A 57,671-nucleotide genomic window follows, 5' to 3' on the forward strand; every position below is an offset into this window, starting at 1 on the left:
TCGAGGCGCGGCTGACCGACCGCATCGGCGTCACGGGTAAAAAGCTGCACACCGGCCGTAGCCGAAATGACCAGGTAGCAACCGACATCCGCCTCTGGCTGCGTGACGAGATCGACCTGATTCTGGCCGAGATCACCCGCCTGCAGGAAGGTCTGCTGGGCCTGGCCGAGCGCGAAGCCGACAGCATCATGCCGGGCTTCACCCACCTGCAAACAGCACAGCCGGTCACCTTCGGCCACCACATGCTGGCGTGGTTCGAGATGCTCAGCCGTGATTACGAACGCCTGGTCGACTGCCGCAAGCGCACAAACCGCATGCCGCTGGGCAGCGCCGCGCTGGCCGGTACCACCTACCCCATCGACCGCGAGCTGACGTGTCAGCTTTTGGGTTTTGAGGCCGTAGGTGGCAACTCGCTGGACAGCGTTTCGGACCGCGACTTCGCCATCGAATTCTGCTCTGCGGCCAGCATCGCCATGATGCACCTGTCGCGCTTCTCCGAAGAGCTGGTGCTGTGGACCAGCGCGCAATTTCAGTTTATCGACCTGCCTGACCGCTTCTGCACCGGCAGTTCGATCATGCCGCAAAAGAAAAACCCTGACGTGCCCGAGCTGGTTCGTGGCAAAAGCGGCCGCGTGTTCGGCGCCCTGATGGGCCTGTTGACCCTGATGAAGGGCCAGCCGCTGGCGTACAACAAGGACAACCAGGAGGACAAGGAGCCACTGTTTGACGCAGCCGACACGCTCCGCGATTCGCTGCGCGCCTTCGCCGACATGATTCCGGCGATCAAGCCAAAACACGCGATCATGCGTGAGGCGGCGCTGCGCGGGTTTTCCACCGCTACCGACCTTGCCGACTACCTGGTTCGCCGCGGGCTGCCATTCCGTGATTGCCACGAGATCGTCGGTCACGCAGTCAAGTATGGCGTCGAGACAGGCAAAGACCTGGCCGAGATGACGCTGGACGAGCTTCGCCGCTTCAGCGACCAGATCGAACAGGACGTCTTCGCGGTGCTGACGCTCGAGGGCTCGGTCAACGCCCGCAATCACATCGGCGGCACTGCACCGGCACAGGTCAGAGCGGCGGTTGCGCGCGGCCAGCACTTGCTTGCCACGCGCTGAACGCTTCGAACGGGCTGCCCGACGCGGGCGGCCTCATTAATGGGCAGTACATCGAGAACACCATGAGCGACCACATCGAAAACGACGAAGAAGAGTTTGCCGAGACGACCCTGATTCAGGCGATTGAAAACCAGATTGAAAGCGACAACCCGCCAGCGGCCAAAGCGACGTTCAACAAGCTGACTCTGGTCGGTTACGAGCGTGAAGAAATTCTGGTGATGATGGCCCACGTGCTGGCGGTCGAAATCGACGGCATCCTTGAGGACGACCGCGCTTTCAATACCGCCTGGTATGAACAAGCGCTGCGCGCGCTGCCTGACATGCCGCCCGGTGTGAAGCTGGCTGACGAAGAGTAAACCTCCGCTGCACATGCCGGTCGATCACCGATCTGACGACCGGCCAGATACTTTCTGCAAAATCCCCAGACGCTAACTACACTCCAACAGCCTCGCTGTCGCCTGGCGACGAGGCCGTCACGCCTGCGATTTTGGTCGCGGTGTATCCACTGGAAAAGTCTGGAGCACCTATGTCGTTTACCCCTGAAGTGGTTGCCGAGCTGGAAATCCTGTCGCTGTTCAATCTGAGTAACACCAAAGAGGGTCTGAAGGTTCACCATGTCGCAGCACCTGCGGCCATCGCCGCCACTCAACGCCTCTTTGACAAAGGCCTCATCACGCAAGTCGATGGCGGGTACCTGACCAGCCTTGGGCTGGATGCCGCTGAACATGCGCAATCGCTGCTGATCATTCTCGCCACGAGCCAGGAAGCCGCCTGAACCTGCACCTCGCGAAGCCTTGCCTGGACGCATTAAATAAAGGTTTCGCGAATCCTCCATTTATACGATGCTGCGCCGATAAAATAATGGCGCCATAAAAAAGACGCGCAGTTGCCCGAGCCCTTTCGGCCCCATCGGTAACCGTCTTGACTGTCGCTGCACCTTCACCCTTTATGCAGTGCCGCCCGCCGGCTTCGAGTCGCGATGACGCGTAGTTCCGAAATTCGCCCGGATTTGGATGAGGGCATTGACCGCAAGGTCCTCGCTCAATTACGAAGCCGTTTTCTGGCCTTAAGCCAAGGCCGGTTGCTACGTGCAAATGAAGGGCTGTCGACGAGGCAGCAGAGTGTGCTTGCGCTGCTCCCGCTGTTTTTTCACGTCAATCACCCGCTGTTGCCAGGCTATGTTTCAGGGTCCACACCGGCCGGGGTTTCACACTACGAGCCTGACGGCCAGGCCCTTGCCGAGGCGCAACGCCTGACACGGTCTTTTTCCTACAAACCACGCCGCGGGAATGCACCGCAGCCGATTCACGGCATCTTCCTGATGGGCAGTCTTGGCACGCTTGCGCAGACCGACCAGAGCGATATGGACGTATGGATCTGCCATGACCCGTACCTGTCTGCGGAGGACGTCCAGGAGCTGCGCAAAAAATGTCAGGCGCTTGAAAGCTGGGCAGCGAGCATGGGCGCCGAGGCGCACTTTTTTCTGGTTGACCCGCAGCGCTTCGTCGCCGGCGAGCGAGACGCGCAGCTAAGCGGTGAAGACTGCGGCACGACCCAGCACTTTTTGCTGCTCGACGAGTTCTATCGCACCGCCATCTGGCTGGCCGGGCGCACCCCGATGTGGTGGCTGGTGCCGGTTTACGAAGAAACCCGATACGCCGAATACACGCATACCCTGTTGTCGAAGCGCTTTATCCGCGCCGACGAAGTGCTGGATTTGGGGAATATGTCGCTCATACCGCCGGGCGAATTCATCGGTGCCGGGCTTTGGCAGCTGTTCAAGGGTATTGAATCGCCCTACAAATCAGTGCTCAAGCTGCTGCTGACCGAAGTCTATGCCAGTGAGCATCCCGAGGTGCAGTGCCTGAGCATGCGCTTCAAGCAAGCGGTGTTCACCTGTCAGGCCGATCTGGATGAACTTGATCCCTACGTCATGGTTTATCGGCGCATCGAAGAATACCTGCTCGCCAGAGGGGAGCCTGAACGCCTTGAGCTGGTGCGCCGCAGCCTGTACCTGAAGGTGAACAAAAAGCTGACTGGCGCAGCGCGCCACCGCACTACCGGCTGGCAACGTGCTTTGCTGGAGCGACTGGTCAGCGAGTGGAAGTGGGACGAGCGCCAACTTGCGCTGCTGGACAGTCGCAGCCAGTGGAAAGTCCGGCAGGTGGCCAGCGAACGTCGCGCGGTGGTGGGCGAGCTCAACCTCAGCTACCGCTTCCTGATCCAGTTCGCCCGCGCGCACAAGGCAGGGACTTCAATCAACAAGCGCGACCTCAGTGTGCTCGGGCGCCGCTTGTACGCTGCATTCGAGCGCAAAGCCGGCAAAGTAGAGTTTTTGAACCCGGGCATCGCGCCGGACCTGGCGGAAGACACCCTGACACTGGCGCAGTTACCCAACAAGCGCGAGCCTGGCAAATACCAGTGGTGTCTCTATAACGGCAACCTGAGCGCGTACGAACTGGAAACTTTCGCTCCAATAAAGCGCTGTCGCGAGTTGCTCGAACTGTTGACGTGGTGCCATCGCAACACCGTCATCGACACCAGCACGCACCTTGCGCTGCATCCGGGCATCAGCGATCTGACCGAGTTTGAGCTGTTCAACCTCCAGGGCGCCTTGCAACAGACCATTGCTCTGCCGCTGGGCATGGTCGAGGAAGACGTGTTGCTGAGCCCTAGCGTGCCTCGCGAGATACTGCTGCTGGTCAACGTCGGCGTCGATCCACTCCGGCACCATAAAGATCTGAACATCCTGATGACCACGGAGCGCACCGATTCCCTGAGCTATGCCGGCGTTCGGGAAAATCTCGTATTGACGTTCGATCAAATCACCCTCAACAGCTGGAACGAGGTGCTGGTCAATCGCTTCGACGGTCCGTATGCGTTGCTGGACTGCCTGACCGAGTTGCTCAACGGACTTGAGGCGACCGCTACGAAACCCGTCATTCGCGTGCGTAGCTTCTGTCACAACCGCGCACCGGCAATTGCGCAACGTGTGGAGGAGCTCATCGGCACGGCGCAACTGCTGCTGGCCCGGCGACTGAATCATCGGTACCTCATCCAGGTCGAGCAACGCTATCACGTGCTGGAGATGATGCCGGGCCACATCAGCCATGTCGCGCTTGAGCATTTGCCGGCGCTGTACGCATATCTGGGTGAAGAACTCTCCACTTACAGCCCGATTCATCTGGACCCCCAGGCACTGGATGATTCGGACCTGTCCCTGCTTATCCCTTATGGCCACCCGGAATGCGTCCAGGTGTTTTATCGGATAAATGAACCGCATGCCGATCTGTATGTGCTCGATGAACATAATTCGCTGTGGCATCAGCGTGTGGACTACCACGATGAACCCAGCCTGCTGGTGCCGCTGCGACGTTTTTTCCAGTCGCTGATGTACCGTCGCGTGGCATTGCTGCCGCTGGATAACCCGCCGGGTTCGATGTCGCTGGAAACGCTGTATTACCGCATCACCCCGGACGGCTCAGGTCGAGCCCGTCGCGTCGAGCACCGCCCGCCGCCGACCGTACTGATCGACAATTCATTCTTTGACGTGCAGGCGATCATCGAGGAGGCATCGCCCGGTCAGGTGAGCGTGACACTGTATTGCGACGGGATGGAATTTTCCGAGCTGGAATATGGCGATCAGCTGTTCAGCGTCGTGGCTCGGCGGATCCTCGAGCAGCGGCGCGAAGCGCAACGGTACCGCTGCTATATCACCGACCTGGACCTTTCAGGAATACTCGGAGACACGCATGGGCAGACGATTCTGTTCCTGCGCTACAAGGCGCAGCTCGAAGACTCGCTGAATGCGGCGATGGATCAGATGTGACTATTGCTGCGGCCTGGACGGCGGTTCGACACAAGGGCGGCTTTACGACATGAGGCGTGACGCGACGTAGCCCCAGCTTCGCGCCATAAACCGAATATGTAGGAGCCGGCTTGCTGGCGAAGGCTTTTATTCAGGCGCCGCCAGGTAAACGCCGAATCAGATTCGCCAGCAAGCCGGCTCCTACAGATCCCAGGGCTCAGTCATTCACACGCTTGTCTGGAAGTCGTGCTGCGACGCAAATCCGCTTGCCGGACGATCTCCCGACGGCGCTCGTCGGTCGCCGACCGCCATTCGCGGATGTCTTCGACGTGGCGCTGACATCCCGTGCAGACCTTGTCCTCGTCAAGCCGACAGATGCTGATGCACGGCGACGGCACCGCCGGGCTGACATTGCTGAACAACGGTTTTGCTGGCTTGGCCGCCGTGGCACCAACAGCCATCAGCGGTTGCCGTCGCTGCCGTCGAGGGCGTCGAAATCGATGTCGGCCCCGGCCTGCTTTTGCGCCAGCCGCTGCAGCATTTCGCCTAACAGCTCTTCACTCTTATCGCACACCCAGCGACTGCCTTCTTCGTCGTAGTCGAAGTGGAAACCACCATCCACTGCCGCCAGCCACAGCTGACGCAAAGGCTCCTGGCGACTGAAGATAAACTGAGAGCCATTTTCAAACTTCACGGTCAACACTCCGGCGGAGCTCTCAAGGTCCAGATCCAGACCGCTCTCGTCGAAGATATCCTCGAGCTTTTCTTGGGTGGCATCGACCAGGTCGTGAAAGCGGGCTTCGGTCAAACTCATTGCATGAACCTCAAAAGTGTCAGCGGATGGCGCAGCGACGCACGATACGGTCGCTCCCTGGCAATTGCAAAGGCTACCCGCCCAAGTGCCCTTCACTGCGTCAGAAATCCGCGCGGGGCACGCGGCATCGTTGCATGGCACCGTCAAAGCCCCGCCGGACGGGAACTCCAGCGCATAGGCAATCTGTCGGGTGGTCGGTATACTCGGGCGCAATTAATGCTTATACAAAGGATTTCGCCATGAAGCGCCTGATTTCCTCCCTGGCCGCGCTGCTTGCAGTTGCGTGTCTGGTCTCTGCCTGCGGTCAGAAAGGTCCCCTGTACCTGCCTGACGACGACTCATCCGACGGCTCCAGCCAGACCAAGTCGCACTCGCACAAGCATCAGACATCGACCTACTAGGAATCAGTCATGGACGCCTTCAACTACCGCGACGGCGAGCTGTTCGCGGAAGGAGTGGCGTTGTCTGCCATTGCCGAGCGTTTCGGCACGCCGACATACGTCTATTCCCGCGCGCACATCGAGGCGCAGTATCGCGCTTACGCTGATGCCCTGGACGGCATGCCGCATCTGGTCTGCTTTGCCGTGAAAGCCAACTCCAACCTGGGCGTTCTCAATGTGCTGGCGCGCCTTGGCGCCGGCTTCGACATTGTGTCCCGTGGCGAACTGGAGCGCGTGCTGGCGGCGGGTGGCCAGCCTGAGAAGATCGTTTTCTCGGGCGTGGGCAAGACCCGTGACGACATGCGTCGCGCACTCGAAGTCGGTGTTCATTGCTTCAACGTCGAATCCACCGACGAACTTGAACGTCTGCAAGTCGTGGCCGCCGAAATGGGCGTCCGCGCTCCGGTCTCGCTGCGCGTCAACCCGGACGTCGACGCCGGGACTCACCCCTACATCTCCACCGGCCTGAAAGAAAACAAATTCGGCATCGCCATCGCTGACGCCGAAGACGTTTACATACGGGCTGCGCAGCTGCCGAACCTGGATGTGGTCGGTGTCGACTGTCACATCGGCTCTCAACTGACGACCCTATCCCCTTTCGTCGACGCGCTAGACCGCTTGCTCGACCTGGTTGATCGCCTTGGCGATTGCGGCATTCTGCTGAAGCATATCGATCTGGGCGGCGGTCTGGGTGTGCGTTATCGCGACGAGGAGCCGCCTCTGGCAGGTGATTACATCAAGGCCGTGCGCGAGCGCTTGGATGGCCGCGATCTGGCACTGCTCTTCGAGCCCGGCCGCTTTATCGTCGCCAATGCGGGCGTGCTGCTGACGCGCATCGAGTACCTCAAGCACACCGAACACAAAGACTTCGCCATCGTTGATGCCGCCATGAACGATCTGATCCGTCCCGCGCTTTACCAGGCGTGGATGGATGTCACAGCAGTTCAGCCGCGCGAGGGTGCCAAACGCACTTACGACATCGTGGGGCCGATCTGCGAAACCGGGGACTTCCTCGCCAAGGAGCGCGAGTTCGCACTGGCCGAGGGTGACCTGCTGGCTGTGCATTCCGCCGGGGCCTACGGGTTTGTGATGAGCTCCAACTACAACACCCGCGGGCGCACGGCTGAGGTGCTCGTAGACGGTGAGCAGGCTTTTGAAGTGCGTCGCCGTGAAACCATCACTGAGTTGTTTGCCGGCGAAAGCCTGCTGCCGGAGTAATCCCATGCTGCTGCGTTTTACCAAGATGCATGGCCTGGGCAATGATTTCATGGTGCTGGACCTCGTAAGCCAGCACGCACACATCACGCCCAAGCACGCCAAGCAATGGGGCGATCGCCATACCGGAATCGGTTTCGACCAGTTACTGCTGGTTGAAGCCCCGAATAACCCGGACGTTGACTTCCGCTACAGGATCTTCAATTCCGACGGATCCGAAGTCGAGCAGTGCGGCAACGGTGCGCGGTGTTTTGCGCGCTTTGTGCTGGACAAGCGGCTGACGGCCAAGAAGCAAATTCGCGTCGAGACCAAAAGCGGCATTATCGAGCTGGACATCCGCAACGATGGCCAGATCAGCGTTGATATGGGCGCGCCGCGTCTGGTGCCTGCGGACATCCCGTTCGATGCGCCGGAACAGGCGACCTGCTACCCGCTTGATGTCGATGGCGAAACGGTTGAGCTTGCGGCGGTGTCCATGGGCAACCCGCACGCCGTGTTGCGCGTCTACGACATCAACAATGCCCCTGTGCACGTGCTGGGGCCCAGGATCGAAAACCACCCGCGCTTTCCGGCTCGGGTGAACGTGGGCTTCCTCCATGTTGTGGACCGTCAACGTGCCCAACTGCGAGTGTGGGAGCGTGGCGCCGGAGAAACCCAGGCGTGCGGCACGGGCGCCTGTGCGGCAGCGGTTGCTGCAATTACGCAAGGCTGGATGGATTCGCCGATGCTGATCGACCTTCCAGGCGGACGCCTGTCCATCGAGTGGGCCGGCCCCGGCCATTCCGTCGTCATGACCGGCCCGGCCGTGCGGGTTTACGAAGGCCAAGTACGTCTATGAGCGAGAAATTCCAATGACCGACCAGCCTGAAACTCCAACCGACACCTCCGGCCAGTTACCGGCTGATCACGCAGTGCCTATGCTTGACGCCGAGTCGGTTGCGGCCTGGCTGCAAGAACACCCTGATTTCTTCGCCAAGCACGACGAACTGCTTGCGATGATGCGCGTGCCCCATCAACGTGGCGATACGGTCTCGCTGGTCGAGCGCCAGCTCAAGCTGCTTCGCGAACGCAACATCGAGATGCGGCATCGACTCTCACAGTTGATGGACGTAGCGCGGGACAACGACCGGTTGTTCGAAAAAACCCGTCGCCTGATTCTGGACCTGATGGACGCGACCAGCCTCGAAGAGATTGTTATCGCGGTTGAAGACAGCCTGCGCCAGGAATTTCAGGTGCCCTTTGTCAGCCTGATCCTCTTCAGCGATAACCCCATGACCGTCGGCCGTTGGGTCAGCGGCGCCGACGCACACAAAGCCATTGGCGGCCTGATGTCTGGCGGTAAAACGGTGTGCGGTGCGTTGCGCGACCACGAACTGGAATTTCTATTCGGCAGCGAGCAGAGCAAGGAAGTAGGTTCTACCGCCCTGGCCGCCCTCACCCACCAGGGCCTGCACGGCGTTCTGGCCATTGGCAGTCGCGATCCGCAGCATTACAAAAGCTCGGTCGGCACCCTGTTTCTGAGCTACATCGCCGACGTACTCAGCCGTCTGCTCCCACGCTTCACCAATTCATTGCGATCGGTGCGCTAGTCATGGAGCAGCAACTGGACGCTTACTGCATGCATCTGCGCAGCGAGCGCCAGGTGTCCAGCCACACGCTTGAGGCCTATCGCCGAGACTTGAACAAGGTGCTGGCGCATTGCGGGAAACACAACATAAGCAGCTGGAAAGCGCTGGATATTCAAGCCATGCGCGGCCTGGTCGCGCGCTTGCACCAGCAGGGTCAGTCATCGCGCAGCCTCGCAAGACTGCTGTCGGCGGTTCGCGGTTTTTACCATTACCTCAACCGCGAAGGCCTCTGTGAGCACGACCCGGCCAATGGGCTGTCGCCGCCCAAGGGCGAGCGTCGCTTGCCGAAAACCCTGGATGCCGACCGCACACTGCAATTGCTTGAAGGCGGCGTCGAAGATGATTTTCTGGCCCGACGCGATCAGGCAATTCTGGAACTGTTCTATTCCTCGGGTTTGCGTTTGTCCGAGCTGACCGGGCTCAATTGCGCAGACCTTGATCTGGCCGACGGCCTGGTGCAGGTCTTGGGCAAAGGCAGCAAAAGCCGAGTCTTGCCGGTCGGCAGAAAGGCCCGCGAGGCATTGCAGGAATGGCTGAAACAACGCGCGCTGGCCAATCCCCAGGACGATGCGGTGTTTGTCAGCCAGCAAGGCCGACGCCTTGGTCCGCGCTCCATCCAGCTGCGGGTAAAAGCTGCGGGTGAACGCGAGCTGGGCCAGAATCTGCATCCGCACATGCTTCGCCACTCGTTTGCCAGCCATTTGCTGGAGTCGTCCCAGGATCTGCGTGCGGTGCAGGAGTTGCTGGGTCACGCCGACATTGCAACCACTCAGATCTACACCCATCTGGACTTCCAGCATCTGGCCACTGTGTATGACAGCGCCCATCCACGGGCCAAGCGCAAAGGTACTTCCGACAATGAGCATTAAGCTGATCACCTTCGATCTGGACGATACGCTGTGGGAAACCGCACCGGCGATTGTCAGTGCCGAGGCCAAGCTGCGTGAGTGGCTCACGGCGAACGCCCCTAGGCTTGGCCCGGTTCCGGTCGAGCATTTGTGGGAAATCCGCTCACGCCTGATTGAAGAAGACCCCACGTTCAAGCACCGCATCAGCGCACTGCGCCGCAAGGTTCTTTTCCGTGCGCTCGAAGATGCCGGCTACGCGGAAGCTGAAGCCCAGGACCTGGCTGACCAGAGCTTTGAGGTGTTTCTTCAGGGCCGGCATCAGCTGGACATCTTCCCTGAGGTCGTCCCGACACTGGAGGTTTTGACCAAGTCTTATACGCTGGGGGTCGTGACCAACGGCAACGCCGACGTGCGCCGCCTGGGCCTGGCCGATTACTTTGCGTTCGCGTTGTGCGCAGAAGATCTGGGCATCGGCAAACCCGATCCCGCGCCCTTCATCGAAGCGCTGAAACGCGGGCAGGCTCATGCCAGAGAAGCCGTGCACGTGGGCGACCACCCCGGCGATGACATTGCCGGCGCACAACGCGCGGGGTTGCGAGCCGTCTGGTACAACCCCGGCGGCAAGGTGTGGGAGGCTGACAAGGCTCCAGATGCCGAAATCAGTAGCCTGACGCAACTGCCAGAGGTGCTGGCGCGCTGGGCTTGATCCCCAACCCACGCTGCGCGAACGCCAGCCTTGGCCTGGGCAACACGAATCGCAGGCAATAAAAAACCCGCAGCGACAGCGGGTTTCTCATCAAGCGCGAACACCTTCCTTCAGATAGGACGGCTGCCGTACTTGTTGTCAGGCTTCTTGGGCGGATCGGCGACCACATTGGCCTCCACTTCCACAACCTTCCCACCCCGGGCGAGGAACTCTTCCATCGCGCGAGCCAGAGCATCACGCTCTTTGTTCTTGGCTTCCACGCTGGGCAATTCGTCAACCGAGACGGCGGCCTTGGCTTTGCCTTTGGCCGGAGTCGCCGATGCTTCAGGACTGTCTTCGACGTCCGCTACATCGTCATCGGGGGCCGCTGCAAGCTCCTCACCGTCCTCTTCGCCTTCCAGATCGTCTTCAAGACCTTCGTTATCGATGTCGTCGTCGCTCATGTTCTACCTCATGACTTGCGAAAGCAGATTAGTTATAGCCCAGCTGGGCTCGATTTCTTGGACAGCCGGAAAAAATTCAACTACCGCCCACACTCAGCGGTCGTGCCCCTCACCCTGAAGCGTGACGAGGACTTTACGAGCACCGCCTGCATCACGATGCTCGCCCAGATAAATACCTTGCCATGTCCCCAACGCCAGCCGGCCATTTGTAACCGGTAATGTCAGCTGGCAGCCAAGCAGACTGGCTTTGAAGTGCGCGGGCAAGTCGTCGGGACCTTCGTCGTCATGCTCGTACCCGTCGCGGCCCTGAGGCACAAGACGATTGAAAAAACGCTCGAAGTCGCGACGTACCGCAGGGTCGGCGTTCTCGTTGACGGTCAACGAGGCCGAGGTGTGTTGCAGCCAGACATGCAGCAGGCCAATGCGGCATTCGCGTAATTCGCGAAGCCCTGCAACGATCTCGTCAGTCACCAGATGGAAACCACGAGGCCTTGCCCGCAGCGTGATCAAGGTCTGTTGCCACATACCGTTCTCCGCCCTTCGGCGCGCATTCTAACGCGCTGGAAAAAAAAACAAAGTGCGCAATGAGTGACGATTTGCGCCAGTCGAGAATCAAGGCATTTATGCCTTCGCAAGCGCACCGGATCCTCAATCATGAGCGAGCGCCGCGACCCATGCCAAGACACGAAACGGTCCGCCTTCCGCAGACCACCCTATCGACAAACGCCAGGCAAAAAAATGCCCGGATAACCGGGCATTTTTTGACGTGTGGATTACAAGTTGTAGCCACGCTCGTTGTGTTGAGCCAGATCCAGACCGACCGCTTCTTCTTCTTCGGTAACACGCAGGCCCATGACCATGTCGAGCACCTTGAGAATGATGAAGGTCACGATCGCGGTGTAGATGACCGTGAACCCTACGCCTTTGCACTGAATCCAGACTTGTGCCGCGATGTCAGTCACGGTGCCAAAGCCGCCCAGTGACGGCGCTGCGAACACGCCGGTCAGGATCGCGCCGAGGATACCGCCGATCCCGTGCACACCAAAGGCGTCCAGCGAGTCATCGTAGCCCAGCTTGCGCTTCAGGCTGGTGGCGCAGAAGAAGCACACTACGCCTGCCGCGAGACCAATAATCAGGCCACCCATCGGGCCGACGGTACCTGCTGCAGGGGTAACGGCAACCAGACCGGCAACCACACCCGAGGCAATGCCCAGAGCGCTTGGCTTACCGTGGGTCAGCCACTCGGCGAACATCCAGCCCAGCGCTGCCGCAGCGGTAGCGATCTGGGTAACCAGCATGGCCATGCCGGCAGTGCCATTGGCAGCAGCCGCCGAGCCGGCGTTGAAGCCAAACCAGCCTACCCACAGCATGGCGGCACCCACCAGGGTATAACCCAGGTTGTGCGGAGCCATCGGGGTTGTCGGGAAACCTTTACGCTTGCCGAGTACCAGGCACGCTACCAGGCCAGCCACACCGGCGTTGATGTGAACAACGGTGCCGCCCGCGAAATCGAGCACGCCCCAGTCCCACAAAAGACCGCCGACGCCACTCCAGACCATGTGCGCAATCGGTGCATAAACCAGCGTGAACCAGATCGCCATGAAGATCAGCATCGCGGAGAACTTCATGCGTTCCGCGAACGCGCCGACGATCAGCGCCGGGGTGATGATCGCGAAGGTCATCTGGAACGTAACGAAAACGGCTTCGGGAAACAGTGCCGCCGGGCCTGTGATGCTAGCGGGCGTGATGCCTGCCAGGAACGCCTTCGAGAGGCCGCCGACGAAGGAGTTGAAGTTGACGACGTTGGCTTCCATCCCGGTGGTGTCGAACGCCATGCTGTAGCCGTAAACGACCCACAGGATGCTGATCAGGCCGGTGATGGCGAAGCACTGCATCATCACGGAAAGAATGTTTTTAGAGCGGACCATGCCGCCATAGAACAGCGCCAGACCGGGGATGGTCATGAACAGCACCAGGGCGGTCGAGGTCAGCATCCAGGCGGTGTCGCCGGAATTGAGTACAGGGGCTGCCACTTCGTCTGCCGCCATGGCCAAGCCAGGGGTGACGAGGGACAACAGGGCTCCTAGCCCTGCGAATTGACGCAGAGTCATATTGTTTTCTCCTGGGGCTTTGGGTTTGGCGGCTTAGATTGCGTCGGTATCGGTTTCGCCGGTACGGATGCGGATGGCCTGTTCCAGATTGACCACGAAGATCTTGCCGTCACCGATCTTGCCGGTGTTGGCCGCTTTGGTTATCGCTTCGATAACGCGGTCCAGATCCTTGTCGTCGATCGCAACATCGATCTTCACCTTGGGGAGGAAGTCGACTACATATTCCGCACCGCGGTAGAGCTCGGTGTGGCCCTTCTGACGTCCGAAGCCTTTGACTTCAGTAACCGTGATGCCCTGCACGCCGATTTCGGACAGCGACTCGCGTACGTCGTCCAGCTTGAACGGCTTGATGATGGCAGTGACTAGCTTCATGAAACTTTCTCCCGAATTGGTGGACTTGCCCCAGGAAAACAAACCCGACTCAAGTCTAAGCGCAGTGCCTGGCTTTGTAACGCGTCGTGGCCGAATCAGGCCTGACCGCCTCCAGTAAACCGCTTATGACGAAACATCCCCGCTCCGCCTGCCGCACTGCATTCGTCACAGCGACTGCATCAGTGCATGGGTTACATGCCACTAAGCAGAAAGCTTGCCATCTCATGAATAGGCGCGATTTTCGGCACTTCAGCGGTTGATTCATGCTCAAGCGTAGCCACCGCCCGCTGACACCGCACAACAACGGTGCGCTCGTGCACGGTGCGATGCGCGAAAAGCGTGCAGAGCCTGACCCTGCGAGCCATGCAAAACCTGCGTGCTACACTCGCGGCATCTGATTCAGGAATCTCATCATGCTCGCCCCCAAAGCCTTCCTCGACGCCCTGAGCGGCCACGCCTCCCGCCTCTTCACCGGCGAAACCCCTGTTCCTCGCAGCGAATTCGAAGCCCAGTTCAAGGCCCTGCTGCAAAGCGGGTTCAGCAAGCTGGATCTGGTTAGCCGGGAAGAATTCGACAGCCAGATGATCGTGCTCGCCCGCACCCGCGCCCGTCTTGAGGCACTGGAGGCGAAGGTGGCGGAAATGGAGGCGCAACTAGCGACGCAACCACACGCGTCGGGGGATGAGCCACAGGGTTGAGCGCTTAACCCTGTGAGTGCTCAGGCGCAGTGCGCAATGCGCTGAACCTGAGCCCTGATCGCCTCCACCGTGGCAATCGACTTATCCCCCCGTGCCCCTGCCCTTCATACACACCCCGAAAAACATGCCCCCGCCAACCCGTCGGGCCAATGACTATCCTTCAGCTCGCCGCAGGAAGCGGTGCTGCCTTCAAGGAAAGCCATGTCCCTCGCGATTGTTCTGAGCCGTGCCCAAGTCGGCGTGGAAGCGCCCGCCGTGACCGTCGAAACCCATCTCGCCAACGGGCTGCCGAGCCTGACGCTGGTGGGTCTGCCGGAGGGTGCGGTGAAGGAAAGCAAGGATCGGGTGCGCAGCGCCCTCCTCAATTGTCGGCTGGAATACCCGGCGCGACGGATCACGCTCAATCTCGCTCCTGCCGACTTACCCAAGGACGGCGGGCGATTTGATCTGGCCATTGCGCTTGGCTTGCTCGCCGCGAGCGCGCAGGTGCCCACGCTGGCCCTGGAAGGCATCGAGTGTCTTGGCGAGTTGGCGTTGTCGGGGGCGATTCGAGCCGTGCAGGGTGTGCTTCCGGCGGCGCTTGCCGCGCGTGAAGCCGGGCACACGTTGATCGTACCGGCGGTGAATGCCGAAGAAGCGTGCCTGGCGTCAGGCCTGAAGGTAATTGCAGTCAGTCATCTATTGGAGCTGGTGTCCCACCTGAACGGGCATACGGTCATCGCGCCTTATAAATCCAACGGACTGATTCTACAGACGCAGCCCTATCCCGACTTGAGCGAGGTGCAAGGCCAGACCGCTGCCAAACGCGCGCTGCTGGTGGCTGCGGCTGGCGCACACAATCTTCTCTTCAGCGGACCACCTGGCACTGGCAAAACGCTTCTAGCCAGCCGCCTGCCTGGACTGTTGCCACCCTTGAATGAACTGGAAGCACTGGAGGTGGCAGCGATTCAATCGGTCGCCAGTCACGCCCCTTTGACCAGTTGGCCGCAACGGCCTTTCAGGCAACCTCATCATTCGGCGTCGGGTCCTGCGCTGGTCGGAGGTGGCTGTAAGACCCATTGATTCAAGTCAATGACACAGATATTTGTCAATCTCACAAAGATAAATGACAATAGACCCGCCCTCATTCGCTTGGCGTCTGGGGCACACGGCGGGCGCGCGCAGATTTGAGAGGATCTCCCTGCTAGTCATGAATATGTACAACAATGTGACGACATGCCTATCAGCTATGAATTATTTTGCAAACTCAACGCATCAACTGTTGTAGGAGTTGGCGAGATTATTTGCGACCCTAACCACAAGCGATCAAAAATCAAAGCATATTTTGAGAGTAACTCCAAAGAGAACAGGTTCTGGTGTTCAAGCTTTCCCATCCAAGACTTTAGAATTCTTAGAGCAGGGCTCTTTTACAAAGCCACAAGACTTTCCGCTGGAACAGACCGTGCGTGGGTGACGATTCAGCCCGAAAGGCTAATTAGTCATGAGAACGTCCTGCCGATGTCAGAAGTAGAAATTCTCGGTCGATTACAAGACAGCTTCGAAACCAGAATAAGAGCACCAGAAATTCCGCACACACATGCTTTTTTTTTGCATGAAAACCATTTGCGTCTAAATAACGATACGTATATTTTGATTATACCTTGCGCCGCAGTGCTACAACACTACATTTGCACCAGCGCACTAATTACTAAGATGGCGTTTTCGCCCCATCTGGCCGTAGCTATATCCCGGACAATTAAAGAACAAGAACACCTGACACCAACTGGGAAACAATGGACGTATGGTGATAAGCTCAGCCTCCGCAAGCTGTCGTCCACACCACAATATCAAATTGCGGCTAAAATGCCTTACAAACACATGATGATGGCAGCAGTAAATAATAGCCAAGAAAAAATGAACAATTCAATTTCAGCCATTACCCAATTCCCCCTCACCACTGAAACTACATTATATGTTAACTATAGAGAATATCCGGCAGGAATTTCAGGCCACACCAACTGCCGCACTTTAGTCATCGAAAACATCATGGACTCAATTGAGACGGAGCTCTGGAAGGAAACGATGACGCAGGAATATTTGTTCGGACATTCAGCACGCCCTACTACAAAACATTTCAACATGTTGCATTAAGATCTAGCATCTGAATAGATCGTCTCGTGCTCGCGCTCTAGATCAATGGAACATAAAACCATTTCTAATGGCATTGGTGAAGAGCTGAGTTGACAACGCAGCTCAACTAGACCTCTGAGAGACAAGTGCTCGGAGTATCTTCTGCTTCTAGTTTTTATGCCGCGATCTCTCATATTAAGGGGTGAAGGTCGGCCGCTTGCTAAGCAGGCGACCTTGGCTTGCTGTTGGGTCCAAACACGATCAGTACCTGGGTTGCTCTATTGCGCTATGGACCTACAGCCTAAAGTACGCAACGATATAAATACGGTTCAAAGCTCAGACGTCAATTCATAGGTATTTCATCGGGGGATCGCATGATTCTGTTTTTAGATTTTGACGGGGTGCTGCATCCGGATTCGGTCTTTCTCGGACGCTCTGGGCCGGTACTCCGCTCAGATGGCCAGCTCTTTATGTGGGCCGGGTTGCTGGAAGCTGAATTAGCGCCGTTCCCGGATGTGAGAATTGTATTAAGCACTAGTTGGGTGCGTCAGCTTGGATTCGCTCGTGCAAAAAAACAGCTCCCGGCCAGCCTTCAAGCTCGCGTCGTAGGGTCCACGTGGCACAGCTCGATGGGAAAAGACTGGGCAGATAGCGTCTGGTGGGACCAAGCGACACGCCATAGTCAAATCCTTAAATATGCCGCCCGGTCCTCAATCTCCAATTGGCTAGCGCTTGACGATGACGTCGAAGGTTGGCCGAGCAGCGATCGCGATAAGCTGATAGCGAACATACCCGAGGAGGGGATATCGAATATGGAGACCCTCGTCGAGTTCCGCGCCAAGTTGACATTAGCTCGACTATAGTCCCGCTCACCCAATAGTGGCGATGGAACTATGCGAGCCCCACCGGCGCCGTCCAGCATGGTTGCACAAAATATTCCCAGAATAGGCAGCCTTTTCAGCCTGAAGCTGAGCGCTGCCATGAGCAGCTATAACTCGGGCTCCAAGGAGTGCTTGCGCCGCAATTGATCACTCAGTTCCATGATCTGCGGTGAGTGTATGAAAGCTTAGGCTCAAGCGGTCCTGGCTCCTCCGGTGAGGTGTGGGCTTCATCCTCAACCCCTTTCTTCAAAGCGATCACGAAGAAGGCGCCGCCGTGAACTTGCAGCGTACTCCCACCCGGGAATGATATTTCCAGAATCCCACTTTGGTCCTTCTCGCCGGCAGGCGAGATCCGGGCACCTGTAAGCGGATTCGTCGAAGGCCCCTTATTCAGGATGTTGCATTGATATTGCGGTACCTGCCGCAGCGCATTGATGAAAAGAACGCTCAAGCTCGATCTGGTCACACATCACCCTTAAGGTTGAAGGGCAGTCATTCCGTGTCTATCAACTACGTTACCAATCTGTTGAGGCTGAATTTCATGTCCGAAGCTGGACCTCATCATCAATGTCATCAGAGAGGGTCTGCAGCACAGGGTATTCAGCCTGCACTCGCGCAAGGAGATCCAGCACACCTGGCGCCTTGATAGTGACCACAAGCGCATAGGGCACCGGTACCGCATCCTCCATCCGAACCGATTAAACTGGTGATATTCGACCTTGAGCCGCCCACGCCGCAAGCGCGGATACTGTGACGTAGGGGCATCAGGTGAAGCTGGTGGGCAAGATTGTCACCATCTCCGATTTAAGAAGGACAAACAACGAAGTGTGCGGACTGTCGTCGGGCGCTTGAGGGGGAATGCGATGAAGATTACCGGTAAAGTCGAAATCGAAGCCGTCACAGACGTTGTATGCGATGTCTGCCGACTCACCACCAGATCAGAGAGCGGTGTTCTTCAGTTTGCGGTGCTGCAAGCCCACTGGGGGTACGGCACAAGGCACGACGGCGAGCGCTATGAGATCCATCTCTGCGAAGGGTGCTTCTTCCACACGATCGCCAACCTCAAACAGGAACGCCGTACCCAGAACATGTTTTGCGAGGACAGCGGAATTGGGGGCGAGGATTTTGGGTTGATCGGCAAGGACGGCTTTTTGACGACACCGCCCGAGGCTAGATAGGTGTAAAGCCTCGCAATCTGATGGGCGCGGGACTCGGGGCTAGTGGCCATCAGCTTGCGAAAATGATCAGCTTGCTTGGGTCATTACATTAGTCCATCAATGCCTGAATCGCATTATCAGTGTCCTGAGCGATCGCAGAAAGATTAACCGCCAGAAGCTCTATTTCAGCCTTGGGTGCGCGCCTCGCACCCGCTGGTTGCTTGGCGGGATTGGGCGATCATTCGCCGGTCCCGCTTCAACAGAACAGCAGAAGCAACCGACCGGGGACCTGGTTCGCCTATTCCTGTCTCTGAGAGCGTAATCAAGTTAGCTTTGCCTCGAGCTACGATGAAGCGGAGACTGAGTCTTAGGTAAAGTTGGCGAAGCGAAGCTCAGTGAGGTACCTCATGCCTGTTACGACTGCTATTTTTGATGCTTTTGGCACATTACTTCAGATCAGAGAGGGCACTCACCCCTATCGCAAAATTTTCAAACTTGGCATTGAGCAAGGTCGGCGCCCAAAAGCCAATGACGCAGAAGTCTTGATGTCCGCACCCATGGACTTAAAGGAAGCTGCTGATTTGTTTGGCATCCGAGTCGAACGTGCCTGTATGGAGCAGCTTGAGGCCGACCTTCACGATGAGTTGGCGAGCATCGAAGCGTACGTCGATGGCATAGCTTCGGTTGCTGCTCTACAGGCTGCGGGGATAAAGGTGGTGGTGTGTTCGAATCTCGCGAAACCTTATGCGTCAGCGATCAAAAGATTTTATCCGACGCTGGACGGTTACTCCTTCAGCTTTTCTGTCGGGGCCATCAAACCTTCGAGCAAAATCTATGAGCATGCTACGCAGTCAGTGGGTGCTCTACCTCACCAAGCTTGGATGGTAGGTGACTCCAAGAGATGTGACTGCGATGGTCCGACGACTTTTGGCATGCGAGGCTTCCACTTAGCTAGGGAGGGAGGCGGCAGCTACACGACGCTCAACGCCTTCGCCGATGACCTCCTGCGGACGCTGTAATCGGTTTTTTTGGTAAGCTTCAGATAGATGCGCTAGTACTGTTTAATCAACCGCGCTGGGACACGACGCAGCCGGTTCACCCCTTTGGATGATTTCCTGTCTGTTTCTGCCAAGCCGGAAGGTGAGCGGCTCAAGCCGTTCCGGCTCAAAGATCCCTGTACCTCCGGCGTAGAAGAAGCCAGTAGTATCAGTTCAAGTCCAGCTCACCGAGGGGCCGCTTTCGGCCCAAAGCTGACGTTGGTGACAGGCAGAGATCGGCCAGAAAAAGCCTATAGGCTTAGACTACACCGAAGTCCTGTCACGTTAATGGTCGGCATTGGGCGAAGTTGTTTATGGTCAGAATTGGAGCCACAGTGAAAAATTCGTTACCGCGTACTTTCTGTCAAATGTCCGCTTTGGGTCGATAGGAGCCGCTACATGGATAAATCATGCGAAAGCTGAGAAGCCCGGACGTCTTAGCCATGGCTGACGTTCACTCATCTGCGCGTCTGATGTCCTCCCGGGTAGGCATTGTCCAATCCGAAGTTCTTCGTTCATGAACCGAGTCAACGTGAGCAGACCATAGGCGAACTCCAACAGGCTAGAAGCAAATGCGGTTGCCGCCAGTGCCAATCTTCCCAACGGAGCCGCATCCCTGGACAAACCACACGGTCCAATGGCAATAGCGTCCGAGGCTCAATCCATGGTGGCAATGACATGATCAGCCTGCAACTCGAAAGTCGAAAGTCGTGATTCATTCCCAAGTGCAGGACTTCTATCAAATCCGGCTGTGAGTCAATCCCCTAGTCGCTGCGCGCGCCCAACAAGATGGCAGGATAATATGGCTGAGTTGAGCGTGTGTAGCCGCTGTTCCATCGATATCGCCCTATCTAACGATTTATCAAGATGCTGATCCTAAGCTTCGGCTCCAGCCACGCCCCCACGCTAGCCTCGACGCCTCTAATCGTATTTTTTTTGTGTGCGGTAAGTATTCGGATGATCGAAACAGCTCTCTTTTTTGGGAAAGTCACGTTGTTGGCATCCTTAAATCATGTTTAGCGTCCTGGGCCACAGAGTCCCGAAGTCCAAATCACGCGCATTGCTCAAGGCGGTGCTCATTCGCCAGGACAGACTAGCGTAGATTTTCTATCGCTGAGGTGCAGATCTTCTGGTTTGTAAGCAGCCTTGAGCATAGCGATATTGAGCACACCAATTTCCAACAAGCTCAAAGAACTAGGAGATCAAAACATGAAGTACTCATCTATGACGGATGGTTTTCGTTTGGCCTACGAACGCTCTGGTTCAGGAGATCCAGTCGTGCTTCTACACGGCTGGCCGGGAGATCATACAGATTATGATCAGCTTGTTCCCATGCTGACAAATTATGCCGACGTCATAGTTCCTGATCTTCGCGGGTTTGGCCTCTCAGATAAACACGACGCTGACCCCGAGCAGATTTATTCCGGAAAAGGCCAAGCTCGGGCAGTGATCGCATTGATGGAGGAGCTTGGTCTGAAAAATGCCATTATTTGTGGATATGACGTGGGCAGTTTCATATCGCAGACCATCGCTACGATGCGGCCGGATCTGGTGAAAGCATTGGTGGTCTCACCACCCCTCCCAGGTGCTGGCGACCGAGTTCTTGAGCTGAAGGAAGCTATGGAGTTCTGGTACACCAGCTTCCATAACCTGTCTCTTTTCGAGACCCTTGTTGATGGCAAACGTGACGCCGCCCGCGCCTACCTTCATCACTTTTGGTCACATTGGTCAGGTCCAACCTATGTAGTCGACGAAGCTCGAATCGATCACCTGGCCGACGTTTACTCTGCCCCAGGTGCCTTCAAGGCCTCAGTCGCTTGGTATCGCTCGTCCGGCAATCCTGTCACCGCATATGCAACCGAAACCATTCCAAGAAAAGAAGAACGTATCAAAACTCCTACGACTGTCCTATGGCAGGAAAACGATCCAATTTTCCCCATAGCTTGGTCTGATTTACTGGACGAATTCTTTGTAGATTACACACTGGAGCGTCTAGAAGCGGTAGGGCATTTTACTCCACTGGAGGCTACCACCAAATTCGCCTCATCGATTCGTAAGTGGCTAAGCAAATCAGCCAAAACATAATTCAGGCCTGCCCTCTCATTCTTAAGGCTTTCGAGCTATAGAAGCTTGCAGTAACCTCATCGAGAAAACTGTCTTATTGCCCATTATTTGAAGAGACTTCACGTATGACTAGTTTAGTTCATGTCAAGACTGTGGAAGTAAAATACATCGAATCAGATGGAGTTAGGATTTTTTATAGGGAGGCTGGTGATCCTAGCGCTCCTGTAATGCTTCTCATACACGGCTTCCCATCTTCATCCCATCAGTATCGGCAGCTCATACCGATTCTGGCAAAACACTATCGGGTGATAGCTCCGGATTTGCCGGGCTTCGGTTTCACCGAGGTACCAACCGAGCGTAACTACATCTACACTTTTGACAATCTTGCTATAACGCTTGCTGCTTTCGTTGATACATTGCAGCTGAGACGCTTTGCAATGTATGTTTTCGACTACGGTGCGCCTGTCGGTTTGCGCTTAGCGCTCTTTAACCCCCAGAGAATCACTGCCGTCGTTTCTCAGAATGGCAACGCATATCTCGAAGGTCTTGGAGAGGCATGGCAGCCAATTCGCGATTACTGGAAGACGCCGTCACCCGAAAATCGAAAGGTTGTTCATGACAACATGCTTAACTTAAAAGCGACCCGCTGGCAGTATCAGCATGGCGTAACCGACCCTAGTTCGGTTGCTCCAGAAGGATATCTTTTGGACGATCTGCTGATGCAACGTCCTGGGAACAAAGAAATTCAGCTCGATCTTTTTCTTGACTATGCAGACAACTTGACCTTATACCCAAGATTCCAAGAGTTCTTCCGACAAACTAAGTTGCCTACTCTAGTTATATGGGGTCAACATGACCCATTCTTTATCTCTCCAGGAGCTAAAGCTTTTGCCAAGGATAACCCAAACGCTGTGATTGAGCTGCTAGATACCGGGCATTTTGCTCTGGAGACCCATGTAGACTACATCGGTAGTCGAATTCTCGAGGTTCTGACGGAGGGAGAATCCGCCTGATTGCTTGCAAGTACTGTCAACGTCCAGGTATGAAATTATCATCGTGCCTGGACTGCTGGTTAGCTGGGGGAATAGTTTACGTCATCAGTTAGGCGGGTTAACTCTTCGGAGACTTGTCCTTCACGGTCGGCCTCAGTATTCGGCAGGCACGACATATCGTGATTCTGGCTCGCGGACTGATGAGAGATTCAACTCAGCGTTTGTAGCGTAAGCTCCAGTCGCTCAACCAGCAGATCAGCGTTAGCAAAGTCAAATACCAAAGGTGGCCGAATTTTTAGTACGTTAGCAGCGGGACCAGTGGCGCTGATTAGCACTTGGCGATGGCGCATTTGGTTGACTACCAATGCTGCGGCCTGTGTCGCTGGACGTTTAGTGCGTCTATCTTGGACCAGTTCCACGCCCAAAAATAATCCGGCTCCACGGACGTCTCCAATGATTTCGAACCGCTCTGCTAGAGCCTGCAGTCTGCGCTTGAGATAAATGCCTACCTGAAGAGCGCTAGATTGCAAATTCTCCAGACGCAGCACATCCAACACCGCATGGGCGGCTCTGCAAGATACTGGGTTGCCGCCATAAGTGTTGAAATAACGTTGCTGGTGTCCGAATTCCTCGTGCAGGGTGCGGGGACCAACCACACCTGCTACCGGGTAGCCGTTGCCCATTCCCTTACCCAGCGTTACTAGATCCGGTATTACCGTGTCATGCTGGAATCCCCATCTATGTACCCCGGTGCGGCCGAACCCGGCCTGAACCTCGTCGGCGATATATATTCCCCCTGCCTCATGAACTAACCGCGCTGCGGCAGCCAGATCACCCTTAGAGGGCACAAAGACACCGTCGCTTGAAAAGATGCTGTCCACAATCAAGGCTGCGGGTTTTACTCCCTGACGCTGCATCTTCACAATCGCAGCCTTCACGCTGTCTACAAAATTGCTGCTCCGGTATGAATTTGGCGCCTCTATCAAACCAACATGGTCTGCCAGACGTAGCCCTGTCGCTAACGATGGGGAAATGTCTGCAAGTAATGCAGTGACGCCATGGTATGCCCAACCGGTTACCAACAGCCCAGTTCCACCGGTGTAGCATTGAGCGATCCTGATAGCAAGGTCGTTCGCCTCACTACCGGTGCACGTCATGGTGAGGTTATTCAAAGACTCCGGAAATTCGCTAAGTAAATCTTCGGCGTAGTCGATGATTGCCGGATGAAGGTATCGGGTGTGGGTATTTAGCCGAGCACTCTGTTCTGCAATTGCCCGAACAACTGCGGGATGACAATGCCCTACAGACGCGACGTTGTTATAGGCATCTAGATGAGGCACGCCGTTCTTGTCGAACAACCATACCCCCTCACCACGAATGGGTTCGAATGGCTCGTCATAAAACAGCCTGTAGCTAGCGCTTAGGGCCTGGCTGCGTCGAGAACCTAAATCTGTACTCATGCATGCTCCGATTCACAGGCGGTGCGTAGTGCCAAGGACAGTGCCGCCGGATCCAGCTCGGCCAACCTCTGCAAATTGCGCCATGTATTGATGAGATTGCGCAGCACATAGGTTCGATTGTTTGGGTACAACTCTGCCCGCCATTGGGCGATGGTAATCGCCATCGCCATTCGAACAGCGATCAAGTCTCCAAGCACCTCGAGCTCGTCGACAGCCAGAGGTATGAGCGCGTTATAGGCAGCCACGAAAGGTTTAATTTGCCAGAAAGGGTCTGCTGCATCGGCGTCAAATTGATAGGCAAGCGCCGTACCCAATTCGTTTATTAGATTTGCCTGCAAAGCATCGCCGAAGTCGATGACAGCGGCCACCCGACGGTTTGTAGCATCGAGCAAAACGTTAGCTGGATTGAGGTCGTTGTGGATGACTTGAGACCGCATTCCGACAAGGCGAGGTTTCACCTCACGCTCGTGTCGGTCAAGCAGCTTACTGACCAATTGGTACTGTCTTGGGCTGAGAGCCTGTGATAATGCACGGATTCGTTCGGCATGGCCGACGTCCCAGAGGAGACTTCGCTGTGCCCCTGGATGCTCGAAGCTTCGAAGAGCGATATCTATCTTGGCCAAAGTCGATCCTAGATCATGCATAAGCGCGATGCTGGGATTACCCAGGTTTTGCGGCACGCCTTCTAGAAATGTGACTACCCTTACCGAGTACGAGTCTTCACCTAATCTAACTGTACTCTCGAATCCACCTTCAAGATCCGCCACTACCCGGGGCACTGGCAGATCAGCCCCGCTGCGCTCGATATGCAGCAAAGCCTGCGTTTGAAAAGTGGTAACGCTAGGTTGCTCGGCCGGATTGATCACTTTCAGGACGAATGAGCCCTGTGCCGTCCGCACGAGAAAGTTCGCGTCCCGCTCACCATTGAGCACCTGTACTGCTCCAGCCAGACCGTAATGACTTTTCGCAATTCCGGCAGCATGGCGCGCGTCCACTAGCGGAACGCCAGTTGTCATAAGCTCGGTGCAGGACAAGTCTCCCACGATCACGTCAGACATGCTGCCCGCCATTAACGTGTATCTCAGAACCATTCACGTAGGAGGCGCCACTCGTGCAAAGGAAATAGACAAGTGAAGCGACTTCTTCAGGTTTCCCTAAGCGGTGCATGGGGACTAGGCGCTCAACGATATCGGCCGTGCCCGGGGAGAGTATGGAAGTGTCGATTTCGCCAGGCGCAATGGCGTTAACCCTTACACCGTGCCTTCCAAAGTCAAAGGCCATCTCGCGCGTGAGGGCGGAAAGAGCGGCCTTGGAAGTGGAGTAACAGACGCCGGCAAAAGGATGTACTTTGGACCCTGCGATAGAGGTCACATTGATGATGCTGCCCTTAGCAGCTTTGAGTTCATCAAACAGCCCGCGCGCAAGTAATGCAGTTGAGAACAGGTTGACGTTAAAAACCTTGATCCAAGTCGCGTAATCCGACTCAAGCACACCTAGGCGAGCACCTTCCAAGCCTTTGGGCGATATTCCTGCGTTATTAACCAATGCATCCAGGCGCCCGCCCAGCTTGTCTTTAATCGCTGCCATGCTGGCTGTAACACTGTCGATGTCCTCCAGGTCCAAGTGAATATGGTTGAGCAAACCTTCAGCCCACGGGCATTCGGCAACCCAATTTTGCCGTGACGCCGTGAAGACCTCCCAGCCCGCTGCGTTGAAATGTTTCACAGTGGCGTGGCCGATACCCCGGCTGGCTCCTGTAAGCAAAAGCTTTTTCTTGTCGTTGATCATGGCAGCTCCAATTTATGATGCATGATGCATCATCTTTTCGAGCGTCAGGGTTGTCAAGGACCATATCCAGGATGACGGGCGTGTTCGGATCAGCTACTCGCTACGTACCGCAATGAATTCCAGCATCTTCTGATTTCCATCCATGATGTCCGTCTGCATCGCTAGCTTTGCTGCTGCAGCATCCTTCTCCCGCAACGCGGTCAAAACCTCCACATGATGCTCAATGGCCATTGAAAGCGAAAAATGGGCATAAGCCTGAGCAATTAACGGACCGGTTCGCATCCAAAGGCTGTCCAGTATCCCTCGTAGCAATGGCATCCGCGCTGCTTCAGCTATTAGAAAGTGAAACTCGCTGTTGAGTCGCAACGCTTCGGAAAAGTCTTTATTATCAATTGCTTGTAGGTTCAGCTCGATATTCTCCGCTATGCGATCGATATCCGCCGCGGTTGCCAAAGTGGCTGCTGTTTCAGCTCCAAGTCCTTCTAAGCTGAGGCGTAACGTACGGATTTCGGCGTAACCGTCCTGATCTAGCACAGGCACGCGGATATCCCGCGGGGTTTTAAGTACTAAAGCCTTCTCTTTGGCTAACTGAAGGATGGCATCACGTACTGGCGTGACGCTGGTTCCCAACTGTGCAGCCAACTCCCTAATGCGTAATCGGTCGTCAGGCTTCAACCCTCCAGTGATTAGCGCATTGCGCAGACGAGAATAGACGCTACTCCCTAGGTAGGTGTGGGCTATGGTGTCGAGCGGGTAAGACATGAGTCACCGGGTGCTGATTTTGCGGTGACTATACAACAAGACCGTCATACCCTAGTTGGGGACATAATAGGAAAATCCGGGTGTAGGGCGGACGCCGCAGGCATCCCAATTTGGCCGTGAATGCATGCCAGCCCTAGGGCCCGTCAACCTGGCCATATCCTGTCTTAGGATGGTCACTAGAAAAAGTGCGAATCTCCCCACGCGACGTTCTAGGCAGGACCCATCCGCGCTCTTGGTACCCGGAACTGGCCGAGCTATCCGTTGCCGCCCGCTTATCGATTTCAGAGTGAAGTGAACTCTGCATAATCAGTATAGCCGGCAGCCCCACCGCCGTAGAAAGTGGCCCGGTCGTAGGCACTCAAAGGATGATCATTGAATAATCGATTGGGTAAATCAGGATTTGAGATGAAATGCCTTCCGAATGCGATGGCGTCAGCCATTTCATCCTGAATAAGACTTTCGGCACGTTGGCGGTTGAAACCGCCAGACACGATTATTGGTCTTGGGAAGGTATTATGAAAGAGCCTCGACACAGAGGACGGCTTTGTCATGTCATGCTCTTCTCTCAGACCTGCATTCGCTCGAGGCTCGATCAGATGAAGATAAGATACCGGTTTGCGACCGAGTAAGTGGATGACCTCCCGAAAGAGATGTTCAGGGTCGCTATCGTGCATGTCGTTAAAGGTTCCGTAAGGGGACAAGCGTACGCCTACTGGTCGGCCGCTTGACGCCTCACCGACAGCATCTACGACCTCAAGTAAAAACTTTGCCCTTGATGAAACAGGTCCACCGTATTCGTCCTTGCGCGTATTCACGTTATCGTGGAGGAATTGATCGATGAGATATCCATTTGCAGCGTGGATTTCTACTCCATCGAAGCCAGCATTTATCGCTCTGGAGGTTGCTGTACGATAGTCCGCCACGATTGCGGCGATGGCTTCACGGCTAAGGGGAGTTGGCGCTTCACGGGGACAGTTCTGAAAACCGGCACCCATAGCATTGCTTGAGACAGCAATCGCGGACGGTCCAACCGGGAGCGAGCCAAGAGAATTGTGGCTAGAATGAGATGCTCGGCCTGTGTGCCAGAGCTGAAGAAAAATGACCCCGCCTTTCGCGTGCACAGCTTCTACAACTTTTCGCCAGGATTGCTGCTGCTCATCGGTGAAAATGCCTGGTGCGCCCGGCACACCCTTCGCCTGCTCTGAGATGTTTGTAGCCTCGGTAATTATCAGGCCGCCCTCGCTTGCTCGTTGGGCGTAGTACTCCACCATTAATTCAGTTGGCACTCCAGCGGGCTCTGTTGCTCGTAGCCGAGTAAGCGGCGCCATCACGACTCGATGCGACAGACGAGCTTTACCAATCAACAGTTCTTTTTGCAGGTACAGAGTCATTATCTTACTCTCAATGTGACCGGTCGTCTTAGATTCAACGATAACTAACTGTGTGTCTCTAAGGTATTTGCTTTTAGAGGATCTGGATCAAAAATTCGGCGAAGACGTTCAGTGGTCGGCCCGATCTGTCAGCTTTTGCGCGAAGTACGGAGCCTTCCCAAGAGTTCAGAAGAAATGCGGCCAACTTATCTGAATCCATAATGTTGGTGATCGATCTATCAGCTTGACCTTGGCGTATGCAAGCTTCTAATGATGTCGTCCAAACATCGAATACTTGACTGACTTTGGCTCTGATTTTCTCGCTGTGTTCAGACATCTCAGTAGCAAGGTTTCCAACCATGCAACCGGTCTTGTAGCGATGCTTCTCGGCGTAGCTATTTAAAGCCTCGAAATAGTTGAGTAGCCGGGTCTTAGCAGGCTCGGCCGGGCGCGAAAGCATTTTGAGACCCTCCAAAGCATAAGCCCAGTAGCACTCCAATGTGTGCAAGGCCAGATCTTCTTTACTAGCAAAGTGGTTGTAAAAAGAGCCTTTGGGCACTCCTGCGGCAGAGGTGATGTCTTTCACCGCCGTCGCGTGATAACCGCGGCGGGAGAACATTTCCATTGCTGCAGCTTCGATGTCCGCCCGGACGCTGATCTGAGGCATTTCCGCTCTTCGCTCGATTGTATTACGACCGAAATATGACCGACCGTCTTCGGCAAGTCAAGCTCTGTAAACTGCTTGCTTCACTTATTGGGCTATCTAACCCTGCCAGAAATATTGGTGAGCCTAGCGCTCAGCTATTTCGGGCCAAGGATCTCTAGCTGATTCCAAGAGCCAGTCTTTAAACGCTTGTGCGGCGACGGACAAGGATGCCTTGGACACTTGCACGACATAGTAGGCAAGAGGACTCGGTTGCTCCTCTCCGAAGGGCCGAACAAGCCTGCCAGCCTTCAAATCTCCTATGGCAAGACTACTTCTACCCAACGCAACGCCGCTTCCGGCCATTGCGGCCTGCAGACCTGCCGCCGAGTCGTTGATTCTAAGTACCCGGCTTTCAGCTGGGACATCGTAGCCGTCTCTTTCAAGCCAACTCTGCCAAGTCGGGAATGCAGGTGTATCCCGCATCGAGAGGTCATGGATTAGGACATGATGGCGAAGCATCTCAGGTGAGGTCGGCGGATTTGGCCCTTTCAATAGCGCGGGGCTGCATACGGGGAAGAAATGGTCGTCCATCAAGTGGGTAGCGCTAAGCCCTGGCCAACGCCCATGCCCAAAACGGATACCTAAATCAATCCTCTCCGCAGCTAGGTCAACTAATCGGCCATCAGTCTGCAGGATCAGCTCGAACTGCGGAAAGAGGTTTTGAAAGTGCTCTACTCTTCCGAGCAACCATTTGTCAGCGTAAGCAGGTGGCACCGTAACCGTAATTGAATCTGGCGCGGCGCCTTTTCGAAGCCCTTCTACCGCATCACTCATAAGGTCAAAGGCGGCTTGCAGCTGGCCCAGCGCTGTTACGGCAGGAGGAGTTAGTTCAAGGCGCGATGGCCCCCCGCGCGACCGGTGAAACAACTGCAGGCCGTAACTGTCCTCCAAGCTGCGGACGAGCTGGCCAACAGCCGCAGGCGTGACACTTAGCTCCTGGGCAGCGCCTACGAAGCTTAGATGTCGTGCAGCGGCTTCGAAAGCGCGTAGCGCATTTAGGTGCCTAGGGGCTCGCATTTAGTTCGAATCTCCAACTTCACCAGCCTCATCGTCCCACGCACTACCAAGGGTGCTTTGATAAGCAAAAAGCCCGTGAACTCCGCCGGTCATGACAAAAAGCAGGTCATCGCCTGCCGCTAGCTCACCATGCCGCAGCTGATCGAGCATTCCTGCGAACGCTTTGCCTGAGTAAACGGGGTCCAGCAGCAACCCCTCAGTTCTTGCCAGCAGTTGCAGCGCTTCACGCATCGACGCCGTAGGTTGGCCGTAGGCCGCACCAAGTTGGGTATCTGACACGTTGACGCTTGCCGGTACGGCGGATCCCAAGCCTATAAAGTCAAGTGTGGAAGACACTAGGTCCGACGTTTGAACTTTGCACCGCTCAGCGCCTTCCATGACCGCAAACCCATGAATGATTCCAGGGTCGCCGTTACTCGCAGTCCAGCCGGCTATGAGACCCGCTTGCGTCCCGCTGCTACCATTTGGAACTATTATCCGCTTGAAATTCAGCCCTGCAACACTGGCTTGAGCGGAGATTTCAGCCGCGCATTCTGCGTACCCGATAGCGCCTAGAGGCGTAGAACCGCCTGTAGGGATCACTGCAGGTCTTTTTCCGGCTGCAAAGAGCCGCTCTACAAGCTCATCAGCGAATATTTTTTTTGAGCTACCACGAGGTAGCACGTGTGAATTGGCCCCAAAGATCTGATTGAGCAGCCGGTTGCCATTATGCTGGTAGTCGACGGTATCGATTTCTACTTCTTGCGTGAGAACCAAATGGCACTCCACCTTGAGCGCAGCACACACAGCCGCCGTTAACCGGGCATGGTTCGATTGAATGCCACCGAAAGTGACGACCGTGTCATGCCCTGACTGAAGTATCTCTGCCATGAGGTACTGCAGTTTCCGCAATTTATTTCCACCCCCCCCTAAAGGGGTCAGATCCTCGCGCTTGAGATAGACGCCCACTTCGATTCCCTCACGCCGTAAGTGGCGCTCCACACCGGTCGCGCGTTGCAACGGCGTAGCTGTCCCAATAAGGTTAATTCGGGAAAAGTCTGCGAAGCCATGTTGAATCGAAGAATCCATTGATTGACCCTTATTTGAGCGTCGATCACGCGACCATCGGCAGGTGCACCGATGGCCCACTTTGTATTCAGAATTGAGACAAACCGCCGTCAACAACAATCTCGTCGCCGGTGATAAACGAGGCATCCTCGCTGGCTAAGAAGAGCACCGCCTTGGCAACTTCGCTGGCATCACCGAAGCGACCCAGTGGAACCGATGCCTCAATGCCCGCCGCGACTTCTTTGAGCTGCTCTTCTGAGAGTCCGAGCTTGCCGTGAAATGGAGTGCTAATTGGACCTGGGCTGACGGCGTTAACACGTATGCCCCGAGGCGCCAACTCGGCGCCCAACGTGCGAGCAAGTGAACGAATTGCTGCTTTCGTTGCTGACAAAATCGAAAGACCAGGCGTGCCTACAGCGTTCAGAAAGGACGTTGTCAGAATCACACTGCCGCCTTTAGTGAGCAAAGGGGCGGCTTTTTGTACGGTGAAGAAGGTGCCATTGAAATTGAGACTGAACTGCTCTTGAATCTGCGAGGCAGTGACAGCTTCCAACGGAGATGCAGTACCCGCTCCCGCATTAGCGAAAACAACATCCAACCGACCATAGCGGGCAGCTACCTCCTTGATCACTGCATCCAGGGAGTCCGGATCGCGGAGGTCAGCGTTCATGACCAAAGCGCGGTTGCCCAACGTTACCCGAGCCTCTTCCAACCGATGCGCAGTTACGCCAGTGACGACCACATGCGCGCCTTGGGCAATAAATTGGCGTGCCGTCTCCAGACCGATACCGGACGTGCCGCCGGTAATCAGGACGATTTTGTTGTCGAAGCTGCGGCTCACACTGTTCATCGTTGTTCCTCATCGTTAGTAAACTAGGGCCCTATTTCGGCTGGGCTCTACTTTCCGAAATCAGTGATCAACCGCCAAGGCACAAGATCTAGGCTGACAACAAACGAAAACTATCTCGACCTCGTTCTTCATCCCTCGCCGTGGCGGTGGTGGTCGATCAGCCGTGCGGCTAAATGGGACCGTCGCCGTTACCTTTCGCAGTGGGGAGCAAGTGCTATGTTTAGCTGCACACTAGCCAACATCACTGCGTGGGCAGCCCCTGATAGGACACATTGCATTAGCTGGAATGATGTTAATGCCAAAGGACTGAAGTATCCGCGCGCGACAGCTCTTAGCCGCGATGGCCATTGCCCGATGCACTATCGATACGCTCAGTAAGCAGGATGACGAAGCGCGGCGTGCAGCATATCTTGGGGGACATCGCATGAGTCTGCCGTTCCCCAACGCAAGCCTTGGTATGTCCGTATTAGACGCAATGTCGTCTCAAAACCTCGCTACAGCGATCAGACACCAAGCCGAAAAACTAAAGATGGCTGGCCGGTGTATGTCCAGATGAAACAACGCAACGGTCGTTCCACTGACGTGGCAGATCGCGTCTATGGGCCATAACTCGCTGTTCAAATCGATACAGTGACCACTACCTACCAGCACGGAATAGAGGGCGAACAGATGAACATCCCCAGCTTCAACGTAACAATCGCGCCTAGCGTCTTAACGTCAAAGATGACCCGCGCCGTGGCAGAGGATTCATCCTCAGACCCGCTAAGCACTTCGGGTCTGGACGCTATATCGGGTGATGATGGGGAGCGGTCAAAAAAGGTCGGCGACTCCGACACAGCAGGAGGTGCCGGTGGAGGACCCAGTCTCGCCGTGATCACTCTCCAAAAGAGGATAAAGGAACTTGAGAAGCAACTCCAAGAGCAGCAGGCGCAACTGCAGGCGGCCGCTTCGAAAAAATATTCTTCCGATACTGAGAAAACGACCGCGCTAATGGCTGCACAAGGTCAGTTGGCCGTTACGTCAGCTTCACTATCCCAAGCGACTTCTCAGCTCTCAGCAGAGTTAGCAAAGAACCCTATCAGGACCACAGCTTGACCGCTTCTGATTGACGATCTACTCCTCCTCTCCGAGCACGTCTTGGTGGGGAGCGCGAAAGCCTTGGCGGTATAGAATGGGGGTTACGCCTAAGCGTTTGAGGAATGCTCGCCGGAACCCATCAACATTCCCGAATCCGCAGCGATATGCGATTTCCTTCAGGGAAAGATCTGTGGTCTCAAGGAGCCTGCAAGCGGATTCAATTCGAGCATTTGCGATGAACGTCATAGGCGGAACACCGGCGCTTTTCATGAAAAGCCTGGAAAGGTTCCGAACGCTCATATGAACGCGTTTAGCTAGGGATTCCATGGTATGGATTGAGGCCAAGCTGGCGAGTACATGACTCTGAATATCCTCAACGGAAGAGTTTGAATGGGACTGCATTCGCAGCAGATGGCTGAGCTGAGGCTGCTCGCCCGTCCGGCGTAGGTAGACGATCAGATACCTTGCAATCTCTGATGCAAGCGCTTTACCAAAGTCCTCCTCGATTAAGAACAATGCCAGATCAATGCCAGCAGTGATTCCCGCCGTGGTGTAGATAGCATCATCTTTGAGGTAGATACAGTCGCCAAGAACCCGTGTGGAAGGAAACATTTCCCGCAGCTTTGAGGCGTCCTTCCAGTGAGTTGTGACGTTTCTATCATCGATTAACCCTGCCTTGCCAAGCGCGAAGACACCATTACAAATGGCACTGATTCTGCGACACGACCCAGCTTGGGTCTGTAGCCAGCTCTGTAAATCTGGTTGACCAACCACATCAAAAATCCCCTGCCCTCCAGATACAACAAGGGTGTCGAACGCTGTCGAATTGTCAAAGATAGTCATATCGGGGATGACCGTAAGCCCGCTGGAGGATTTTATTGGGCCCGGGAGTATTCCTATTGTGTGCAGTTCATAAATCAACTCCCCATCGCTGTGAATGGCCGCTTGCTCAAAGGCGCATTTTGGGCCCGCTATATCCAGCAACTGGAATCCTGGAAAGATCACAAAGCCAACACTTATCTTCCGCATATTATGCTCAAGGAGAACGAGGGATTGGGCTTAACCAAAACACCAGCATCCGAGGTTTCCCGGATACTGGTAGATTCGTAGGGAGTAAACTGGTCAACGAAGCCATCGGCTTACACCGATGGCCTACCGACGGTCAGAACTGAGACAAACCACCATCTACAACCAGCTCGTCCCCGGTGATAAATGATGCTTGGTCACTCGCAAGGAAAAGAACGGCTTTGGCCACCTCACTTGCTTCACCGAAACGGCCCAGTGGGACGGACGCTTCGATTCCTGCCGCCACCTCCTTTAACTGCTCATCCGAAAGCCCTAACTTGCCGTGAAACGGAGTGCTGATAGGGCCCGGGCTCACCGCATTCACACGGATGCCGCGTGGCGCCAACTCAGCACCCAAACTGCGGGCCAGTGATCGAATCGCTGCTTTCGTCGCAGAAAGCACGGAGAGGCCCGGAGTACCAACAGTGTTAAGGAACGAAGTGGTGAGGATGACGCTGCTGCCTTTGCTCAACAACGGTGCGGCCTTCTGCACCGTGAAAAACGTACCCTTGAAGTTCAGATCGAACTGCTCGTCAATTTGAGCTTCAGTGACCTGATCCAAAGGTGAAGCCGTACCCGCACCGGCGTTAGCGAAGACCACGTCAAGCCGACCAAAGCGCTTGGAGATCTCAGCCATTACTGCGTCTAGAGAGTCAGGCTTGCGGAGATCAGCCTGAAGTACTAGCGCGGCTTGCCCGAGCAAAGTCCGTGCCTCTTCGAGACGGGTTGCTGTAACGCCAGTTACTATCACGTTTGCACCATGTGCGACAAATTCTTGCGCTGTCGCCAGTCCAATTCCCGATGTTCCGCCTGTAATCAAAACAACCTTGTTTGCAAAGCCATAGTTGATGTTTGTCATGGGACCCACCTCGATAAGTTTAGGATCTGCCTCGCATTCGGCATGGGTGTACTATTGAGGAAATTGCCGAAAGGGCCAAACTATATGAACTAAGGTGACAGGAAAGAAAAACTATCGCTTTAAAGCCTTCGACTGCGTTCCCAGCTCAGGATCACAAATGTCTTTCGAAAACCGTAACCGCCACTGGCATTAAGGCATCGGGCGACAATAGTCTGGACCCTCGCGAGAGACAGGAAGGAAGCAGCACGTGCACAGCTCGGATACGATGTCGCGCCTTAAAAGCTTGGACGGGTACAAGTCAAAGCTAGTGAGTGAATGCATGACTGGCACATGACCGATTGCTTTGGCCTTGTGAATTCGGCACATAGAGCGTCACGCATCCTAAATAGGTATCACAGAGGCTGGGGGACGCTGATCACCGCTTATGTGATGGCGGGCAGAATAATCGTATCCTTAACAACAGTGCTAATCGTGGGCGGTGAAATACACAGTGAACCGGCAAACGCATCAGTCGAATGGCTGCCGTCTGAAATTCATATGACGTAAGCGTCCCGCCAACTCACCTTCCTGACCCCGGCGCTAAAGGTAATTGTGGCCACTTAATTTAGGTAGAGACCATTTCTAGTCTTTTTAGCGTGTTTGTTCATGCAGCCGCGACACCGGACCTATTCCAATTTTTTGAAGGCCTAGGTTGTTCAAGAGTACGTTCGGCACCGGCGCGTCGATCACCAGCGTCGCCCAGAACCACAACAGCAATGCGATTTTGCATGATCGCTCGGGCGATACACGGACCTCCATGACGTTTTCAAACCACTGCTAAGTAGTCCGGTAGGTCTCTGTAGGGATCGGTCTTTCACCGCAAATACCGCCCCTCCATCTGTTTGAAGTTTATGACGACTAATAATGGCCAGACGGCTCTACACTACTGGAAAAAAGGTCTGAATGTGAATCTCACCAGGAATGAGCAGATCAACAATCATCACTGCAGACGAAATAGGCCTCTGGGTAGAGATATCCGAATCACCCGCTCGCGTGCCCGCGTAATAAACCATTACCGCGTTTCCCCTTAACGTCGCGGGCGCAGCTGACTCGAGCTTGACTCGTTGCTCAGAACCATTATCGAGTAGATCCAGCTGGGCCATACCATCAGTTGAATTGAGGAGATACATCGCGATGAGAATAGCCTGCTGTCGGTCGACAAATGCGCCTGAGGACGTCTTCTCGTTGGCAAAAGCCCGTTTAAACCTGGCCTCGTAAGGCTCGCGTTGGCGATTGGTTAATGTGGCACCTCCGGCCCACACGTCTATGGTATCGCTCACATCGCCGGTAGGCCCGCCGAGAATGTACTTATTCACCTGCGAGGTCAGATTGTGGTGCTCCAACGAACCGGTTAACGGTCGGTTACCGTTAGCATCGCGCCCGGTACGCCAGCAAGTAGGTGTACCCATAGCCGTGCCGGTACGTAACAAACGGTCGGAGATATCCAACCCTCCAGCCTCAACGTGCAGCCCCACGCATGCCCGACGGGACGACCAGGTTGGGCGCTGCGACCCTCACTCTCCTGAAGGATTCGATTGACGTCGGCTGTAGCGTTTAGCGCAAGGCATAGTCACTGCTCCCGTCATCGCGAATGAAATAGACGGCGGCTACCGAAACGTATGCAGCCGAATACCTACGCGCATTTGTCATTGCGCACCGAAATGTGTACATGCTTGACATCCGTTTACTTAACGTCATCCGTGCACTCACTGGGGACCAACGACCCGGCTTGCAGGTGCATATGAAATTCCAATGGAAGCATCCCCAGCCACGTGGTGATTGTGGTATCTGAGGAGATAACAACTGGCGAACTCAGATTATTCCGCCCACTGCAAACAGCGTCATCTGGATGACTGTACTCCAAACGATTTACTGACAGGCTACGCCGCCTTAGCGCTATGCCCCCTCATCGGCGTTCACGCCAGTGTCACTGGTATCCTAGTCGTCGAGCGCATTCACGTTCGCAGACCTACGGTCGTTAAACTGCGTTATTTTCACCGGTCTAGCTCACCGAGCTAGACGACGTAGTAGCGCACCTGGGCGGCAGTGCACTGGACCAGCCCATCGGACAGCGTGGCGATCTTCTCGATTATGTCTCCCGCAGGGCCACCGCGAAGGCATCAGTCGATGGCATGGCGAGACCCTCTAGACGGCATACAGAAGAACATAATAGGTGCCGGCAGATCTGCGTTATTGCTTCGGCAGTGTAAGCCACTACAATTTGAATAGCAGGATGCCCACAGTAGGAGAACGCGGCCCTCGCCAAGCCTCCAAACTTCGCGCAAAGGTGGATTGGCATTTGGACATGGCCGCCGGGCTGTAACGCTGCGGCGAGTTCAACCAAGCCCGCACTCATCTGCTACGGGCTAACCTGTTAAAGCCTGCTGCGATCCCTCCTGTCGAATGAACAGAAGGCCTGACGGCAAAGCTCAAGGGGCAGCGGTTGAGTGTCAGATGTCATAAGTTACGACTCATGCAGCATCTACTTCCCTGTCGCCATGGGTCAAGGCGACATTGGGGATCGGGGTGCCAGCCAGCGCACAATCGGCGATGACCTTGGCCTCAAAGGAGTTGGTATAGCAACGGCCTTCTTGTGCCATGAGGTCCGCTTCAAAATGGCTAGAACGGGTGTCCACTTAAATTTAGGTGGACACCATCGCCTTAAGCAATGGCATCAGGAAGGTGTTTTTTCCGGACGGTTGCTATATTACGCTGCGCGTTAAGGCTCGGATGAGGTAATAGCATCAGCAGGATCCATTAGTCGCCTCTAGAGCTGCAAAAGGAGGCGCCTCAACACTGGTACCTACATTGGAGGCTGCAGCCCAGGCGGCAAAGTAAAGGGCGCACAGTAATTGAACGTTGTGGTATTGGACCCTTGGGTAAGTACGAATCGACTCGAGCTGATTACGGATATCAAGATATCCTCGCCTACGAGAGGACCAGGACCAGCACCAGCGTCCACACATTCTTGGCGAAGGCTATAGGAATTACCTTGCCGGTTAATCAGAGAAAGCCTGCACGCGTGCGTGTGGGCAGAGTTCAAACCTACCCCATCGTAGCTTTTTAAACCGGCATTGACCGGATTCAAGCATGTCTGAGAATCATCGGCATAAATTCCATGCGTGAGCGGCAGTACTTGTTCAGTGCTGGCAAGCGTCGAACCGGCAACAAATATGGCCGACAGTGCCATGGCGGCAATCGTTCCGGGCAGACCGAAACACTGGTCATAAATCTTATGGCATTTTGAATAGCTAAATTTGTAAAAAGCTCTCATTTTTAGAGTCTCATCAGTTTTGGTAAATTGAAAAATGATCTGCTGGGCAAATACGCAATATCGCTCATTAACGCTGGCAAAATGCAAGAGTCAGCCACATTCCAAAACGGACATCTGTCAACCCTCAACGGACATGAAGCTCCTGAGGTGTGCCCCCGCTCGTTAAATTTAAGCGGCTAGATCAGTTTCATAAAATCATCGTAGACAAGCATCGCCTTCTTATGGAAACTTTCCATACCTTTACTGCGTTGTCTGGAAATTCTGGAGAAGTCACATGTTTGGTATAGCGCATTACGGAACGTTTCTTATTTCATTCATCGTCCTTCTGGTCTTGCCGGGGCCTGGTAATTTCGCGCTCATTACGTCTACCAGCAAAGGAGGCCTCAGAGCAGGCGTTGCTGCCATTACCGGGGTCCTTATCGGCGATCAGATTCTCATGTGGCTGGCCTTAGCAGGAGTGGCAACGCTACTTCAAGCGTATCCATCCGCGTTCTTTATCGTGCAGCTTGCAGGCGGAGCCTATTTGGCATATCTAGGTATTAAATTGTTAATGGCGAAGGCCGGCGGCGGTGCGATGCTGGATATCAAGCCCTATCGTTATTTGAAACAGACATTGGTGATTACCCTGTTCAATCCGAAGGCAGTGATTTTCTATATGGCATTTTTGCCTCTATTCATCGATCCGGACCAACATCAGGGCTTCATCACGTTCGCAGTACTCGCTCTGACGGTATCCTGCCTGACGTTCACTTACGGGTTGATCGTTATCGCCCTAACGCATTTTTGCGCCGAACGCATACGCGCTAACAAATCTATGACGCTGATTTTTCAGAAGCTTGCAGGCGTTTGCCTAGTAGGTTTCGGGATTAAGCTTTTATCATCGCACTAACAACAACCAAGCATCGGAACCCAAGCACGATACGGTAGCTCGACATAACATGACTTCGTGAGAGCTACTTCTCTTCTTCCAGCAGGTCATGGATCGCGCGTGCGAAATACGGAGCGCCTTCTACCGGTGAGAAATGCCCGATCATAGGCATTACCACTAGCCGGTAGCGGACGAAAAACTCTGCCAAGCGGTCTGACCAGTCGGCTGGAAATATGGGGTCATTTTCTGGCCACAGTACGATTGTAGGGGTGGTCAAACGGTCGTCGCGTTCAGGTAAAAGTTCGGCAGCTGAAGCTGTTAGAGGATTATCGGAAGTCTTGTAAAAAGCGCACGACGCCTCAAACGAACCGGGGGCTGAATAGACGTCTGTCAGGTGCGCAAGTCGTCCCTCATCAAACTGGTAAGCCGGCCCCGACCAGTGGGACCAGAAGTGAGTTAAATAAGCTTTGGCTGCATCCATATTTCCATCAACCAGCCGGCTGAAAATACCAAGCTTATTAAATGCTGCGTACCAAAACTCGCTTGCCTTGGCCAGTTCTAGCAGACGATGCCCTGCGCCAGGCAAAGGGGGGGACAACACCATAGAGCTGACAAGATCAGCCCGCATGGACGCTATATTGCGGGCGACGCAGCTGCCCACGTCGTAGCCGCAGATTATAGCGTCTTGGAGGCCAAGCTCTTCCATAAGTGCAATCACGGCGCGGGCTTGAGCTTTACCAGAATAGGCTGATTCTGGATCAACTGAATGCTTGTCCGAACATCCGAACCCGCGAAGATCCACAGCAATCACGTCCGCATGGACCTTAATCATTGGGATCAACAAATCGTAATCTGTATGATCGCCAGGCCACCCATGGATTAGGACTACTGGCCGCCCCGTGCCAACTCGCTGGTAAGCAAGCTCGAAGCCTTCATATGGAGACGATCGGTTCATTTTGGCACGCCCCTGTAAGCTCAAGTGTTTTGAGTCATCAATATCTGCAGCTAACGAGGCGGCTTCAAGCCATAATTTATGCAGGGATGGGATAGAAAATCTTCACCGGTTACCTCAAGGCGGTGGTGAGGTGCTTTAGCCTCGTGCTAATGCACCCGCCTGCCGGCCAATCAGCGTTCAGCAAAACTGCTGTAGCTAGAGCGCTGCACCGGACGAACTTTTTGACAAATCTACATCTGCCATCCGCCCGATCAGAGGACCAGCAACCGCGCTTTAGCCAGCCCAAGGTCAAGCGGCTTAGACGATGAGCGGATGGCGACCGGGCTCTATTGCTTTGAAGGTTTTGAGCATATTGGCAATTCGTCTCCGAGCAGCATGGCGCCTCCACCGCGATAGTTTTTCTTCAAACTCACTACAGTTCTTGTTGTTTGGCACCTCTGATGCGCTGGAACATAATTCTATCGAGGAGGTTTGACTAACTCCCATGACGTTCTGGGTATCCCATGCCGTGGGGGTAACGATTGACAACTTCTAAGGTGTTTGAATATGTCGCCCGAGGCCGACTTGCTTGGTTCAACAGTGATATTCCTGTTCGCAGCCGTTGTGGCGGTGCTGGTAGCGAAATACATGAGGCTAGGTGCGGTATTAGGATACCTGGTAGCTGGTGCAATAATTGGCCCACAGGTTCTGGGTCTAATAGGCAATCCTGATAGCGTCGCAAAATTTGCCGAGCTCGGAGTAGTGCTGCTGCTTTTCGTGATTGGGCTAGAGCTTTCTCCCAGGCAGCTTTGGACAATGCGTAAGGCTTTATTTGGGGCGGGCCTTGCGCAGGTACTGATCAGCGCAACGGTGATTGGGTTTCTGGGGTCCATTGCTTTTGGCTTACCGCTAGCGTCATCAGCCGTCATTGGGCTTGGCCTTTCGCTATCCTCTACGGCATTTGGAATACAGAGCTTGGTCGAGAGCCGGCAGCTGCAGAGCCCCCACGGCCGTGTCGCGTTTGCCGTGCTGCTGTTTCAAGATATCGCCTCCATCCCTGCCATAGCTCTCATACCGCTGATAGCGTCTCAACACGCCCAACTCGACACCCACGAGAGCGTGATTCACGCAGCCAAAGCCATAGCAAGCATCTCGCTGGTGGTGATTTGTGGCAGGTTCATTTTGCGACCGCTGTTTCGGGCAGTGGCATCTACAGGTTTACCAGAGGTATCGACAGCGACAGCCTTGCTTGTGGTGGTTGGAACGGCTTGGCTGATGAATAAGGTAGGGCTTTCAATGGCTCTCGGGACGTTCATTGCAGGACTGCTGCTATCAGACTCTGAGTACCGCCATGAACTGAGCTCGCAAATCGAGCCTTTCAAGGGACTGCTCCTAGCCCTATTTTTTATCGGCGTTGGGATGAGTGCCAATCTGGCTTTACTGCAAAGCTCTGCCCTTTTGGTGATTGGGCTGACGTTGATACTCATAATCATCAAATTGCCAATCCTTTTTGCGGTCGGTAGGTTGGTAGGAGGATTAAATTCTATAGGCGCCGTACAACTCAGTTCGATATTGGCTGCTGGTGGGGAATTCGCATTTGTGGTGCTGCACCAAGCCAAGACTCAAGGCCTGATCAGTTCTGACACCAACGATATCCTGCTTTTAACCATTACGCTCTCGATGTGCGTGACACCGTTCTTGGTCATGATCTGTAATGGATGGGCACGGCGTTATAAGGCCCCCGTGAAGCAGCCTGATCCAGGCGACTACGCAAACATCGAAGGCAATGCACCTGAAGTTGTTATCGCAGGTATGGGTCGAGTAGGGCAGATCGTAGCCCGGATATTGCGCGCGCAGAATGTGCCATTCATTGCATTGGACACCTCTGTTGAGACGATCGATTTGATCAGGAGCTTTGAGCGGGTGCCGGTGTTCTACGGCGACCCATTGAGGCCCGAGATCTTAAATGCGGCGAAGGTAAGCGCAGCCAAGTACTTCCTCATAGCAAATGACGATCAAGATGAAAGCGTGCAGCTGGCAGAGCTAGTGCGCCGACTTCACCCTAATGTGAAAGTCATAGCGAGAGCTCGCAACCGCCAGCACGCCCATCGTCTTGCTAATGCAGGCGCTGACGCGGTTCGCGAAACGTTCTATTCCAGCTTGGAAATGAGTCGAACCATTCTAGTGGGAATGGGGCTCAACAAAAATCATGCTGAGCGCCAGATTAGAAAATTCGCGGAGCATGATGAGAGGGTACTGGCGATACAGCGCATCATTGCCGAGGATCAGTCAAAGGTTCTACAGAGTACTCACGCAGCGCGTGCAGAATTGGCGAAATTATTCCAGACCGATGTCGAAGATGACCAACTGGCTCCAAGCCGAGAGACCTAGGGGCAACGTCAGTCAGCTGCTGGCCGGAGCCGCGGGGGTCTTTGCAGCTCACCGGGGAGCCGTGAGAGGGCTGATCCAGGTTTACGGCTGTCAAGCGGAGACCTGACTCGAGGTGGTTGCTGCCCTAGCCCAGAACTTCAGGTGCAAGGCGGCCTGCAGAAATTGTCTCAGGCAAATGGTTCCCTAGGAATCGTCCACAGCTTGGAAAATAAATCCCACCTCCTTGGAATAATATGTCCTGCCAGCCGTTTACTACAGACGTCGCACTAAAAATCAAAGAGTTTAGGTTTGAAAACCATCAATCAATGTGATCAAAATTAATTAGCTAGCGCTTTTAAGTGATCATCGGGCTCATGACCTGCGCACTCTATGCAGGCAGACTAAGTGCAGCTGAACGAAAATCAGCTAAGGCTAAACCATGAATTTTTCAAATAGCAATCCAAATCTAGAGAATGGCATAAAGGAACTTTGTGAGCAACTCTTGATAAGTCTTCAGATCGTTACTGACGCAATGGAGAGAGTCGAGCTAGCATGTGCAGGAGTAAGCTCTGCTGTGCGCAATACCACCGATACGCGCGACACGAATAACGTCGTTAGATATAATTTGATGGAAGGTATTGTGCGTAGGGAACTGAAAAAGCTTTCAGCTTCTACCAGTATGATGAAGAGTGCTTTAGCTGAATCTGTCAAACTGCTAATTGAGAATACAGAAATGGCGTTGGAAATCGTTAATAATATTCGAACGGCAGGCTGGGCCGATCGTACAAAGCATGACCAGAATGAGCTATTTCTTAAAGATATATTAAAATCGTTAAATGTTATTGAGAAAAAGTTGTCGTTATCGTTTTATAACATTTGTTGATGGCGTTGAGCGCACGCCTGCACTGTATGCCGTCTAGGTACCTCGCGCAAAGCAGACGCTCAAGCAACTGCATTCCCAAAGCTTAGCATCAGTGAGCAGCCAATACTAAGCGGGTTGAGGTTTTATTCGGGCATTCTCAACTTACGATCTTGACTAGCTGGATAATTTACACCAAGCAAACCGCGCCGCTAGGGTACTATCGGCGCCGCGCCGGCAAGAAACCGTCACGCCGCAGAGCATTCATTACAACGCTCCGACTCGTCTACTAGCTTTAGCGCGGCTCATATTTGCCCAGGCCTGTAACCGCGGCATTAGATGGCCTAACTCTGGGGGCCTTCTGCTTTAATCATCTGTGCTGCGGTCGCCCTGAATTGTTGCTACCTGAGCGTGGGTTGAAGACAACAGCTCCTCGGTCTATCAATTCCATGACCTCACTCAACAAACAGCACGGTGCTTGTTTTCCCGCTAGGCCCAGATCCTATCGTCAAGAGTCTAGCAATGCTCGATGTGCTGAGCGTAGCGACATCCCCAAGGTCACGACCCCGTTGCGGACACGTTCTCATGAACCTACGACTGTGACTCAAAAACGTCCTGCGCTCATCCCTATCGCGCACGACTTGTGGACCGTCTGGCTACGGTAATTTTCCCGCCCGACCTCTTTCGTCACCGAATAGCTCCGGAACTATGCCATCTAAAAGAAATTTCATAATTTATTTGCAATAAACGCTCGTCGCTCAGTGTAGTGCTCTTCGAGCGGATGAGCACCTGGAATTGCGCCATAGATTAATCTGGGGCTCTACGCTTCATCGGTGGCCCAGTTCGATCTGAATAGTGATATTGCTGCTCGTTTTATAGCCAATGAAACGGACAAAATATGATGGATTAAAGACAGATTATCACTATCTTCGACGGGATAACGGGCCCTCTGCGGGTTTGACCACAGCCATCCTAATAGACAAAGCTGACAGCTTATGGAACGATACTTTTTGAGAGCTCTAGCCGGCCCTTTGAAAAGACGAATATCTACACTTACTTGGATTTTTATGAATTTAGAGTCATTACAAATACAAGTTACGAGTGGGTTAACTGCCGCGACCCGACAGTGGCGCCGCGCGTGCGAATCAAAATTGGCCGATCATGGAGTATCCGAAGCTTGTACAAGACCGCTTCTAGCTATCTCGCGTCTGGGCGATGGCGTGCGTCAGGTTAATGTTGCTCAGGGTTGCGGGCTAGAAAGCGCCTCGATTGTCAGACTTATAGACCAATTATGTGATGCGAAGCTCGTGAATCGAGGCCGGGACGGTGGAGACCGCCGAGCAAGTTTATTGAGCTTAACCGTAACAGGGCGAACTCTTGCAACCGCGGTTGAGGCAGAGCTGGCACGCTTGCGACGTCATGCTTTAAGAGGTATCGAGGCCTCGGATTTAGAAGCAACGGTGCGGGTCATTACTGCACTCAGGCAAGTTATGCCAGAGTAGAGCAGCGGCTTCAGAAGTGAACGCGTTGTGGATCTAACCGCAGTTGGCGTCGGCAAACTCTGTTCATCATCACATCCGATATTATATAAGGCGGATTGGTGACAGTGGTGAACGCTCAAGAGGCTAGCCAAGGCCTATGCTCGCAGCTTAGGAGCCTGAACGGCCATGGTTTGACATCTTCAAGCTTTTAACGCCGCCCAGATGAAATAGCAGTTCCAAGTTTGCTATTTATGAGATCGCCACAACTGCTTGTTCGAATTTTGGTAATCAGTAATCCCGAAGCAGGTCATCCTGCGAGCGACTTTGATGAAGAACCGCCATGCGCCGGGAGTTCCCGGCCGCGCTGGCCTGGACATAGAGGGTGTCATGGGTAACGAAAGCATTAACTGGGACAAGCTCGGCTTCGACTACATCAAGACCGACAAACGCTACCTGGCTCACTGGCGCGATGGCGCGTGGGACCAAGGCACCCTGACCGAAGACAACGTGCTACGCATCAGCGAAGGCTCCACCGCGCTGCATTACGGCCAGCAATGCTTTGAAGGCCTCAAGGCCTATCGCGCCAAAGACGGCTCGATCAACCTGTTCCGCCCCGACCAGAACGCCGCGCGCATGCAGCGCAGTTGCAGCCGCCTGTTGATGCCCCATGTGCCCACCGAGCAGTTCATCGAAGCGTGCAAGCAAGTGGTCCGCGCCAACGAGCGTTTCATCCCGCCTTATGGCACCGGCGGCGCGTTGTACCTGCGCCCGTTCGTGATCGGTGTCGGCGACAACATCGGCGTGCGCGCTGCGCCCGAGTTCATTTTCTCGGTGTTCTGCATCCCGGTGGGCCCGTACTTCAAGGGCGGCATGAAGCCGCACAACTTCGTCATCTCCAGCTATGACCGCGCTGCGCCACAAGGCACCGGCGCTGCCAAAGTCGGCGGCAACTATGCGGCGAGCATGATGCCGGGTGCCGAGGCCAAGAAAGCCAACTTCGCCGATGCCATCTACCTTGATCCGTTGACCCACACGAAGATCGAAGAAGTCGGCTCGGCCAACTTTTTCGGCATCACCCACGACGACCAGTTCATCACGCCGAAATCGCCCTCCGTGCTGCCGGGCATCACCCGCCTGTCGCTGATTGAACTGGCGCAAAGCCGTCTGGGCCTGAAGGTCACCGAAGGCGAGGTGTTCATCGACAAGCTCGACCTGTTCAAGGAGGCCGGCGCCTGTGGCACCGCTGCTGTGATCACCCCGATCGGCGGCATCAGCTACAACGACAAGCTGCACGTGTTCCACAGCGAAACCGAAGTAGGCCCGGTGACCCAGCGCCTGTACAAAGAGCTGACCGGCATTCAGTCCGGCGAGATCGAAGGCCCGGCGGGCTGGATCGTCAAGGTCTAAGCCGGCGCGTCCTACGACTCGGACAAACCACCGCCTCCGCATGGTGGTGGTTTTTCGCAACGTCTGGACTTTTGGGTATTACATACTTCGAGGTGTTGCCTGTCTGGCCGATTGGCCTGTCCGGCATCCAGAACCAGCATGTCGCTGCGACAATTCGCCGGGGAGTAGCCGCTGTTAGCCGAAATCGTCAGCTATAACGGGCTGCTTTCGGCCAATAGCGGACGTTCGCGTATAGTCTGCTTCCGGCAAAATAGGGTATGTTCGGCATCACGCAAGCTACATACCTCACTTCATAAGCGCATTTCTAACCATCGACACTGCCCGCTTTCAAAGCAAATACTGACCATCGTTTATTATTATTTGAAATTTCGATGGGATTGGTACGCGAATCCCTTTTCTACGAAGTCGAGGACATACCACGTCGTGATCGAACCGTGATTGGTCTTCAGTTCAAACGCATGAGTAAGCCGATTGATCGTGCCAGGAAACCTTACTAGGATTACTCGATTTTCTTTAACCATCAGATCCTGATACCTATCTGCAAATAAGCGAGGCATTTTCTCCTCCTCGTCTCTTGTGGGCCACCATTTTGCAAGCTCTAGACGCCTCCGTCGTAACCAATCAAGTCGGCGTGGCAACCACCAGGTTGGGCGGGGGATTTCATAAACAGCTAAGCTTTGTATCACTGCTGACACCGACCCTGGGTTAAAGAACACCAACTTAACTAAAACTGAGTCCTCTAGTTGCTCGGTGCTGATCACATGAAAATCGTTTGTGTTGCTCCAGTGCGTGGAACGGGTCAATCGATACATCGCTATCTGGGTTTTTCGGTTACGTATGCTCAGGTACAACGCCACTAAAGCCATAGCTGCATTCACGTAGGTCATGAGTCCTCCGCTGCCTACCATCTCCATCGCGCTGCTCTCCTATTCCACTTAATGAATGGCACAGCCTACGATACTATGGTTTAGCCGACTCAGCTTGCCCCCCTGACCTTCGCAAAGGCATCTAGCGGTTAGAAGCTAAGCTGCGACTCGGGAGCTGCTTCCGCCCCAACGCTGACGGTAGCTATAGTCAGAAACCGTCTATGAGCAGACGTTCGACTTGGCTGCCTCAACTCAGTTGCCAGTAAGTCCAGAGTGGTTCAGGCTTGCCTCACGATTGACTTATCGACCAGTTACCTGTCTCATTGCCCATCCGAAATAATTGGCAAGAATGTCCTTATGCGTTATCTAAAATTATTGGTGTCGCTCAGATTTTCAACTGCTGTCTCTCTATTGATATGTGGAACAATTTTACTAAGTCTTGGTCCGGCGTTCCAACAACACTCGACATCGCTGATAAGTAGCCCAAGTGCTGGTATCTACCAAAGCGTTTACAAGGATAGTCTAATTGCTTTTGCACCATTCAAGGCTTGGATTAGCGGAGCACTTTCAGTTGATTACCTTTGCGGATCAGTTCTATTGCTCTTTTGCTTAAAAATGAGCAAAACTTATAGGGGCGCAGCCTTATTAGTAATGCTAACCGCATTCCTGATTAATATGGCGATTGATCTACATGCATATTTCACGCTCCCCCCTAACAGCATTGCATTATTTGAGTGTTTAATCAGTAATATTGTAGGTGGGATTATTTTTGCTTTTGTCTATGTGTCGATATCATACGTGTGCCAAACCTTGCCCAAGGTTGCAACGGAGCATTCTAGAGTAGCACAGTTATTTTCAAGCATAGGCCCTGCCATTCTCGCGGTTGCTGTTTTGTTGATTCAATACTATGTGTTGGCACTTTTTTTTAGCCCGGTTACTTCGTATGTCGAAGCGAAGGTTGCCTCTGACGCTACGCTCGGCATAATCTACGACGAAACTGTAAAGAAACGACTTGCGGAAGAAGAAGCAGAAAGGTGTCACTGCGAACAAAATAAGGAAGAAAAAAATAACTTCAATTTTTTATCGGGAGATTTTGAAGGAAACCTTTCAATAACCGGGCAGGGAAAAGACAGTAGCATCGTGTGGAGTCCTGAATCTGGTAAAAAAGCAAAAGTAACCTTGAGCGCATACGATGGATGTTATTTTAGCGAGGCGGGAAAATTTCCTAAGGCCGATAAGCGGGCATTAATTTTTGATGATGTGGAAAGCTTGGAGATAAAGTTGCCATCAAGCATGGTTACGGTCAAAGCGCCCATCAAACAAGGTAGTCTCGAATTCAACAAGGCCATTTACTCATCTATGTGGTTGGAGAAGAAGGATAGCGCTTTCACGATTACTCGCTTTGCAGGAGAGAATCAGATAGCTGATTATTGGGTGCATAATAAGGACATTAATCTTGAACTGAATGTTCCGCTACTTGACTTGTCACAAAAATCAAAAGCAACGCCTGAACTTAAGATAATTACGATAGTGCAGAATGGCAAGTCAACGCAGCTAAAGCTAATGCCGCCAAGCAATATGCTTGGAGTGAAGGGGTGTTATGCCGTCCCGATAAAAAATCGAGATGTTGATTTGATGTATGTTGATGCGCTTACAAACATAATGTCACTGCGATTAATGATTAAGCCAATGAGGTCTTCTACGGAACTTTATTATGACAAAAGAAACTATGTGACTTTTAAGGGGGTTTCTGGTTGGTACTCAGTATCGAATATTGCTGAGGGCGGTACAAATAAACTAGCCAGCCCCGGGGTCGTCCAAGGGCTTTCAGTCTTTAAAGGGCTTAAGCACCTTAGTTTGAACGGAAAGCCAGTGGAAGACCTGGAGAATCGCATGTTCACTTTTTATAATTCAGATATTAGTCTGGATTTAAACGACGATGATGCATTAGTTCTCAAAGGCGAGTCAAAACTGGTCTGGGTTGACAACAAGCGCTTGAGCCCGACTCGCTGGGAAAATATGGATGGTGCTACGCAAGGTATATTGCTAGGGCTAGCGGGAACACTACTGCTTGGTTTTCTTGTGCTCCTGAGGAATCTTTGGAAAGCCAATCCCTCACTCGCATTTTGAGTAGATTCTTCAGATCGTCATTACTAAGAACTCGGCGCGGGAGAACGAGGTAAGCCGGATTACCCCAGGGACAAAGTGGTTCATCCCGTGTTTTGCCGGCAACGGCCTCCTGAGCTGAACGGCCGCGTTGACCGAAAGCTGATCAGGTCGAATGTCCGCTTCTGGCCGAAAGTGGCCAGTCGCGACCGGCAAGAATCGTTGGTTTTCAACGAATCCATGCAGGACGACGTAGCGACTTCTTAAACGCTGTATACGAGGCGACGGGCTCCTTGCAGCACGCCCGTCTCTCAGGCTTTCATAGTACATCTCTGAACCTAGCTGGTAACGGCGGTGATGTGTTGCCTGACCTTCCTGTTATCCCATGGACGACTACCCCACACATTGATGGAGCTTCATTGCATGAACGCGTCATACAAAAACAGTCACATCAACGAAACGCTAGATGTCCTCACCGAACTCAGCCAGTACAAGCCCCGATCAGCGGCCGAACGCCGCACTGGATTCGAAGCCAGAGCTGAGCAAATCTCTAATTGGTGCATGGGGATAGCTGTCGCGCTCATGGTACCGGCTTGGGGTTTGGCAGCATGGACATATTTTGGGAGGGGCTTATACGACAGCGTAAAGCTTGGAGCGTTAGTAATAGTTAGCCTTTCATGCGTGTTGGCGATCCTGGCAATGCTTCTACCTATTGTGGCAGCTGGCTTGTTGTTGTTCCGCTGGAAGGATGTCTCGCTTCAAAACCTGCTGAATGACATCCGGCATGAGCAAGCGATGGTTTACGCTCTTTCCCATTACGACGACGAAGCGCTCATTGATGCGAAGTGCTGGCTTCAGCTGAAAATAAAGCGCATCGAAGCTCGTGTCGCCCATATTTTCGGCGATAAAAGCGCAGTGCTAGGCTTGCTTGCTTCCGGCTATTTTTTCGCCAAGGAATTTGGAGGTACCTCAGGCGGGCTCAGCTGGGTAGGAAGTGCCCTCAGTTCGGGAATGACGCTCCAAAACTTTCCAAACATGATTTTGGTGATGATAGGTGCGGGGGTTGTGGGGTTGTCGATTGGTGCCGTTATGATCAGACATATCGCGGCACGTTATCGCTATCAAGTGCAGCTAATTGAAATGGCCAAGCGTTAACCAGCGTTCAAGCATTGACGATGGTGCGATTCTGGGCTGGTGGTCGAACTCACATTCTGCGCTCGCGCTTGGTGGACTGACAGCTATCGACCCAAAGCAGACTCCAAAAAATATTAAATCTTCTCATTGCCTGAAGCGCAATTGGAGTCCGCGACTAGCTGGTGCGCGAGTCGCGGAAGGTATCGTGGGCTGAAAGCGCCTAATCGTTCGTTTAGTTTCAAAGCGCTGGCCGGGTGCGTTATCGCTAGCTTGATGAGAGCACTTTTCAGTGGACTGGCATCCGTTGACTGGAAGGGCAGATCTTTCGGCACCGCGTAGTGCTCAGCAAGAAATGATTCGTCAGGCTTAGACCAGTCAGATATCGCGGTAATAAAAAGATTAGCGCTGAGCTTTTTCAACCGGCGGCGAGCATCCGGCTATCAAGTCGATATTTACCGGAGGGCTTGTATTGCCACTAAGCACGTTATTAGCATGCGTCATATCGATAGCACCTTCGAGCCGCGCCATAAAGATTGTCGCTACGACATTCCCACAAAAGTTCGTGAATGATCTGGCCTCGGACAGCAACCGATCCACTCCGAGTAATAAAACCATTGCTTCCACTGGGACCTTTCCGTGAACCGTAGCGAGCGTGGCTGCGAGTGTGATGAACCCTCCGCCTGTGACTGTGGCCGACCCTTTGGACGTCAACAATAAAATCCCAAAAATAGTCAGCAGATCAATCCAGGAGAGTTCTACGTTTAATGCTTGGGCCAAGAACGCAATTGCCATGGTGTAATAAATACAGGCGCCGTCTAGATTAAGTGCATAACTCATGGGCAACACGACACCCACAACCCCTTTCCGGCACCCTAATCCTTCTAATTTTTTTACCAGCGCTGGCAAAACTGCCTCATTAGAGGCACAAGCAAAAACTATTAACGCCTCTTCGCGAAAATACTTTAGAAGTGTCCATGGCTTAAAGCCGGAGTAGCGAGCTAGAGAACCCAAAATAATCACGATGAAAATGGCGCTTGTGATGTAGAAGCACATTACCAGTAAGCCTAGGTTCTTGAGAGAGCCTAGGCCGAATTTGCCTACAGTGAATGCCATTGCCCCGAAAGCGGCAATCGGTGCAAAGCGCATTATCATCCCAACTATCTTAAACAGCGGTACGGTCGCCTTCTCTAACTGAGTTACGATGCTTTGGCCAGGCAGCCCGCTTAGTGAAAGTGCGAAGCCGCAAAGAACAGATAAAAAAAGTATCTGGAGCATGTCGCCTTTTACGAAAGGCTCGATCAATGAAGTAGGTACTACATGAAGTATAAAATCAACGGTAGAGAACGGTACCGCAGCTGCCTTATAAGAGGCGACGGAGCTTGTATCGACCGAGCTCAGGTCAACGTTCATCCCAGCGCCGGGCTGTATGTATAAACCTACTGCGAGCCCTATCGCCATCGCAAATGTGGTCACAACTTCAAAATATATGACGGTTTTAAGTGCCAGTTTGCCAAAACTGGCAGCAGATTCTGCATGCCCTTTGGCGATACCTACGACAATGGTCACGAAAATAATCGGCCCGATCATCATTTTTATCATGCGTATGAAAACGTCACCTAACGGCTTAAATTCAATAGACACGTCTGGGTAAAAGTGACCTAGTAACACGCCAGCGATTATCGCGCATATTACTTGTATGTAGAGTTTTTTGGACGGATTCATTGCCATTTTTATTTACCGTTGTCGACAATTAGGTGTGTGTGACTTGAACGCTCCCGGGAGACATTCATCCAGCCCTATTCACTAGCGTTTGAGATCACGAGCTTTAGTACTCAAGGCCATCGCGCTAGGGCGCTGCAAGCCCGGCCATCCGCGGTGGGGTAAGCGATAGCAACCCGCCGTACCCGTTCAGAGATCCGACAACTGCATCGGCGGCCTTTGGTGATCTTGGTTGCTGTGATCGCACAGGTGGGGGCGGCGCTGAAGAATACTTATCAAACATGAGGCAGACCATTCTTGTAGGTTTGTATGCTGTCTAAATATTGATACGCTCAAGAGGTGCCCAGGTCAAGCTTTTCTGGCGTTTAGGGTATTTGTTACAGCATGATGTCCATCCAGAGCGTCTTCGCCGCTTCATTCCCTTGTCGCTTATGTGACTGGCGCAGGAGCCCGAAAGGCCCATGAGACAGGCATCTATTGGCGTTTACCAAGCGGCAGGAGGGGATTAGTTTCTCAAGTTTCCCGGAAAATCGGCATCGGAATAGCAGGATGGAGGTCCTATGACCTAGCCCCCACGACTCAAAAATTTTTTCAGTGGTTGTCTACTTATTTAGACCTCTCGCGAGCCGTTTTGAACCTGCTGCTCTTAGAGCTTGGCCTCAGCACTACGCTGTATATTCCCTCTTATCTGCGAGCGGATTATCTAGTGTGGACTGATCTGCAAGGAGGTCCATCGTCCGCCGAATGCCCCTTTGCTCGAGGATGACGCAGAGCTGTCCATTGGATGCATCCATAACCGCAACCTGATGCGGCTGCTCGTTCACACGATTGTTAAATTGCGACACCTGATCGCCGGACTCAAGCGAACGGTTGGATCTATGTCACGGCGAGCAACGGCCGGAGCCTGGCGGATCATTGGGCCGACCTAGAGCAAGCTTCTGCACTTGGATGGATGATAGTAACGCGCCCCAGAGCTCGGCTAGCGCCTCGGCTCGAATTGAGTCTGGTCAGGAATATATAAAGTAACTCTCATTTATCAAAAATGTGGGATATGGAAACAAGAGGGTAGTGAGACGGATACGGCAACGTCGCGACGCCGGATTCAATTGCTGCCTTGGCGACCGCGTCGGACACGACCGTGATCAGCCGCGGGTCGAGCGGCTTCGGAACGATGTAATCCCGGCCAAAACTGATTAGCCCAACATCGTAAGCAGCACACACCTCTGTCGGTACTGGCAGCTTTGCCAAATCCTTCAACGCCATTGCCGCGGCGATTTTCATTTTTTCAGTGATGCGCTTGGCACGGACATCCAGTGCGCCACGGAAGATGAAAGGGAAGCCCAACACGTTGTTGACCTGATTCGGGTAGTCCGAACGACCGGTCGCCATGATGACGTCATCGCGCGTGGCATGGGCCAGTTCCGGCGAAATTTCCGGATCCGGGTTCGAGCAGGCGAACACGATCGGGTTGGCTGCCATCGACTTCAGGCCTTCAGCGCTCAGCAGGTTCGGACCGGACAGGCCGACGAATACGTCAGCGCCTTCCAGTCCATCGGCCAGCGTGCGCTTGTCGGTGGAGTGGGCGAACTGGGCCTTGTACTGGTTCAGGTCGGTCCGGCCGTCGTGAACGACGCCGCTGCGGTCGATCATGAAGATATTTTCGATCTTCGCGCCCATGCTCACCAGCAACTTCATGCAAGAAATAGCCGCCGCGCCAGCGCCCAGGCAGACGATCTTTGCCGCTTCCAGGGTTTTGCCAGCGATTTCCAGGGCGTTGATCATGCCCGCCGCGGTGACGATCGCGGTACCGTGCTGGTCGTCGTGGAACACCGGAATGTCGCACTCTTCAATCAGCGCTTTTTCGATTTCAAAGCACTCAGGTGCCTTGATGTCTTCCAGGTTGATGCCACCAAACGTGATGGAAATACGACGCACTGTGTCGATAAATGCTTGGGTGCTCTCCGAATTAACTTCAATGTCAAACACGTCGATGCCGGCGAATCGCTTGAACAGGACACCTTTGCCCTCCATCACTGGTTTTGATGCGAGCGGTCCAAGGTTGCCCAAACCGAGAATTGCAGTGCCATCAGAGATCACCGCAACCAGATTGCCCTTGCCAGTGTACTTGTATGCCAGCGCCGGGTCGCGACCGATTTCCCGGACTGGCTCGGCTACGCCGGGGCTGTATGCTAGAGCAAGATCGCGTGCAGTAGCGGTGGGCTTCGTCAGCTCGACACTTAACTTGCCTGGGCGTGGACTGGCATGATATTCGAGGGCATCGTTTATAAAACTCATGTTTGCATCCTTATTCGCCGAGTCACTAGCAGCCGGCCTGGTTGATTAAAACTTTTTGTTGGACGAGTTGCTGCATCAGGGGGTACCGATCGTGCGTGGCGATCGCCCCTGACGCAGCGAACAGGGTCTGCTAGAAGATACGGTCACTTTTTACGTAGTGATGAACTACGTCATTCAGTGCCTTGAGCACATCTTCTGGCGAATAGGTGGCCAGAGCTAGATCCAGCGTCTTCATGTAGCCATGCAGGTTATTATGGTTACGCCGGGCAAAGTCCATCTCCAATGCCTCTTCTTCATAAATCAGGACATAGCTCCTGCAGAAGCCTGCAATTAAAAAGGCAGCAGACGCTTGGAATGGCTCATCGCGAATCACGGCCAAGCATTCTGCATTGGCCAGTTTGAATGTCTCCGTTCCTGGTAGGGAGGCGGAAAAGTTTTTCATCATCTGAGAAAAATTCATAAAGGCAGACCTCACACCGCGGCTAAAACAGAGTAACGATCAAATGCCAGACGCTGGCCCCGTACAGTACTGTCAACCGAGGTGCCATCCCAGACACGTTCTCCGTTGACAAAGGTTGCTGCGATACTTGTCGCGAACTCGGCCCCATCGAACGGCGTCCATCCGCACTTTGAAAGTACTTCAGCGTTAACAACGTGGTGTGACCGGCGCGGATCGACAAGTACTAGGTCGGCAGCGTAGCCCTCCCGCAGGTAGCCACGCTTGCTGACTTGAAACAATTCGGCAGGCGCGTGACTCACCACTTCTACCAAGCGTTCAAGAGTCAAATCCCCGGCCAGAACCCGCTCCAACGCGACTTGTAACGCATATTGCACCAGCGGAATGCCTGACGGTGCCTGGCCGTATTTTTTTTGCTTTTCCTCGAGTAAGTGAGGAGCGTGATCAGTAGCCAAAACATCAAGCCGTCCTTCGGCCAGGGCTTTGACAATTGCCTTGCGGTCGCTTTCGGATTTGATGGCCGGATTACATTTAATCAGGAAGCCCAATCGCTCATAGTCAGCTTCTGAGAAGTGCAGAAAATGAACACATGTTTCGGCGGTTATGCGCTTTCCGCTGATCGGCCCCGGCTCAAACAACTCCAATTCTTCTGCAGTTGAAATATGGAGCACGTGAAGTCGGCTGTTATGCTTGCGAGCCAGCTCGAGAGCCAACCGAGTTGATTTGATGCATGCCGCGCGTGACCGGATTAGAGGGTGCAGGCGAGCTGGGATCTCCTCGCCGAAAGTCTCTTTGACTTTGGCTAGGTCGGCATCAATCATCGGCGTGTCTTCGCAATGAGTGATGATCGGCACAGGCGAGACGCGGAAAATCTCGTCCAATACCTTGGGATCGTCCACCAGCATGTTGCCCGTCGACGCCCCCATGAAAACCTTCAACCCCGGCGTGCTAGACGGATCGATCACCCGAATATCTTCCAGATTGTCGTTGCTGGCCCCCATATAGAACGCGTAATTAACAACGCTGGAACCTCCGGCGATGTGGTACTTGGTTTCCAGCGTATCTCGGTCCAACGCTGCTGGTCGTGTGTTGGGCATCTCCATGAAGCTCGTGATGCCACCTGCGGCACAAGCGCGAGACTCTGATGCGATGTCTGCTTTATGGGTCAGCCCAGGCTCACGAAAATGAACTTGATCATCGATCATCCCGGGTAGGAGCCACAAACCTGTCGCATCAATTACCTCTTCGGGCGGAAGCACCTCAAGGAATTCCCCAATTCTGTGGATGAGCCCGTCCCGAATTCGAAGGTCTGCTGTCCATACGCGTCCTTCGTTGACCAAAGTGGCGTTGCGAATCAGCCAGGAAGTTATATGTTCAGTCACGACGTCAGCTCCAATGTCGAAAAATAAAGCACCTCGGAGGCTGCAAGAAAGTCGTCTAGGGCCATTGCTTCGTTAGGGTTATGTGATCCGTGCTGATTGCGGATGAAGATCATCGCACTGGGGATACCCGCGTTCGCGAATACGGCAGCATCATGACCCGCTCCGCTTGGAGTTCGAACGCCTTGATGCCCTTGCTGGCGAGCTTGCTGGATGAATGTTTCGACCCATGGCTCGTGCATCGCTGCCGGTGCTGTATCGATTCGTTTGTCGAACTCGAAACGCACCTTGCGCTCATTCTCTATAGCCTTTACTTCAGCCAGCGCAACTTCATAGAACTCATCAAGGGTAGATTGATGCAGACTACGCATTTCGAGGCTGAAGCTCACTTCACCGGGAATGCGCGAAACCGCATGGTGAGCAGCATTTGTTCCTAGAGTGCCGACCGTGACAACCAGATCCTTGCCGCCGGCGACGTATTCGCTCCATCGATTATCAATGCGTGCTACTAGCTCACTGACCGCGAAAACGGAATCGTGGCGGTCCTCACGTGCGACAGCGCCAGAGTGCCCGTCTTCGCCCAGACAACGAATTAGGTTGTGGCGAAGATTGCCACGAATTCCTGGCACGATGCCGAGAGCTTGACCCATCCGCTCAAGGGATTCGGCCTGTTCGATGTGCACTTCCAGGTAGCCTGCAAACTGGCTTTTATCAATCAACCATTCCTGACGACAGATCGCATCGGTATCGGCCCCGACGGCTTGCATTGCTTCGCCCAAAGTCCGCTTACTGAAGCGATTCTTAAGGCGGAGGTCTTGGGCATTCAGGGTACCGACTACCGCACGCGACCCGATGTAGGATTTACCATACCAAGCGCTCTCTTCACCGCGAAGTCCCAATACACGGACTGAGTGTGTGGTCTCAATCTTTTCGCGATCAAGGCGGCAAAGGCAAAGCAGCCCCGCGATTACACCGGCCAGACCATCATAGTTCCCCCCTTGAGGGACTGAGTCCAAATGGGAGCCGTACCAAAAGGCAGCGTTTCCGTTGTCGCTTTTGCGCTTGAATATGACATTCCCCGCCCGGTCGTATTCGACCACCAGATCGTGGGTTAGAGCGAAATCAGCCAAGTAGGAAATCGCTTCGCTCTCGCCTCTGCCATAAGTCTCACGGGTGATACCTTCATGAGAGTCCCTCGAGATTGCTTCAATGTCCTTGAACAGTTTATCGGCTTGTTCACGCCATAGGTCTGTCATGGCAAGGCTCCAAAAGGCATGGCTGGGGAGTCGTCAAGCGCGCCGATTAGCGATCTGACCGACCTGATCCCTTTGCGCTGGCAGAACGCTTCAAGCTCACCGATCATGGTGTTCATGATTTTGGGATGTAGGAACGTCGCGGTGCCGACCTGGACGGCGCTAGCGCCGGCATAGATGAACTCTAAAGCATCGTCAGCAGTCGAGATTCCACCACAGCCGATGACCGGAATTTCCAGAGCTTTGGCGCACTGATAGGTTAAACGCACCATCAAAGGCCGGATGGCTGCGCCGGAGATGCCACCCATGAAGTTACCAAGGCGAGCGCGACCGCGTTCGATGTCGATTGATAAACCTAGCAGCGTATTGCCGACAACAACCGCGTCAGCCCCGGCCTCTTCAGCTGCCAACGCGATAGGAGCCACTTCTCCAGCATTTGGCGTCAACTTCACCCAGAGCGGCAGAGAAGTGACTTGGCGTATCATCGAAACAACCTTATAAGTGCTGCCTGCCTGCATACCGAAAGATTGACCATGTGCTTCAAGGTTCGGGCAGGAGATGTTCGCTTCGATCCCTGCGACACCCGGTACGCTGCTCAGGCGTGCAGCCAGATTGGCAAAGCCCTGAATTGTCGGTGCGGAAATGCTCACGATTAGCGGCGACTCGAAATTGCGGTAGAAAGGCACAGCCTTATCGATGAACAGGTCAGCGCCTTTGCTCGGTATGCCGATGGCATTCATCATCCCGTCGCTGAGTTCGCATACGCGAGGCATTGGGTTGCCGGTGCG

At 54.1% G+C, this 57,671-nt stretch carries 53 protein-coding genes and 1 pseudogene (2 of these 54 cut by a window edge); 26 read left to right on the plus strand and 28 right to left on the minus strand.

From position 1 onward, the window contains the following. The 4 genes from argH to QRN48_RS06205 form a co-directional block, all read left to right on the plus strand. Positions 1–1,118, plus strand: the 3' portion of a protein-coding gene (gene argH / locus QRN48_RS06190) for an argininosuccinate lyase (protein WP_037017586.1). It extends 277 nt beyond the left edge of the window; only the last 1,118 of its 1,395 coding nucleotides appear in the window; the start codon falls outside the window, past its left edge; its stop codon occupies positions 1,116–1,118. Positions 1,119–1,180: 62 nt separating this feature from the next. Continuing rightward, positions 1,181–1,474: a hypothetical protein gene (locus QRN48_RS06195; RefSeq protein WP_191944135.1), complete on the plus strand. Its 294-nt coding sequence runs from the start codon at positions 1,181–1,183 to the stop codon at positions 1,472–1,474. Positions 1,475–1,644: 170 nt separating this feature from the next. Then, complete coding sequence (locus QRN48_RS06200) at positions 1,645–1,893, plus strand: TIGR02647 family protein (RefSeq protein ID WP_037016580.1); 249 nt, start codon at positions 1,645–1,647, stop codon at positions 1,891–1,893. 204 nt (positions 1,894–2,097) lie between these two features. Next, positions 2,098–4,947 (plus strand): class I adenylate cyclase, encoded by a 2,850-nt coding sequence (locus tag QRN48_RS06205; RefSeq protein WP_285349469.1) that lies wholly within the window; start codon positions 2,098–2,100, stop codon positions 4,945–4,947. A gap of 200 nt (positions 4,948–5,147) precedes the next feature. On the opposite strand, the gene QRN48_RS06210 is transcribed toward QRN48_RS06205, so the two are convergent. Beyond that, entirely contained in the window at positions 5,148–5,387 is a 240-nt protein-coding gene (locus QRN48_RS06210; RefSeq protein ID WP_037016585.1) for a DUF1289 domain-containing protein, read from the minus strand. Continuing rightward, positions 5,387–5,740, minus strand: a complete 354-nt coding sequence (cyaY, locus tag QRN48_RS06215) for an iron donor protein CyaY (protein WP_037016588.1) — start codon at positions 5,738–5,740, stop codon at positions 5,387–5,389. Before cyaY ends, QRN48_RS06210 begins: the two co-directional genes overlap by 1 nt. A gap of 239 nt (positions 5,741–5,979) precedes the next feature. Here cyaY and lptM point away from each other — a divergent pair, with 239 nt between their 5' ends. The 6 genes from lptM to QRN48_RS06245 are packed head-to-tail and all read left to right on the plus strand — an operon-like array spanning position 5,980 to position 10,577. Beyond that, a complete protein-coding gene (gene lptM / locus QRN48_RS06220) occupies positions 5,980–6,141 on the plus strand; it encodes an LPS translocon maturation chaperone LptM (protein ID WP_037016591.1) in 162 nt (53 codons plus the stop codon). Positions 6,142–6,150: 9 nt separating this feature from the next. Continuing rightward, positions 6,151–7,398 carry a diaminopimelate decarboxylase gene (lysA, locus tag QRN48_RS06225; protein WP_037016594.1) on the plus strand — a complete coding sequence of 416 codons (1,248 nt, stop codon included), beginning with the start codon at positions 6,151–6,153 and terminating at the stop codon, positions 7,396–7,398. A 4-nt stretch (positions 7,399–7,402) separates the two neighbouring features. Continuing rightward, positions 7,403–8,233, plus strand: a complete 831-nt coding sequence (gene dapF / locus QRN48_RS06230; protein WP_191944138.1) for a diaminopimelate epimerase — start codon at positions 7,403–7,405, stop codon at positions 8,231–8,233. Between the two features lie 13 nt (positions 8,234–8,246). Then, the gene (locus QRN48_RS06235; RefSeq protein ID WP_285349473.1) at positions 8,247–8,984 is read left to right on the plus strand and encodes a DUF484 family protein; all 738 of its coding nucleotides are present in this window, start codon (positions 8,247–8,249) and stop codon (positions 8,982–8,984) included. 2 nt (positions 8,985–8,986) lie between these two features. Continuing rightward, positions 8,987–9,892 (plus strand): tyrosine recombinase XerC, encoded by a 906-nt coding sequence (xerC, locus tag QRN48_RS06240; RefSeq protein ID WP_037016603.1) that lies wholly within the window; start codon positions 8,987–8,989, stop codon positions 9,890–9,892. Next, complete coding sequence (locus QRN48_RS06245) at positions 9,882–10,577, plus strand: HAD family hydrolase (RefSeq protein WP_285349475.1); 696 nt, start codon at positions 9,882–9,884, stop codon at positions 10,575–10,577. Before xerC ends, QRN48_RS06245 begins: the two co-directional genes overlap by 11 nt. A gap of 110 nt (positions 10,578–10,687) precedes the next feature. Here the strand turns inward: QRN48_RS06245 and sutA are convergent, their stop codons facing one another. The 4 genes from sutA to glnK all read right to left on the minus strand — a co-directional run bounded on the left by sutA (position 10,688) and on the right by glnK (position 13,503). Then, positions 10,688–11,020, minus strand: a complete 333-nt coding sequence (gene sutA / locus QRN48_RS06250; protein ID WP_037016609.1) for a dormancy-specific transcriptional regulator SutA — start codon at positions 11,018–11,020, stop codon at positions 10,688–10,690. Between the two features lie 93 nt (positions 11,021–11,113). Next, on the minus strand, positions 11,114–11,545 hold the full coding sequence (locus QRN48_RS06255) for a secondary thiamine-phosphate synthase enzyme YjbQ (RefSeq protein WP_285349477.1): 432 nt from the start codon (positions 11,543–11,545) through the stop codon (positions 11,114–11,116). A 248-nt stretch (positions 11,546–11,793) separates the two neighbouring features. After that, positions 11,794–13,131, minus strand: coding sequence for an ammonium transporter (locus tag QRN48_RS06260; protein WP_037016614.1), 1,338 nt, complete (start codon positions 13,129–13,131; stop codon positions 11,794–11,796). Between the two features lie 33 nt (positions 13,132–13,164). Further along, the gene (gene glnK / locus QRN48_RS06265; RefSeq protein ID WP_002555808.1) at positions 13,165–13,503 is read right to left on the minus strand and encodes a P-II family nitrogen regulator; all 339 of its coding nucleotides are present in this window, start codon (positions 13,501–13,503) and stop codon (positions 13,165–13,167) included. 413 nt (positions 13,504–13,916) lie between these two features. Here glnK and QRN48_RS06270 point away from each other — a divergent pair, with 413 nt between their 5' ends. The 8 genes and pseudogenes from QRN48_RS06270 to QRN48_RS06305 all read left to right on the plus strand — a co-directional run bounded on the left by QRN48_RS06270 (position 13,917) and on the right by QRN48_RS06305 (position 22,462). Next, positions 13,917–14,201, plus strand: a complete 285-nt coding sequence (locus tag QRN48_RS06270; protein WP_037016616.1) for an accessory factor UbiK family protein — start codon at positions 13,917–13,919, stop codon at positions 14,199–14,201. Between the two features lie 201 nt (positions 14,202–14,402). Further along, positions 14,403–15,254, plus strand: a pseudogene (locus tag QRN48_RS06275) (YifB family Mg chelatase-like AAA ATPase); the annotation flags it as partial. Between the two features lie 162 nt (positions 15,255–15,416). Continuing rightward, positions 15,417–16,331, plus strand: coding sequence for a hypothetical protein (locus QRN48_RS06280; RefSeq protein WP_285349479.1), 915 nt, complete (start codon positions 15,417–15,419; stop codon positions 16,329–16,331). A 353-nt stretch (positions 16,332–16,684) separates the two neighbouring features. Further along, positions 16,685–17,173, plus strand: coding sequence for an HAD domain-containing protein (locus QRN48_RS06285; RefSeq protein WP_285349481.1), 489 nt, complete (start codon positions 16,685–16,687; stop codon positions 17,171–17,173). A gap of 881 nt (positions 17,174–18,054) precedes the next feature. Then, positions 18,055–18,369: a hypothetical protein gene (locus tag QRN48_RS06290; protein ID WP_285349483.1), complete on the plus strand. Its 315-nt coding sequence runs from the start codon at positions 18,055–18,057 to the stop codon at positions 18,367–18,369. A 386-nt stretch (positions 18,370–18,755) separates the two neighbouring features. Further along, positions 18,756–19,367, plus strand: coding sequence for an HAD family hydrolase (locus QRN48_RS06295; RefSeq protein ID WP_285349485.1), 612 nt, complete (start codon positions 18,756–18,758; stop codon positions 19,365–19,367). 1,227 nt (positions 19,368–20,594) lie between these two features. Continuing rightward, positions 20,595–21,470, plus strand: coding sequence for an alpha/beta fold hydrolase (locus QRN48_RS06300; protein ID WP_285349486.1), 876 nt, complete (start codon positions 20,595–20,597; stop codon positions 21,468–21,470). Positions 21,471–21,574: 104 nt separating this feature from the next. Next, complete coding sequence (locus tag QRN48_RS06305) at positions 21,575–22,462, plus strand: alpha/beta fold hydrolase (protein ID WP_285349488.1); 888 nt, start codon at positions 21,575–21,577, stop codon at positions 22,460–22,462. Positions 22,463–22,650: 188 nt separating this feature from the next. On the opposite strand, the gene QRN48_RS06310 is transcribed toward QRN48_RS06305, so the two are convergent. The 9 genes from QRN48_RS06310 to QRN48_RS06350 all read right to left on the minus strand — a co-directional run bounded on the left by QRN48_RS06310 (position 22,651) and on the right by QRN48_RS06350 (position 31,441). Beyond that, positions 22,651–23,901, minus strand: coding sequence for an aspartate aminotransferase family protein (locus QRN48_RS06310; RefSeq protein WP_285349489.1), 1,251 nt, complete (start codon positions 23,899–23,901; stop codon positions 22,651–22,653). Next, positions 23,898–24,959 (minus strand): phosphotransferase, encoded by a 1,062-nt coding sequence (locus QRN48_RS06315; RefSeq protein ID WP_285349491.1) that lies wholly within the window; start codon positions 24,957–24,959, stop codon positions 23,898–23,900. Before QRN48_RS06315 ends, QRN48_RS06310 begins: the two co-directional genes overlap by 4 nt. After that, complete coding sequence (locus QRN48_RS06320) at positions 24,952–25,689, minus strand: SDR family NAD(P)-dependent oxidoreductase (protein ID WP_502944578.1); 738 nt, start codon at positions 25,687–25,689, stop codon at positions 24,952–24,954. The genes QRN48_RS06315 and QRN48_RS06320 overlap by 8 nt, the downstream gene beginning before the upstream one ends. Positions 25,690–25,782: 93 nt before the next feature. Beyond that, positions 25,783–26,451: a GntR family transcriptional regulator gene (locus QRN48_RS06325; protein WP_285349493.1), complete on the minus strand. Its 669-nt coding sequence runs from the start codon at positions 26,449–26,451 to the stop codon at positions 25,783–25,785. A gap of 281 nt (positions 26,452–26,732) precedes the next feature. Then, on the minus strand, positions 26,733–27,842 hold the full coding sequence (locus tag QRN48_RS06330; RefSeq protein ID WP_285349495.1) for an alkene reductase: 1,110 nt from the start codon (positions 27,840–27,842) through the stop codon (positions 26,733–26,735). 73 nt (positions 27,843–27,915) lie between these two features. Continuing rightward, positions 27,916–28,488, minus strand: a complete 573-nt coding sequence (locus QRN48_RS06335) for a TetR/AcrR family transcriptional regulator (protein ID WP_285349496.1) — start codon at positions 28,486–28,488, stop codon at positions 27,916–27,918. A 123-nt stretch (positions 28,489–28,611) separates the two neighbouring features. Continuing rightward, on the minus strand, positions 28,612–29,544 hold the full coding sequence (locus QRN48_RS06340; protein ID WP_285349498.1) for a LysR substrate-binding domain-containing protein: 933 nt from the start codon (positions 29,542–29,544) through the stop codon (positions 28,612–28,614). Beyond that, positions 29,545–30,612: a D-cysteine desulfhydrase family protein gene (locus QRN48_RS06345; RefSeq protein ID WP_285349500.1), complete on the minus strand. Its 1,068-nt coding sequence runs from the start codon at positions 30,610–30,612 to the stop codon at positions 29,545–29,547. It abuts the gene before it with no gap. A 67-nt stretch (positions 30,613–30,679) separates the two neighbouring features. Beyond that, positions 30,680–31,441 carry an SDR family oxidoreductase gene (locus tag QRN48_RS06350; protein ID WP_285349501.1) on the minus strand — a complete coding sequence of 254 codons (762 nt, stop codon included), beginning with the start codon at positions 31,439–31,441 and terminating at the stop codon, positions 30,680–30,682. Between the two features lie 669 nt (positions 31,442–32,110). Between QRN48_RS06350 and QRN48_RS06355 the strand changes: the two genes are divergently transcribed. After that, a complete protein-coding gene (locus QRN48_RS06355; protein WP_285349503.1) occupies positions 32,111–32,536 on the plus strand; it encodes a hypothetical protein in 426 nt (141 codons plus the stop codon). A gap of 18 nt (positions 32,537–32,554) precedes the next feature. Here the strand turns inward: QRN48_RS06355 and QRN48_RS06360 are convergent, their stop codons facing one another. From QRN48_RS06360 to QRN48_RS06380, 5 genes are all read right to left on the minus strand, one after another. Then, positions 32,555–33,547 carry a GlxA family transcriptional regulator gene (locus tag QRN48_RS06360; protein WP_285349505.1) on the minus strand — a complete coding sequence of 331 codons (993 nt, stop codon included), beginning with the start codon at positions 33,545–33,547 and terminating at the stop codon, positions 32,555–32,557. 133 nt (positions 33,548–33,680) lie between these two features. After that, positions 33,681–34,442 (minus strand): SDR family oxidoreductase, encoded by a 762-nt coding sequence (locus tag QRN48_RS06365; protein ID WP_285349507.1) that lies wholly within the window; start codon positions 34,440–34,442, stop codon positions 33,681–33,683. Positions 34,443–35,359: 917 nt separating this feature from the next. Further along, the gene (locus QRN48_RS06370) at positions 35,360–35,929 is read right to left on the minus strand and encodes a hypothetical protein (RefSeq protein ID WP_285349509.1); all 570 of its coding nucleotides are present in this window, start codon (positions 35,927–35,929) and stop codon (positions 35,360–35,362) included. 1,023 nt (positions 35,930–36,952) lie between these two features. Next, positions 36,953–37,081, minus strand: coding sequence for a hypothetical protein (locus tag QRN48_RS06375; protein ID WP_285349510.1), 129 nt, complete (start codon positions 37,079–37,081; stop codon positions 36,953–36,955). 203 nt (positions 37,082–37,284) lie between these two features. Further along, entirely contained in the window at positions 37,285–37,842 is a 558-nt protein-coding gene (locus tag QRN48_RS06380; RefSeq protein WP_285349512.1) for a hypothetical protein, read from the minus strand. Positions 37,843–38,029: 187 nt separating this feature from the next. On the opposite strand from QRN48_RS06380, the gene QRN48_RS06385 reads away from it, so the two are divergent. Further along, positions 38,030–38,644 carry a LysE family transporter gene (locus QRN48_RS06385; protein ID WP_285349514.1) on the plus strand — a complete coding sequence of 205 codons (615 nt, stop codon included), beginning with the start codon at positions 38,030–38,032 and terminating at the stop codon, positions 38,642–38,644. 64 nt (positions 38,645–38,708) lie between these two features. Here the strand turns inward: QRN48_RS06385 and QRN48_RS06390 are convergent, their stop codons facing one another. Then, positions 38,709–39,578: an alpha/beta fold hydrolase gene (locus QRN48_RS06390; RefSeq protein ID WP_285349516.1), complete on the minus strand. Its 870-nt coding sequence runs from the start codon at positions 39,576–39,578 to the stop codon at positions 38,709–38,711. 546 nt (positions 39,579–40,124) lie between these two features. Between QRN48_RS06390 and QRN48_RS06395 the strand changes: the two genes are divergently transcribed. The 4 genes from QRN48_RS06395 (at position 40,125) to QRN48_RS06410 (ending at position 45,674) form a co-directional block, all read left to right on the plus strand. Next, the gene (locus QRN48_RS06395) at positions 40,125–41,948 is read left to right on the plus strand and encodes a monovalent cation:proton antiporter-2 (CPA2) family protein (protein WP_285349517.1); all 1,824 of its coding nucleotides are present in this window, start codon (positions 40,125–40,127) and stop codon (positions 41,946–41,948) included. A gap of 418 nt (positions 41,949–42,366) precedes the next feature. Beyond that, entirely contained in the window at positions 42,367–42,810 is a 444-nt protein-coding gene (locus QRN48_RS06400) for a hypothetical protein (RefSeq protein WP_285349518.1), read from the plus strand. Positions 42,811–43,853: 1,043 nt separating this feature from the next. Next, complete coding sequence (locus QRN48_RS06405; protein ID WP_285349520.1) at positions 43,854–44,288, plus strand: MarR family winged helix-turn-helix transcriptional regulator; 435 nt, start codon at positions 43,854–43,856, stop codon at positions 44,286–44,288. A gap of 366 nt (positions 44,289–44,654) precedes the next feature. After that, complete coding sequence (locus QRN48_RS06410) at positions 44,655–45,674, plus strand: branched-chain amino acid aminotransferase (RefSeq protein WP_285349522.1); 1,020 nt, start codon at positions 44,655–44,657, stop codon at positions 45,672–45,674. Between the two features lie 356 nt (positions 45,675–46,030). On the opposite strand, the gene QRN48_RS06415 is transcribed toward QRN48_RS06410, so the two are convergent. Continuing rightward, the gene (locus QRN48_RS06415) at positions 46,031–46,561 is read right to left on the minus strand and encodes a hypothetical protein (protein ID WP_285349523.1); all 531 of its coding nucleotides are present in this window, start codon (positions 46,559–46,561) and stop codon (positions 46,031–46,033) included. 336 nt (positions 46,562–46,897) lie between these two features. Here QRN48_RS06415 and QRN48_RS06420 point away from each other — a divergent pair, with 336 nt between their 5' ends. Both QRN48_RS06420 and QRN48_RS06425 read left to right on the plus strand, forming a co-directional pair. Next, positions 46,898–48,670 (plus strand): PTS sugar transporter subunit IIC, encoded by a 1,773-nt coding sequence (locus tag QRN48_RS06420; protein ID WP_285349524.1) that lies wholly within the window; start codon positions 46,898–46,900, stop codon positions 48,668–48,670. Between the two features lie 399 nt (positions 48,671–49,069). Further along, on the plus strand, positions 49,070–49,801 hold the full coding sequence (locus QRN48_RS06425) for a YuaM family protein (RefSeq protein ID WP_285349526.1): 732 nt from the start codon (positions 49,070–49,072) through the stop codon (positions 49,799–49,801). Positions 49,802–50,179: 378 nt separating this feature from the next. Here the strand turns inward: QRN48_RS06425 and dctA are convergent, their stop codons facing one another. The 6 genes from dctA to QRN48_RS06455 form a co-directional block, all read right to left on the minus strand. Further along, positions 50,180–51,508: a C4-dicarboxylate transporter DctA gene (gene dctA, locus QRN48_RS06430; RefSeq protein WP_285349527.1), complete on the minus strand. Its 1,329-nt coding sequence runs from the start codon at positions 51,506–51,508 to the stop codon at positions 50,180–50,182. Between the two features lie 1,020 nt (positions 51,509–52,528). Then, on the minus strand, positions 52,529–53,794 hold the full coding sequence (locus QRN48_RS06435; protein ID WP_285349529.1) for a malic enzyme-like NAD(P)-binding protein: 1,266 nt from the start codon (positions 53,792–53,794) through the stop codon (positions 52,529–52,531). A 130-nt stretch (positions 53,795–53,924) separates the two neighbouring features. Beyond that, positions 53,925–54,254 carry a hypothetical protein gene (locus QRN48_RS06440; protein WP_285349530.1) on the minus strand — a complete coding sequence of 110 codons (330 nt, stop codon included), beginning with the start codon at positions 54,252–54,254 and terminating at the stop codon, positions 53,925–53,927. Between the two features lie 11 nt (positions 54,255–54,265). Next, positions 54,266–55,621 (minus strand): dihydroorotase, encoded by a 1,356-nt coding sequence (locus QRN48_RS06445; protein WP_502944581.1) that lies wholly within the window; start codon positions 55,619–55,621, stop codon positions 54,266–54,268. Positions 55,622–55,629: 8 nt separating this feature from the next. Next, entirely contained in the window at positions 55,630–56,886 is a 1,257-nt protein-coding gene (locus tag QRN48_RS06450) for a Zn-dependent hydrolase (protein ID WP_285349535.1), read from the minus strand. Further along, a protein-coding gene (locus QRN48_RS06455) for a dihydroorotate dehydrogenase (RefSeq protein ID WP_285349537.1) crosses the window boundary here: on the minus strand, positions 56,883–57,671 show its 3' portion. 165 nt of this gene lie beyond the right edge of the window; 789 of the gene's 954 nt are visible here — the last part of the coding sequence; the start codon falls outside the window, past its right edge; it ends in the stop codon at positions 56,883–56,885. The genes QRN48_RS06450 and QRN48_RS06455 overlap by 4 nt, the downstream gene beginning before the upstream one ends.

The organism is Pseudomonas sp. ME-P-057 (assembly GCF_030208975.1).
Classification (GTDB): Bacteria; Pseudomonadota; Gammaproteobacteria; order Pseudomonadales; family Pseudomonadaceae; genus Aquipseudomonas; species Aquipseudomonas lutea.

Bases quoted from the DNA above. Each gene is read 5' to 3' on its own strand.
- QRN48_RS06425 (WP_285349526.1), top strand. From the start codon at position 49,070: ATGAACGCGTCATACAAAAACAGTCACATCAACGAAACGCTAGATGTC.
- QRN48_RS06410 (WP_285349522.1), top strand. From the start codon at position 44,655: ATGGGTAACGAAAGCATTAACTGGGACAAGCTCGGCTTCGACTACATC.
- QRN48_RS06365 (WP_285349507.1), bottom strand. From the start codon at position 34,442: ATGACAAACATCAACTATGGCTTTGCAAACAAGGTTGTTTTGATTACA.
- dctA (WP_285349527.1), bottom strand. From the start codon at position 51,508: ATGGCAATGAATCCGTCCAAAAAACTCTACATACAAGTAATATGCGCG.
- QRN48_RS06270 (WP_037016616.1), top strand. From the start codon at position 13,917: ATGCTCGCCCCCAAAGCCTTCCTCGACGCCCTGAGCGGCCACGCCTCC.
- QRN48_RS06290 (WP_285349483.1), top strand. From the start codon at position 18,055: ATGAAGATTACCGGTAAAGTCGAAATCGAAGCCGTCACAGACGTTGTA.
- QRN48_RS06375 (WP_285349510.1), bottom strand. From the start codon at position 37,081: ATGGCACAAGAAGGCCGTTGCTATACCAACTCCTTTGAGGCCAAGGTC.
- QRN48_RS06245 (WP_285349475.1), top strand. From the start codon at position 9,882: ATGAGCATTAAGCTGATCACCTTCGATCTGGACGATACGCTGTGGGAA.
- QRN48_RS06195 (WP_191944135.1), top strand. From the start codon at position 1,181: ATGAGCGACCACATCGAAAACGACGAAGAAGAGTTTGCCGAGACGACC.
- QRN48_RS06260 (WP_037016614.1), bottom strand. From the start codon at position 13,131: ATGACTCTGCGTCAATTCGCAGGGCTAGGAGCCCTGTTGTCCCTCGTC.
- QRN48_RS06335 (WP_285349496.1), bottom strand. From the start codon at position 28,488: ATGCCTCAGATCAGCGTCCGGGCGGACATCGAAGCTGCAGCAATGGAA.
- xerC (WP_037016603.1), top strand. From the start codon at position 8,987: ATGGAGCAGCAACTGGACGCTTACTGCATGCATCTGCGCAGCGAGCGC.
- QRN48_RS06285 (WP_285349481.1), top strand. From the start codon at position 16,685: ATGATTCTGTTTTTAGATTTTGACGGGGTGCTGCATCCGGATTCGGTC.
- QRN48_RS06360 (WP_285349505.1), bottom strand. From the start codon at position 33,547: ATGCGGAAGATAAGTGTTGGCTTTGTGATCTTTCCAGGATTCCAGTTG.
- sutA (WP_037016609.1), bottom strand. From the start codon at position 11,020: ATGAGCGACGACGACATCGATAACGAAGGTCTTGAAGACGATCTGGAA.
- QRN48_RS06315 (WP_285349491.1), bottom strand. From the start codon at position 24,959: ATGTCTGACGTGATCGTGGGAGACTTGTCCTGCACCGAGCTTATGACA.
- QRN48_RS06450 (WP_285349535.1), bottom strand. From the start codon at position 56,886: ATGACAGACCTATGGCGTGAACAAGCCGATAAACTGTTCAAGGACATT.
- QRN48_RS06385 (WP_285349514.1), top strand. From the start codon at position 38,030: ATGTTTGGTATAGCGCATTACGGAACGTTTCTTATTTCATTCATCGTC.
- QRN48_RS06200 (WP_037016580.1), top strand. From the start codon at position 1,645: ATGTCGTTTACCCCTGAAGTGGTTGCCGAGCTGGAAATCCTGTCGCTG.
- dapF (WP_191944138.1), top strand. From the start codon at position 7,403: ATGCTGCTGCGTTTTACCAAGATGCATGGCCTGGGCAATGATTTCATG.
- cyaY (WP_037016588.1), bottom strand. From the start codon at position 5,740: ATGAGTTTGACCGAAGCCCGCTTTCACGACCTGGTCGATGCCACCCAA.
- QRN48_RS06395 (WP_285349517.1), top strand. From the start codon at position 40,125: ATGTCGCCCGAGGCCGACTTGCTTGGTTCAACAGTGATATTCCTGTTC.
- glnK (WP_002555808.1), bottom strand. From the start codon at position 13,503: ATGAAGCTAGTCACTGCCATCATCAAGCCGTTCAAGCTGGACGACGTA.
- QRN48_RS06210 (WP_037016585.1), bottom strand. From the start codon at position 5,387: ATGGCTGTTGGTGCCACGGCGGCCAAGCCAGCAAAACCGTTGTTCAGC.
- QRN48_RS06280 (WP_285349479.1), top strand. From the start codon at position 15,417: ATGCCTATCAGCTATGAATTATTTTGCAAACTCAACGCATCAACTGTT.
- QRN48_RS06255 (WP_285349477.1), bottom strand. From the start codon at position 11,545: ATGTGGCAACAGACCTTGATCACGCTGCGGGCAAGGCCTCGTGGTTTC.
- QRN48_RS06435 (WP_285349529.1), bottom strand. From the start codon at position 53,794: ATGAGTTTTATAAACGATGCCCTCGAATATCATGCCAGTCCACGCCCA.
- lysA (WP_037016594.1), top strand. From the start codon at position 6,151: ATGGACGCCTTCAACTACCGCGACGGCGAGCTGTTCGCGGAAGGAGTG.
- QRN48_RS06400 (WP_285349518.1), top strand. From the start codon at position 42,367: ATGAATTTTTCAAATAGCAATCCAAATCTAGAGAATGGCATAAAGGAA.
- QRN48_RS06440 (WP_285349530.1), bottom strand. From the start codon at position 54,254: ATGAATTTTTCTCAGATGATGAAAAACTTTTCCGCCTCCCTACCAGGA.
- QRN48_RS06350 (WP_285349501.1), bottom strand. From the start codon at position 31,441: ATGAACAGTGTGAGCCGCAGCTTCGACAACAAAATCGTCCTGATTACC.
- QRN48_RS06205 (WP_285349469.1), top strand. From the start codon at position 2,098: ATGACGCGTAGTTCCGAAATTCGCCCGGATTTGGATGAGGGCATTGAC.
- lptM (WP_037016591.1), top strand. From the start codon at position 5,980: ATGAAGCGCCTGATTTCCTCCCTGGCCGCGCTGCTTGCAGTTGCGTGT.
- QRN48_RS06330 (WP_285349495.1), bottom strand. From the start codon at position 27,842: ATGACTCTGTACCTGCAAAAAGAACTGTTGATTGGTAAAGCTCGTCTG.
- QRN48_RS06320 (WP_502944578.1), bottom strand. From the start codon at position 25,689: ATGATCAACGACAAGAAAAAGCTTTTGCTTACAGGAGCCAGCCGGGGT.
- QRN48_RS06340 (WP_285349498.1), bottom strand. From the start codon at position 29,544: ATGCGAGCCCCTAGGCACCTAAATGCGCTACGCGCTTTCGAAGCCGCT.
- QRN48_RS06345 (WP_285349500.1), bottom strand. From the start codon at position 30,612: ATGGATTCTTCGATTCAACATGGCTTCGCAGACTTTTCCCGAATTAAC.
- QRN48_RS06390 (WP_285349516.1), bottom strand. From the start codon at position 39,578: ATGAACCGATCGTCTCCATATGAAGGCTTCGAGCTTGCTTACCAGCGA.
- QRN48_RS06305 (WP_285349488.1), top strand. From the start codon at position 21,575: ATGACTAGTTTAGTTCATGTCAAGACTGTGGAAGTAAAATACATCGAA.
- QRN48_RS06415 (WP_285349523.1), bottom strand. From the start codon at position 46,561: ATGACCTACGTGAATGCAGCTATGGCTTTAGTGGCGTTGTACCTGAGC.
- QRN48_RS06420 (WP_285349524.1), top strand. From the start codon at position 46,898: ATGCGTTATCTAAAATTATTGGTGTCGCTCAGATTTTCAACTGCTGTC.
- QRN48_RS06310 (WP_285349489.1), bottom strand. From the start codon at position 23,901: ATGAGTACAGATTTAGGTTCTCGACGCAGCCAGGCCCTAAGCGCTAGC.
- QRN48_RS06300 (WP_285349486.1), top strand. From the start codon at position 20,595: ATGAAGTACTCATCTATGACGGATGGTTTTCGTTTGGCCTACGAACGC.
- QRN48_RS06355 (WP_285349503.1), top strand. From the start codon at position 32,111: ATGAACATCCCCAGCTTCAACGTAACAATCGCGCCTAGCGTCTTAACG.
- QRN48_RS06405 (WP_285349520.1), top strand. From the start codon at position 43,854: ATGAATTTAGAGTCATTACAAATACAAGTTACGAGTGGGTTAACTGCC.
- QRN48_RS06325 (WP_285349493.1), bottom strand. From the start codon at position 26,451: ATGTCTTACCCGCTCGACACCATAGCCCACACCTACCTAGGGAGTAGC.
- QRN48_RS06235 (WP_285349473.1), top strand. From the start codon at position 8,247: ATGACCGACCAGCCTGAAACTCCAACCGACACCTCCGGCCAGTTACCG.
- QRN48_RS06295 (WP_285349485.1), top strand. From the start codon at position 18,756: ATGCCTGTTACGACTGCTATTTTTGATGCTTTTGGCACATTACTTCAG.